The sequence below is a fragment of the Moraxella sp. CTOTU49803 genome (assembly GCF_032097965.1).
GTDB lineage: Bacteria > Pseudomonadota > Gammaproteobacteria > Pseudomonadales > Moraxellaceae > Faucicola > Faucicola tetraodonis.
This window is the reverse complement of sequence record NZ_DAMCJP010000011.1, coordinates 1-57,671: the sequence shown is the minus strand read 5'-3', so window position 1 is coordinate 57,671 and position 57,671 is coordinate 1. Positions and strand designations below refer to the sequence as shown.

At 43.1% G+C, this 57,671-nt stretch carries 49 protein-coding genes; 32 read left to right on the top strand and 17 right to left on the bottom strand.

Annotation, left to right across the window (positions count from 1 at the left end):
- Positions 1 to 224 precede the first annotated feature (224 nt).
- The 4 genes from fusA to RT422_RS10380 all read right to left on the bottom strand — a co-directional run bounded on the left by fusA (position 225) and on the right by RT422_RS10380 (position 5,294).
- The gene (fusA, locus tag RT422_RS10395) at positions 225 to 2,351 is read right to left on the bottom strand and encodes an elongation factor G (RefSeq protein ID WP_100270337.1); all 2,127 of its coding nucleotides are present in this window, start codon (positions 2,349 to 2,351) and stop codon (positions 225 to 227) included.
- 294 nt (positions 2,352 to 2,645) lie between these two features.
- On the bottom strand, positions 2,646 to 3,119 hold the full coding sequence (gene rpsG, locus RT422_RS10390; RefSeq protein WP_007116467.1) for a 30S ribosomal protein S7: 474 nt from the start codon (positions 3,117 to 3,119) through the stop codon (positions 2,646 to 2,648).
- A gap of 133 nt (positions 3,120 to 3,252) precedes the next feature.
- Entirely contained in the window at positions 3,253 to 3,627 is a 375-nt protein-coding gene (gene rpsL / locus RT422_RS10385; RefSeq protein WP_007116468.1) for a 30S ribosomal protein S12, read from the bottom strand.
- Positions 3,628 to 4,376: 749 nt separating this feature from the next.
- The gene (locus RT422_RS10380; RefSeq protein WP_313422194.1) at positions 4,377 to 5,294 is read right to left on the bottom strand and encodes an EcsC family protein; all 918 of its coding nucleotides are present in this window, start codon (positions 5,292 to 5,294) and stop codon (positions 4,377 to 4,379) included.
- Between the two features lie 314 nt (positions 5,295 to 5,608).
- Here RT422_RS10380 and RT422_RS10375 point away from each other — a divergent pair, with 314 nt between their 5' ends.
- Both RT422_RS10375 and RT422_RS10370 read left to right on the top strand, forming a co-directional pair.
- Positions 5,609 to 6,835, top strand: coding sequence for a beta-ketoacyl synthase N-terminal-like domain-containing protein (locus RT422_RS10375; protein WP_313422193.1), 1,227 nt, complete (start codon positions 5,609 to 5,611; stop codon positions 6,833 to 6,835).
- A gap of 106 nt (positions 6,836 to 6,941) precedes the next feature.
- Positions 6,942 to 8,423 (top strand): anthranilate synthase component I family protein, encoded by a 1,482-nt coding sequence (locus RT422_RS10370; protein ID WP_313422191.1) that lies wholly within the window; start codon positions 6,942 to 6,944, stop codon positions 8,421 to 8,423.
- Positions 8,424 to 8,425: 2 nt separating this feature from the next.
- Here the strand turns inward: RT422_RS10370 and RT422_RS10365 are convergent, their stop codons facing one another.
- A complete protein-coding gene (locus RT422_RS10365) occupies positions 8,426 to 8,677 on the bottom strand; it encodes a hypothetical protein (RefSeq protein ID WP_313422189.1) in 252 nt (83 codons plus the stop codon).
- Positions 8,678 to 8,682: 5 nt separating this feature from the next.
- On the bottom strand, positions 8,683 to 9,807 hold the full coding sequence (gene hisC, locus RT422_RS10360; protein WP_313422187.1) for a histidinol-phosphate transaminase: 1,125 nt from the start codon (positions 9,805 to 9,807) through the stop codon (positions 8,683 to 8,685).
- A gap of 365 nt (positions 9,808 to 10,172) precedes the next feature.
- On the opposite strand from hisC, the gene RT422_RS10355 reads away from it, so the two are divergent.
- Both RT422_RS10355 and RT422_RS10350 read left to right on the top strand, forming a co-directional pair.
- Complete coding sequence (locus RT422_RS10355; protein WP_313422185.1) at positions 10,173 to 11,459, top strand: MFS transporter; 1,287 nt, start codon at positions 10,173 to 10,175, stop codon at positions 11,457 to 11,459.
- A gap of 319 nt (positions 11,460 to 11,778) precedes the next feature.
- Complete coding sequence (locus RT422_RS10350) at positions 11,779 to 12,327, top strand: ferritin (RefSeq protein WP_313016218.1); 549 nt, start codon at positions 11,779 to 11,781, stop codon at positions 12,325 to 12,327.
- A gap of 101 nt (positions 12,328 to 12,428) precedes the next feature.
- On the opposite strand, the gene lon is transcribed toward RT422_RS10350, so the two are convergent.
- The 3 genes from lon to RT422_RS10335 form a co-directional block, all read right to left on the bottom strand.
- Positions 12,429 to 14,909 carry an endopeptidase La gene (lon, locus tag RT422_RS10345; protein WP_313422182.1) on the bottom strand — a complete coding sequence of 827 codons (2,481 nt, stop codon included), beginning with the start codon at positions 14,907 to 14,909 and terminating at the stop codon, positions 12,429 to 12,431.
- A 291-nt stretch (positions 14,910 to 15,200) separates the two neighbouring features.
- Entirely contained in the window at positions 15,201 to 15,401 is a 201-nt protein-coding gene (locus tag RT422_RS10340; protein ID WP_060994578.1) for a hypothetical protein, read from the bottom strand.
- Between the two features lie 15 nt (positions 15,402 to 15,416).
- Positions 15,417 to 16,022, bottom strand: coding sequence for a 5-formyltetrahydrofolate cyclo-ligase (locus RT422_RS10335; RefSeq protein ID WP_313422179.1), 606 nt, complete (start codon positions 16,020 to 16,022; stop codon positions 15,417 to 15,419).
- 482 nt (positions 16,023 to 16,504) lie between these two features.
- Between RT422_RS10335 and RT422_RS10330 the strand changes: the two genes are divergently transcribed.
- From RT422_RS10330 to RT422_RS10260, 15 genes are all read left to right on the top strand, one after another.
- Positions 16,505 to 17,488 (top strand): AraC family transcriptional regulator, encoded by a 984-nt coding sequence (locus RT422_RS10330; RefSeq protein WP_313422177.1) that lies wholly within the window; start codon positions 16,505 to 16,507, stop codon positions 17,486 to 17,488.
- 218 nt (positions 17,489 to 17,706) lie between these two features.
- Positions 17,707 to 18,603, top strand: coding sequence for a hypothetical protein (locus RT422_RS10325; RefSeq protein ID WP_313422175.1), 897 nt, complete (start codon positions 17,707 to 17,709; stop codon positions 18,601 to 18,603).
- Between the two features lie 27 nt (positions 18,604 to 18,630).
- Positions 18,631 to 19,836, top strand: a complete 1,206-nt coding sequence (gspF, locus tag RT422_RS10320) for a type II secretion system inner membrane protein GspF (RefSeq protein WP_313422174.1) — start codon at positions 18,631 to 18,633, stop codon at positions 19,834 to 19,836.
- A 140-nt stretch (positions 19,837 to 19,976) separates the two neighbouring features.
- Positions 19,977 to 20,426, top strand: a complete 450-nt coding sequence (gene gspG / locus RT422_RS10315) for a type II secretion system major pseudopilin GspG (protein ID WP_313422173.1) — start codon at positions 19,977 to 19,979, stop codon at positions 20,424 to 20,426.
- Positions 20,427 to 20,615: 189 nt separating this feature from the next.
- Positions 20,616 to 22,781: a protein-disulfide reductase DsbD domain-containing protein gene (locus tag RT422_RS10310; protein WP_313422171.1), complete on the top strand. Its 2,166-nt coding sequence runs from the start codon at positions 20,616 to 20,618 to the stop codon at positions 22,779 to 22,781.
- A gap of 75 nt (positions 22,782 to 22,856) precedes the next feature.
- The gene (locus tag RT422_RS10305) at positions 22,857 to 23,450 is read left to right on the top strand and encodes a DUF3465 domain-containing protein (RefSeq protein WP_313422169.1); all 594 of its coding nucleotides are present in this window, start codon (positions 22,857 to 22,859) and stop codon (positions 23,448 to 23,450) included.
- A gap of 160 nt (positions 23,451 to 23,610) precedes the next feature.
- A complete protein-coding gene (locus RT422_RS10300) occupies positions 23,611 to 24,876 on the top strand; it encodes a phospholipase A (protein WP_313422168.1) in 1,266 nt (421 codons plus the stop codon).
- 8 nt (positions 24,877 to 24,884) lie between these two features.
- Positions 24,885 to 25,628, top strand: a complete 744-nt coding sequence (locus RT422_RS10295) for a ComF family protein (protein WP_313422166.1) — start codon at positions 24,885 to 24,887, stop codon at positions 25,626 to 25,628.
- A 326-nt stretch (positions 25,629 to 25,954) separates the two neighbouring features.
- Positions 25,955 to 26,515, top strand: a complete 561-nt coding sequence (locus RT422_RS10290) for a prepilin-type N-terminal cleavage/methylation domain-containing protein (protein WP_313422164.1) — start codon at positions 25,955 to 25,957, stop codon at positions 26,513 to 26,515.
- Positions 26,512 to 27,153, top strand: coding sequence for a type IV pilus modification protein PilV (gene pilV, locus RT422_RS10285; protein ID WP_313422163.1), 642 nt, complete (start codon positions 26,512 to 26,514; stop codon positions 27,151 to 27,153). Before RT422_RS10290 ends, pilV begins: the two co-directional genes overlap by 4 nt.
- A gap of 1 nt (position 27,154) precedes the next feature.
- Positions 27,155 to 28,240 (top strand): PilW family protein, encoded by a 1,086-nt coding sequence (locus RT422_RS10280; protein ID WP_313422161.1) that lies wholly within the window; start codon positions 27,155 to 27,157, stop codon positions 28,238 to 28,240.
- Entirely contained in the window at positions 28,237 to 29,037 is an 801-nt protein-coding gene (locus tag RT422_RS10275) for a hypothetical protein (protein WP_313422160.1), read from the top strand. The genes RT422_RS10280 and RT422_RS10275 overlap by 4 nt, the downstream gene beginning before the upstream one ends.
- Positions 29,038 to 29,117: 80 nt before the next feature.
- Complete coding sequence (locus RT422_RS10270; protein ID WP_313422159.1) at positions 29,118 to 32,972, top strand: PilC/PilY family type IV pilus protein; 3,855 nt, start codon at positions 29,118 to 29,120, stop codon at positions 32,970 to 32,972.
- Position 32,973: 1 nt separating this feature from the next.
- Entirely contained in the window at positions 32,974 to 33,510 is a 537-nt protein-coding gene (locus tag RT422_RS10265) for a prepilin-type N-terminal cleavage/methylation domain-containing protein (protein ID WP_313422158.1), read from the top strand.
- The gene (locus RT422_RS10260) at positions 33,504 to 33,977 is read left to right on the top strand and encodes a type IV pilin protein (RefSeq protein ID WP_313422157.1); all 474 of its coding nucleotides are present in this window, start codon (positions 33,504 to 33,506) and stop codon (positions 33,975 to 33,977) included. The genes RT422_RS10265 and RT422_RS10260 overlap by 7 nt, the downstream gene beginning before the upstream one ends.
- Positions 33,978 to 34,192: 215 nt before the next feature.
- Here the strand turns inward: RT422_RS10260 and RT422_RS10255 are convergent, their stop codons facing one another.
- Positions 34,193 to 34,684, bottom strand: a complete 492-nt coding sequence (locus RT422_RS10255) for a pilin (RefSeq protein ID WP_060994594.1) — start codon at positions 34,682 to 34,684, stop codon at positions 34,193 to 34,195.
- Positions 34,685 to 35,099: 415 nt separating this feature from the next.
- On the opposite strand from RT422_RS10255, the gene RT422_RS10250 reads away from it, so the two are divergent.
- The 11 genes from RT422_RS10250 to RT422_RS10200 are packed head-to-tail and all read left to right on the top strand — an operon-like array spanning position 35,100 to position 47,755.
- Entirely contained in the window at positions 35,100 to 36,899 is a 1,800-nt protein-coding gene (locus tag RT422_RS10250; protein WP_313422156.1) for a Wzy polymerase domain-containing protein, read from the top strand.
- Entirely contained in the window at positions 36,899 to 38,164 is a 1,266-nt protein-coding gene (locus RT422_RS10245) for an exopolysaccharide biosynthesis polyprenyl glycosylphosphotransferase (RefSeq protein WP_313422154.1), read from the top strand. Before RT422_RS10250 ends, RT422_RS10245 begins: the two co-directional genes overlap by 1 nt.
- A 39-nt stretch (positions 38,165 to 38,203) precedes the next feature.
- Positions 38,204 to 39,202: a UDP-N-acetylglucosamine 4,6-dehydratase (inverting) gene (gene pseB, locus RT422_RS10240; RefSeq protein ID WP_065253657.1), complete on the top strand. Its 999-nt coding sequence runs from the start codon at positions 38,204 to 38,206 to the stop codon at positions 39,200 to 39,202.
- 54 nt (positions 39,203 to 39,256) lie between these two features.
- Positions 39,257 to 40,450, top strand: coding sequence for a UDP-4-amino-4,6-dideoxy-N-acetyl-beta-L-altrosamine transaminase (gene pseC / locus RT422_RS10235; protein ID WP_313422153.1), 1,194 nt, complete (start codon positions 39,257 to 39,259; stop codon positions 40,448 to 40,450).
- A complete protein-coding gene (pseF, locus tag RT422_RS10230; protein WP_313422152.1) occupies positions 40,450 to 41,124 on the top strand; it encodes a pseudaminic acid cytidylyltransferase in 675 nt (224 codons plus the stop codon). The genes pseC and pseF overlap by 1 nt, the downstream gene beginning before the upstream one ends.
- Positions 41,121 to 42,803, top strand: coding sequence for a UDP-2,4-diacetamido-2,4,6-trideoxy-beta-L-altropyranose hydrolase (gene pseG / locus RT422_RS10225; protein WP_313422150.1), 1,683 nt, complete (start codon positions 41,121 to 41,123; stop codon positions 42,801 to 42,803). The genes pseF and pseG overlap by 4 nt, the downstream gene beginning before the upstream one ends.
- A 10-nt stretch (positions 42,804 to 42,813) precedes the next feature.
- Positions 42,814 to 43,866 (top strand): pseudaminic acid synthase, encoded by a 1,053-nt coding sequence (gene pseI, locus RT422_RS10220; RefSeq protein WP_313422148.1) that lies wholly within the window; start codon positions 42,814 to 42,816, stop codon positions 43,864 to 43,866.
- Complete coding sequence (locus RT422_RS10215) at positions 43,866 to 45,122, top strand: oligosaccharide flippase family protein (protein ID WP_313422146.1); 1,257 nt, start codon at positions 43,866 to 43,868, stop codon at positions 45,120 to 45,122. Before pseI ends, RT422_RS10215 begins: the two co-directional genes overlap by 1 nt.
- The gene (locus tag RT422_RS10210) at positions 45,119 to 46,120 is read left to right on the top strand and encodes a glycosyltransferase family 52 (protein WP_313422145.1); all 1,002 of its coding nucleotides are present in this window, start codon (positions 45,119 to 45,121) and stop codon (positions 46,118 to 46,120) included. Before RT422_RS10215 ends, RT422_RS10210 begins: the two co-directional genes overlap by 4 nt.
- A 4-nt stretch (positions 46,121 to 46,124) precedes the next feature.
- On the top strand, positions 46,125 to 46,949 hold the full coding sequence (locus RT422_RS10205) for a beta-1,6-N-acetylglucosaminyltransferase (protein WP_313422143.1): 825 nt from the start codon (positions 46,125 to 46,127) through the stop codon (positions 46,947 to 46,949).
- Entirely contained in the window at positions 46,946 to 47,755 is an 810-nt protein-coding gene (locus tag RT422_RS10200) for a glycosyltransferase (RefSeq protein ID WP_313422141.1), read from the top strand. The genes RT422_RS10205 and RT422_RS10200 overlap by 4 nt, the downstream gene beginning before the upstream one ends.
- A 1-nt stretch (position 47,756) precedes the next feature.
- On the opposite strand, the gene mnmC is transcribed toward RT422_RS10200, so the two are convergent.
- Positions 47,757 to 49,829, bottom strand: coding sequence for an FAD-dependent 5-carboxymethylaminomethyl-2-thiouridine(34) oxidoreductase MnmC (gene mnmC, locus RT422_RS10195; RefSeq protein ID WP_313422139.1), 2,073 nt, complete (start codon positions 49,827 to 49,829; stop codon positions 47,757 to 47,759).
- 145 nt (positions 49,830 to 49,974) lie between these two features.
- Between mnmC and RT422_RS10190 the strand changes: the two genes are divergently transcribed.
- The gene (locus RT422_RS10190; RefSeq protein ID WP_313422137.1) at positions 49,975 to 51,324 is read left to right on the top strand and encodes an APC family permease; all 1,350 of its coding nucleotides are present in this window, start codon (positions 49,975 to 49,977) and stop codon (positions 51,322 to 51,324) included.
- A gap of 24 nt (positions 51,325 to 51,348) precedes the next feature.
- Here the strand turns inward: RT422_RS10190 and RT422_RS10185 are convergent, their stop codons facing one another.
- The 4 genes from RT422_RS10185 to RT422_RS10170 all read right to left on the bottom strand — a co-directional run bounded on the left by RT422_RS10185 (position 51,349) and on the right by RT422_RS10170 (position 54,046).
- Positions 51,349 to 52,629 carry a TIGR03862 family flavoprotein gene (locus tag RT422_RS10185; protein ID WP_313422136.1) on the bottom strand — a complete coding sequence of 427 codons (1,281 nt, stop codon included), beginning with the start codon at positions 52,627 to 52,629 and terminating at the stop codon, positions 51,349 to 51,351.
- 44 nt (positions 52,630 to 52,673) lie between these two features.
- Positions 52,674 to 53,102, bottom strand: a complete 429-nt coding sequence (locus RT422_RS10180; RefSeq protein ID WP_313422135.1) for a hypothetical protein — start codon at positions 53,100 to 53,102, stop codon at positions 52,674 to 52,676.
- A gap of 65 nt (positions 53,103 to 53,167) precedes the next feature.
- On the bottom strand, positions 53,168 to 53,470 hold the full coding sequence (locus RT422_RS10175) for a YciI family protein (RefSeq protein ID WP_313422133.1): 303 nt from the start codon (positions 53,468 to 53,470) through the stop codon (positions 53,168 to 53,170).
- A 12-nt stretch (positions 53,471 to 53,482) separates the two neighbouring features.
- Positions 53,483 to 54,046, bottom strand: a complete 564-nt coding sequence (locus RT422_RS10170; RefSeq protein WP_313422132.1) for an inner membrane-spanning protein YciB — start codon at positions 54,044 to 54,046, stop codon at positions 53,483 to 53,485.
- A gap of 187 nt (positions 54,047 to 54,233) precedes the next feature.
- On the opposite strand from RT422_RS10170, the gene RT422_RS10165 reads away from it, so the two are divergent.
- Positions 54,234 to 55,157 carry a PHP domain-containing protein gene (locus tag RT422_RS10165; protein ID WP_313422130.1) on the top strand — a complete coding sequence of 308 codons (924 nt, stop codon included), beginning with the start codon at positions 54,234 to 54,236 and terminating at the stop codon, positions 55,155 to 55,157.
- A 137-nt stretch (positions 55,158 to 55,294) separates the two neighbouring features.
- On the opposite strand, the gene RT422_RS10160 is transcribed toward RT422_RS10165, so the two are convergent.
- Both RT422_RS10160 and ccoG read right to left on the bottom strand, forming a co-directional pair.
- A complete protein-coding gene (locus RT422_RS10160) occupies positions 55,295 to 55,861 on the bottom strand; it encodes a FixH family protein (protein ID WP_313422128.1) in 567 nt (188 codons plus the stop codon).
- A gap of 126 nt (positions 55,862 to 55,987) precedes the next feature.
- On the bottom strand, positions 55,988 to 57,412 hold the full coding sequence (gene ccoG, locus RT422_RS10155; RefSeq protein WP_050325858.1) for a cytochrome c oxidase accessory protein CcoG: 1,425 nt from the start codon (positions 57,410 to 57,412) through the stop codon (positions 55,988 to 55,990).
- Between the last annotated feature and the right edge of the window lie 259 nt (positions 57,413 to 57,671).

Sequence of the window (57,671 nt, the reverse complement as noted above, 5' to 3'; positions counted from 1 at the left end):
GTGTGGTTTAGTACGTTCAAACTTGGCCTTTGCCATAATTTAATCCTCTTTTGTTAATATTAACCCAATGTCTTAGGTCATTTACTTTATTATCAACGCTTATAGGTTATGAAAATTTGACCCATTAAATTTAACAGGTCAAATTAGCTAACTTATAATTTTTTTCAGTGTCGAATAGGATAGAAGAATTTGACTGGTTTTAACAATCAAATTGCCCATCAAACTTATTCGTCATCATCTTTATGAGTGAATTTTTTGATGATTTCATCAGCAACGTTACGTGGTGTCTCAGCGTATTTTGCAAACTCCATTGAGTAGGTTGCACGACCTTGAGACATTGAACGTAATTGGGTTGCATAACCAAACATCTCGGCTAGTGGTACTTCAGCACGGATTTGTTTAACGCCGCCAAACATATCATCCATACCTTGAACCATACCACGGCGACGGTTTAAGTCACCCATGATATCACCCATGTAGTCTTCCGGTGTTTCAACTTCTACTTTCATGACGGGCTCAAGTAGAACAGGGTTTGCATTCATAAAGCCTTTACGGAAGGCCATAGAACCTGCCATTTTGAACGACAACTCATCTGAGTCAACGTCATGGTATGAACCATCATACAGTGTTGCTTTAATACCAACGACTGGGTAACCTGCAAGAACACCATTTTTCATACGTTCTTGAATACCTTTGTCTACCGCACCAAAGTACTCTTTTGGTACCACACCACCAACAACTTCTTCAGCAAATTCATATTCTTTGCCGTCAGCCGTATCAAGTGGCTCAAGACGTAACCATACATGACCGAATTTACCACGACCACCAGTTTGGCGTACGAATTTGCCTTCTTGTTCAACAGTGTTACGAATCGTTTCACGGTAAGCTACTTGTGGTGCACCCACGTTAGCTTCAACGCTAAACTCACGTTTCATACGGTCAACAAGAATTTCTAAGTGAAGCTCACCCATACCGCTGATGATAGTCTGACCAGATTCTTCATCGGTGTGAACACGGAATGACGGGTCTTCTTTTGCCAAACGATTAAGCGCGATTGACATTTTTTCTTGGTCAGCTTTGGTTTTTGGTTCCACTGCCAATGAAATAACAGGATCTGGGAATTCCATGCGCTCAAGGGTAATGATATTGTTTTCGTCACATAGGGTATCACCTGTGGTTACATCTTTTAGACCTACAAATGCAACGATGTCACCTGCGCGAACTTCATCCACTTCTTTTTGTGAGTTAGCGTGCATCTCAACGATACGGCCAATACGCTCACGTTTCATTTTCACTGGGTTATAAACAGAGTCACCTTGTTTAGCAACACCTGAATAAACACGTACGAAGGTTAAGTTACCCACGTATTTGTCATTCATGATTTTGAACGCAAGACCAGCAAATGGTGCATCATCCGATGATTCACGCGTCGCTTCAGTTTCAGCTTTGTCATCTAACACACCTTTGATCGCATCAACGTCATTTGGTGCTGGTAAGAATTCGATAACCGCATCAAGCATACGTTGTACGCCTTTGTTTTTAAACGCAGTACCACAAAGCATTGGTTGAATTTCGCCCGCTAAGGTACGTGCACGTAAGCCTGCTACGATATCTTCACGTGATAAATCACCTTCTTCTAGGTATTTATCCATCAACTCTTCTGAAGATTCAGCCGCTGCCTCAACCATGTTGCTGCGCCATTCATCGACGGTATCAACCAAGTTAGCAGGAATTTCTGCATATTCAAATTTCATACCTTGAGAAGCGACATCCCAAATGATGGCTTTCATCTCTAGAAGGTCAACAACCCCTTCAAAGGTATCTTCTGCACCGATTGGCACAACCACAGGTACTGGGTTACCCCCAAGACGTTGTTTTACTTGGTCAACAACGCGGAAAAAGTTTGCTCCTGTGCGGTCCATTTTGTTTACGAACGCAAGACGTGGTACTTTATATTTGTTTGCCTGACGCCATACTGTTTCTGACTGAGGCTGTACACCACCAACCGCACAGTAAACCATACATGCACCGTCAAGTACACGCATTGAACGTTCTACTTCAATGGTGAAGTCAACGTGACCGGGGGTGTCAATGATGTTAATGCGATGCTCTGGGAATTGATGACCCATACCAGACCAGAAACAAGTCGTTGCCGCTGAGGTAATAGTAATACCACGCTCTTGCTCTTGTTCCATCCAGTCCATGGTTGCAGCACCTTCATGCACTTCACCTAGCTTATGGTTTTTACCTGTATAAAACAAAATACGTTCAGTTGTTGTCGTTTTACCCGCATCAATATGTGCAGAGATACCGATATTACGGTAGCGATTTAAGGGTGTTGTACGTGCCATAGTTAATTCCTAAGGACTAAAGATTAAAATTATTCCATTATCAATAAACAGTTATGTCTTAAAATGAATAATAATTAGTTTTAACATTTGATTGAAAGATCGACAACCAACTAGATAAAAGAAAGCCTTACTCTTGACATAAGTGCTGTATGATAAGAGCTTGCCATGACAAACGCATGACAAGCTTCTTTTTCAATATGAAATATTGGGCTGAATTTGCAAACTTCAAGTCACCCAATATCATCTATCTTATTATAAGCTAATTGCTACCTAGGTGATAGCAATCAGTATCAATTAGAAACGATAGTGTGAGAACGCTTTGTTTGCGTCAGCCATACGGTGAACTTCGTCACGTTTTTTCAGTGCATTACCTTTGCCATCAGCTGCGTCTAGCAATTCACCTGCTAAACGTAAAGCCATAGATTTTTCAGAACGTTTTGCAGCCGCATCAACTAACCAACGCATTGCTAATGCAGTACGACGGGAGGGACGTACTTCCATAGGAACTTGGTAGGTAGCACCACCCACACGGCGAGCTTTTACTTCCACCATTGGGCGAACTCTTTCTAACGTATCTTCAAAAAACTGGACAGGATCAACGCCCGAGTTTTTTTCTACAACACGGTCTAATGCACCGTATACGATTGATTCTGCAACTGATTTTTTACCGTCAACCATTACATGGTTGATGAATTTAGCAAGTGTTTTGCTACCAAATTTAGGATCTGGTAGGATTTCACGGGCAGCGATGACACGACGTCTAGGCATGATAATTTCCTTGTGTATTCAGGGTAGTCTGGTAGCTAAGCGGTTGCTTTTCACCAGCCTTACTGCATAGTGTTGCAAAACTATAATCAACTATGCAAACAATGTTAAAAAATGGGGTAAAAAACGGCTAAAATTATGCTTTAGGACGTTTTGCGCCGTATTTTGAGCGGCCTTGTTTACGATCTTTTACGCCTGCACAGTCAAGTGCGCCACGAACGGTATGGTAACGAACACCTGGTAAGTCTTTTACACGACCACCACGGATAAGTACAACACTGTGCTCTTGTAGGTTGTGACCTTCACCACCGATGTAGCTTGATACTTCAAAACCTGACGTCAAACGTACACGGCATACTTTACGCATCGCTGAGTTTGGTTTTTTTGGTGTGGTAGTGTATACACGGGTACACACGCCACGGCGTTGTGGGCAAGCTTTTAATGCTGGCACTTTTGATTTTTCAGTAATGGTATTGCGACCTTTACGAATTAATTGATTTGTAGTTGCCATAAGGCACTCTCTCCCGTTTGTTGTCAAAAAATCTCTAAAAACCGCTAATAAGCTATTTTTAGGACAGCGTATTATAGAGATTTTTGTTGGTTTTATCAACTAAAAAATCACCTAGAAGATGCGAATGGTGATTGTTAGAAAAATTTGAAAAAAGTGGGGAAAGGCAAATTATCAAACATCGTGCTTATCGAGCACAGAGTATCTAACACACTGTGAATTACATCACAATAGACTAAAATAAAAAAGACTAAAACTAAAAGAACCAATGCGCTAACTTTGAAAACCTTAAGAAACTTATCGGTTAAAAGTCAACGCATCGGTTCTAGCTCAAGTTATTATTTATTGTTATTATTCAATGATTCCAAAAAATTCAATTTAATGATGGTGGTTTTAAGTAATTGTAATTTTAAATTTCTTATTTTTTTTATAATTTTTTTAAATTAACAACGTGATGTACTGACATTTTACTTTTATTTATTGGGGTTGTTAGTGGTTATTAAGCTTGTCATCCGTTGTTAAATCTATTTTGCCAAATTTAAGCGGGTTGGTCTTTTTAGATTTGGTGAATAACGTTGATATTGATAACTAAAAATGTGACGTTGCTGACGGGTTGTGTAAAAGTTTGTGTGACATGACTTAAAGTAACGAACTTTATCGTAACTAGCCTTAAATTAATAAGCACTCGCTACAACTAATAAAAAAGGTAAAAGCCAGACAGCTAGCTTTTACCTGGTTATATTAGCGCAAGATTATTCTTCAGTCATATGCGTCAACTTCGGCGCGGGGGCGAATACCGACATCGCAATTTCAATCACTTCATTGATAATAATATTGTTGTAAGCCGTACCCAAGCCAACCGCAGTGAGTGGAATAACTTTATGTAAAAAACCGAAATTAAACTGCTCAATGTTAATGTTAAACTGTGTCGATATTTCTTCTAGTTTGGTTAATATCCCCATCGCTGATTGGCTGTCTTCTTCGGCAAGCACTGCCGCTCTATATTCTTCAATCGACTGGTCGGTCATCGCTTCAAATATACCCAAGCCTGCGAGCAAAGTTTGCTTTTCTTGCAATTTATTGAGATCCACTTTAGCTAAAATTTCATAAGCGATGGCGATACCTTGTTGTCCCGTCAACGGACGGTCATAAATTGCACTGATTTGGAAAATCGTCCGTAAACACACCGCCAACAACCACATTGTATCTACCAAAATACCGGGTAAACCTGCCAAATTACTAAGTCCACCCAAGGTAGCTAAAGCACGGTTTTGATCGCCAATACTACGAGCTAAGGCTTGTCGTTCACTAGCAACCAAAGTGTCTTTAAAACGCGCATCACGCGCCAAATCAAAATTTGCCCAATTTTGCGACAGTTTACCGACTTGGGAAAAAACCGCATCCGTGGCTTTATCAAAACTTGCCTTGGGGATTATTGAGGTCGCCATTTTGGTATAGCTGCCAAATGGGGTTTTACCGAGTAATTTTTTTGATAGTTTGGGAATATGCTCATGAAACGCATTTTTATCGTTTGATAAGGCTCGTTGAAGGCTATCAAAATCAATATCTGCTAGGGGTTTGGTTTGTATTGTGTCTTTTGCGCTCAGTTGTGCTAATTTTTGACCTAGGGCTTCAAAGACACGGCGGCTAATAGAAATAGAGGTTGACATGAGAGTTATCCTTAATATTATGCTTTTTATTGGAAAATAATACTTTAGTTGAACAGCGTAAAGAAAGTGACCGCACTTTTCAACTTTAATGCGTAAAGAGACGTTACACAATGATAGCTTTTGTCGATTTGTTTGAGTGTTTCGCATATATCGAATTTTGGTAAAGACAAGATAATTAACTATAAACGTGATGAATAGCTGTGGCGTAAGAAATATTTTGTAACATTTTTGGGGAAAAACTAGGCAGGTGAAATCCAGAGGGGTACAATAGCGTGATATTTATCATCAATTGATTAAACCAAAAGGAATGGTATATGCAGCGCGTTGTAATCACAGGGGCAGGACTTATCTCGTGTATTGGTAATGACTTAGCCACAGTCAGCGAGTCGCTACAGCAAGGCAAATCGGGCTTGGTATTTAATCCAATTTATCAAGAAAAAGGCTTTAAAGCCTGTGTCTCAGGTAGTATTGATGACGATAACCTAGATACCTCGAATATCGATCGCAAACTTAAACGCTTTTTGTCAAAAGCCAGTTTATACGCCTATCTAAGTGCGCTACAAGCAATCGAGCAAGCAGGATTGTCATTAGCAGATATTGCCCATAACACTAATATCGGCGTGGTAGCAGGTTCAGGTGGGGCATCGAGTGCCGATGTGGCGGCAGCGGTCGACGCAATGCGCGAAAAAGGCTTGCGCGGTGTCGGCGCGATGGCAGTGCCAAAAACCATGGCAAGTACGGTATCAGCCAGTGTTGCAACGGGGTTAAAGATTGGCGGGGTTAGCTACTCTATTGCATCAGCTTGCGCGACCTCAACGCATTGTGTGGGTCATGCCATGGAGCTGATTCAATTGGGTAAGCAAGACATTGTGATTGCAGGGGGCGGCGAGCAAGAAGACTGGACACAATCTTGTATGTTTGATGGTATGGGTGCGATGAGCACACAATATAATGACAAGCCGCAACTCGCCAGTCGCCCTTACGATGCAGATCGAGACGGCTTTGTGATTGCAGGCGGTGGCGGTATGGTTGTGGTTGAGAGCCTAGACTCTGCGAAACAACATGGCGCAACAATATTAGCAGAAATTGTCGGTTATGGCGCAAGCTCTGATGGTGCGGATATGGTGGCACCCAGTGGCGTAGGTGCTATTAACTGTATGAAACAAGCGCTTAAACAAGCAGGCTTAACCACGGTTGACTATATCAACACCCATGGTACCAGTACGCCGATTGGGGATATTACTGAGCTTGAAGCGATTCGCCAGGTGTTTGGTGGTGATGTACCCCCGATTAGCTCAACCAAATCAATGACAGGTCATAGTTTGGGCGCGGTAGGGGTGCAAGAATTAATTTATTGTTTATTGATGCTCAATCAAGGCTTTATTGCGCCCAATATCAATATTGAAAACTTGGATGAAAAAGCCAAAGATTTTGATATTGTGCGTGAGAAACGGGATGCAAATCTTAATACGATTATGACCAATAGCTTTGGCTTTGGTGGTACCAATGCCAGTTTAATCATCAAAAAGTTTGTTGAATAAATACTGATGGACCGTCATAATTGATTAAAAATAGGCGATGACAGTTACCCGATTGTCATCGCTTTTTTGACGCTACATATAATCATAAAGGTAAAGCATGTACCCAATGCCAAGTTTACAACATCTTGCGCCCTCTCAACTCATCACCCTGTTACAGCAGTTTAATGCGACCAATAATCATGCAATCTATCCGATTTGGCTCGATAACGAGGGTCAAAATGTTATCGGTTTATTGCCAAAAACAATTTTTGAAATACATTCTCAAAATCAGCTTACCCAAAAGCAACGTCAAAATTGCTCATTCGATGATGTTGGGTACTGTGATACTGTGATTAACACTGGTGCTGATACTGCCACTGATAGGGCAACTAAGGGTATTGATATTGGCGAATTAACTGCTGTGCTTGAGGCTTATCAACACCAGCAGCTATCATCTAAGCAGTCTGCTATCCAACATACCGCTAATGTGGGCTACCAAGATGGCCTGATGGGGTTTATTAGCTACGATTTATCAGCGCATCATTTAGCAAATGCAAACCATGTGCAAGCAAGTGCAACTCACGGGGAAGCCAGTTACTTAACGCCCAATCAGCCGCAACTATTTTTGGGACATTATGATATTTATTTGACCTATCAATACGGGAAGTGGCATTTACATACCACCACTGAGGAAGCCATGGCGCAAGCCGTCACCATCGAAAACTGGCTGAATAATTTAGTCAGTGACGCCAACCTTCCTACACCAAAGCCGCTTAGCTTGTCACCTTTATGGCAAAAATCTGCGTACCACCAAGCTTTTAACAAAATCCAAGACTATTTAAAAGCAGGGGACTGTTACCAGATTAATCTTACTCAGTGCTGGCAAGGTGAGTTATCCAATCAGCAGTTGGTCGATTATTTGCCAAGCTTGCATCAGTCCACCCAGGCGCCGTTTGCAGGATATCTAGCACTCGGCAATTACGAGTTACTAAGCTGCTCGCCAGAGTTGTTTTTTACCTTTGCAAAAAACGCGCAAGGCGAAAATTGCATCATTACCAAACCGATAAAAGGCACGCGCCCACGCGGACAAAACGTAGCTGCTGACCAAGCCAATAAAAATGAACTTGCTAGCAGCGAAAAAGACATCGCCGAAAATGTCATGATTGTCGATTTACTGCGCAATGATTTGGGCAAATATGCCAAAACTGGGACGGTAAAAGTCCCAAAACTGTTTGATATCGAAAGTTTTAGCAATGTGCACCATATGGTGAGTACCATCACCGCCACGCTCAAAGATAACATCAGCCCTTGGACTGTATTATTTGAAAGTCTGCCTGCTGGCTCGATTACCGGTACACCCAAAAAGCGCGCAGTAGAAATCATCAATGAATTGGAAGCCAAACCGCGCGGGGCTTACTGTGGTACGATGGGGTATCTCAATTTTGATGGCACAGGGCAATGGAATGTGCTGATTCGTACGCTACAAGCTTTAGATAATAATGTTAGTCTGTGGGCAGGCGGCGGCATCACGATTGCGTCAGACTGTGAGGCAGAATACCAAGAATGTTTTGATAAAGTAGGAAATTTACTAAAAATATTGCACCAGTAAAGTTACAACAACCTGCCATCAAGTGCGGTATTGAGTTCAGCTGCACTGATGGGCACGCTTTCGTCCTCAAATGGATTAAACACTAGCTCAATATCATAAAAGGCGATATGGGTATCCACAATCGCCAATTTTTTGCGACCCAGCTGCTGGCTAAATGCCAATAACTGTGCTTGATGAGCAAAGCGATAAGTCACCACCTCGCCTGTTTCGATATTTTGGCATTTGATAAAAAACTGAATGCTAGGGTCACTCACAGCGGTCAAACCAAATTTGTTAAGGTATCTAGTAAGCGCTGATTTTGTTCTGCCGTGCCGATGGTGATACGCAAATAATCGCTAATTTTTGGTTTGTTAAAATGACGAACAATCACCCCTTGCGCCCGCAATTTTTCAAATACCTGTATGGTTTCCCCCATTAAAGCAGGTGGTTTGGCAAACACAAAGTTGGCTTGTGAAGGCAAGACAGTAAAGCCTAATTGGGTCAAAGCTTGCGTGACATCATGGCGTAGTGCGATGACTTTTTGGTTGCAGGCAACAAAATAATCGTTATCTTGTAAGCTGGCAACTGCACCTGCTTGGGCAAGGCGATCTAGGGGATAGCTGTTAAAACTATTTTTATAGCGATTTAATGCTTCAATGAGTGAGTGATTGGCAAACGCCATGCCGACACGCAGCCCTGCTAACGAGCGAGACTTTGAAAAGGTTTGGGTCACCACTAGGTTATCATATTTATCAATCAAACTGACGGCAGAGGCATTGGGTGTGTCTGCAAAATCGATATACGCTTCATCAATCACAATCACCGCATTGCGATGTTCTTGTAGAAGTTTTTCAATATCCGCCAGCGGCAAAAGCACCCCAGTTGGTGCATTGGGATTGGCAATAATAATACCACTACACGGGCGGCGATAGTCATCAACATCAATGCTAAAATCGGCTTTGAGCGCAATGGTCACCAAATCCACGTGGAAAGTATCGGCATACACAGGATAAAAACTGTAACTAATATCAGGGGTTAATACCGAACGGTCTTTGACAAAAAAACAAGCAAAAATATGCGCCAAAACTTCATCAGAACCATTACCGACAAAAATTTGATTGGGGGCTACCTGATAAACTTGTGCCATCACCGCACGGAGTTCATCGGATTCTGGGGCGGGGTAGCGCTTTAAATGATCGGCTTGATTGAGCAAAACTTGTGCGATGGCTTCAGCGACTTTGGGGGAGGGTGGAAAAGGGTTTTCATTGGTATTAAGCTTACACAGATTGTCATGCTTGGGCTGTTCACCCGGTGTATAGGGCGTTAGGTTGCGAATCAAGGTACTCCACAGTCGAGTGTTAATTTCGGGTGTTGCATCTGCGTTTGAAGTAAGCGTATCCACCATGACAAATCCTTACAAGATAATCAATGTGTTAAATCAATGTGGCCAGTCAATTTGCTAAGTCAATTTACCAAACCAATGCGCCAAAGGCTGGCACAAACAATACATAGTAGCATAAATTGGTTAAAAATTTATCTACCGCAGCCCACTAATATCATAAAATTTGGGCTCAACGGTTGAGCAAGACGGATAGACAGTGAATTTTTAGCCGTTATGTGAATAAACCGTGCGCTGGCTTGACGAATATGTTAAAAGATAACCTTTTAACTCAAGCCTGTTAAACCAAGCCCGTTAAAACAAGCCCATTAAAATAAGCTTATTAAATCATCCTTGATAATAAGTTACCTAGTTAAAATTTTGGAAGATGTATGAAATTCTCAGCGTCGCAATCGAGCGAGTCGAATATTCTCCCTGCTGCTAACGCGTCTCAGATGTCGGTAGCAACTGCCCCGATCAAGGCATTAATTATCACGGTAGTCATTGCCATTTTATTATTGGCTATCAATATGCGCGCGCCCATTATTGGGTTTGGTGCGGTAGCAAAACTGGTTCAGCAAGATTTGGGGTTAACGACCAAAACCATTGGTTTGATTGGTACGATTCCTGTCATGGCATTTGCATCGAGTTCGTTTGTTGCGCCTATGCTGTCACGGCGGATTGGCTTAGAAAACACCATGATTTTGGCAACCAGTTTGCTTGCTATCGGTATTTTTGTGCGGGTGGCGCATCCGCAATTAGGATTTTTGCTAGCGGGTACGGTGCTGCTATCGTTGGCGATTTCACTCGGCAATGTGTTAATCCCTGCCGTCATCAAAAAATACACCCCCAATCACATTGGGCTGGTGATGGGAAGCTATTCGATGTTTTTATCGGTGTTTGCCGGCTTTGCGTCAGGCATTGCGATGTGGCTTGTCAGCTTGTCCAACTGGCAATTTGCACTGGGGGTATGGGGCTGGGTCTCCGTGGCAGCGGTAGCAGCTTGGCTAATGGTCGCCCATTTGCGGTTACGGCAAAAAATTAGCACCCATGATGATAATATCATCAACCAAGCGGTTGCCGAAGCAGCACAACCAAGCCGAAAGTCAGTCTGGAAAATCCCGATGGCGTGGTGGATTAGTGCGTTTATGGGTTTGCAATCACTACTTTATTATACGCTTGCCAGTTTTTTACCGTCCTTACTCATTGATAAAGGGCTGAGCAAAGCGCAAGCAGGCAACGTGGGCATGGTGTTTCAATTGGTCGCTTTTCCTTCGATTTTACTGTTGACCAAATGGGTTTCTAGCCAGTGGAATTTACGCACTTTAGCGTTGCTTGCCGCAGTGGGAAACTTGGTGGGTGTGTTTGGCTTTGGGTTTTTGCCCCTGCAAGGCTGGGTATGGGTTTGGAGTATTGCATCAGGCTTTGGATGTGGGGTGATTTTCACCTTATGTATGATGATTTTTACCTTAAAATCAAAGGATAGTCAACAAGCCGCTGAACTGTCGGGGATGGCACAAACAGTGGGTTATAGTATCGCGATAACCGGTCCGATTGTGACAGGGTGGCTTAAAGACTTGAGTTATACTTGGACACTATCGATGGGGTTTTTAACGATTTTAATGGTACTTAATTGTGTGTTTAGTTGGTTGGCGACGCAAAACAAAGCGATTGAATAGCGAGGAAAATTTGGGGTAACCTTGCGCGTTTTACCCGGCATTTTTATGTTAAAGGCTTGTGTATCTTTCAGCTAAATTGAGTAAAAAATCCTGTTTATTGCCCGCTTTTTATCTATACTGTGAGCGTCATTACCAATGTAACTCGTAATTCACGACAATGCAATTAACGGCAAACAACGGCAATAGTGTTGGTAATGCTCTATTTTATCCTTAACAACTATATAGCCAATCTTGGTAGCCAATCATAAGATAACGTTGTCTAGTCAAGATTAGCCATCTTATAAAATTAGCCACAAAAAAATCATCAGAGGAAAATAACATGTCAAACGATAAGCGTATTTCAGACACAATGGAACAAGCGTTAAACAAGCAAATGATGGAAGAAGCCACGCAAGCGCAGGCGTATATTGCGCTCGGTAGCTGGGCAGAAGTGAACAATTACCCAGGCATTGCAGATTTTTTCTACAAGCATTCGGCTGAAGAACGTAACCATATGTTCAAATTTTTGGCCTATATCAATGAGCGTGGTGGCGAAGCTAAAATTGAAGCGATTCCCGCACCGCGTGACAACCCTGTCAGTCTTGAAACCTGTATCGAAGACGTTTGGCAACATGAGTTAGAAAATTCAAAAAAAATCTATGCACTTGTGGACCAAGCCATGGCAGAGCGCGATTGGGCAACGTTTAATTTCTTACAATGGTTTGTCAAAGAACAAATTGAAGAAGAAGCGTTAATCAATAACCTACGTGATAAATTTGCCTTGGCATCAAAAGATAAGGCAGATAACCAAAACTTCTATGAATTGGATAAAGACATGGCATCAGCTTCTCAAGAAGGTGATTTGCCACGGGAAAAATCGGTTGAATAATTTTGCCTGCATAAAAAAAGCTGAGAATTAATCTCAGCTTTTTTTGTACTTCATTATTTTTTATTTCAGTTTTTACTTCAGTGGCAGCTTATCTTTTTAAATTAGCTTTTTAAACTAACGTCACTGGCATCGACTGGCAATTGATTGGGTTTTAACGCCACAGGCTGTGATACCAAAGCGGCTTTAAATACTTCATCAATCGTTTCTACTGGCTGGATGCTTAAGCCCTGTTTGACATTATCAGGAATATCAATCAAGTCACGCTCATTGGATTTTGGAATCAATACGTGTTTGATACCGCCACGATGCGCTGCAAGCAGTTTTTCCTTCAAGCCACCGATACGTAGCACTTTGCCACGCAAAGTAACTTCACCCGTCATGGCAATATCGGGGCGAATGGCAATACCTGTCATCGCAGAGGCTAACGCAAGCGTTAACGCAATACCGGCGGATGGACCGTCTTTGGGGGTCGCACCTTCTGGCATATGCACGTGGATATCTGTGCCTTTGAGCTTATCGTAGCTGACGCCTAAGCTATCAGCACGGGCACGGACCACCGTCATCGCCGCACGAATTGACTCTTTCATCACATCACCCAGTGAACCTGTAAAACTTAGCTCACCTTTACCTTGCACCGCAACCGCTTCAATGGTCAACAGCTCACCACCGACTTGTGTCCAAGCCAAACCTGTGACACGACCGACTTCAGGTTCTTGCTCTGCCAAGCCATAATCGAATTGGTACACACCCAAGTAATCAGCGACATTTGAACTATCGACCGTTAATTTGTGTGCCGCGGTTTTATCTTCCGCTTTGTCTTTGCCCGATGATTCAACATTTTGTTTCACCACTTTGCGGGCGATTTTGTTGATTTCACGTTCAAGGTTACGCACACCTGCTTCACGGGTATAACGCTGTACGATCGCTTTGATTGCCTCATCGGTGATATCAATTTCAGTATCACTTAAGCCATTTTGTTGAATCGCTTTTGGTACTAAGTATTTATCCGCGATGCTGATTTTCTCATCTTCGGTATAACCCGGCAGACGAATCACTTCCATACGGTCAAGTAACGCAGGCGGGATATCCATACTATTGGCGGTACAGATAAACATCACTTGTGATAAGTCTAAATCCATATCCAAGTAGTGATCGTTAAAGCTATGATTTTGCGATGGGTCTAACACTTCAAGCAGCGCTGAAGCAGGGTCACCACGAAAATCTTGCGCCATTTTATCGATTTCATCGAGTAAGAATAGCGGATTTTTTACGCCCACTTTTGAGAGTGATTGTACGATTTTACCTGGCATAGCGCCGATATAGGTACGTCGATGCCCACGGATTTCGGCTTCGTCTCGCACGCCGCCCAATGCCATACGGATAAACTCACGACCTGTCGCACGGGCAATGGATTCACCTAAAGAAGTTTTACCCACCCCAGGCGGACCTACCAAGCAAAGAATGGGACCTTTTAAAGTATCCACGCGAGATTGCACTGCCAAGAACTCCAAGATGCGGTCTTTCACGTCTTGTAAACCATAATGGTCAGTGTCAAGCACGTCATGGGCTTTGTTAAGGTCGATTGAGACATCACTGGTTTTGTTCCAAGGCGTATCTAAAATCCACTCGACATAGTTACGCACGACTGATGACTCAGAAGAGGCAGCAGGCATGGTTTTGAGTTTACGAAACTCATTTTCTGCTTTTTTACGCACCGCTTCTGGCAAATCGGCTTCCGCTAAACGTTTTTCTAGCTCAGCAATATCGTCATCTTCATAATTCTCACCGCGTTCTTCATGAAGGTCAGAAAGCTCAGATTTTATCGCTTTCATTTTCTCATTTAAGAAATACTCGCGCTGGTTGTTTTCCATCTGGCGACGGACCGCTTCTTGTAATTCTTGCTCGATATTGTGCTCAGCACTCTGCTGAATCAAATAGTCTGACAACGCTTTGATATGCGCAGTCAAATCATCGACTTCCAAGAAGTTTTGTTTAATCGATAAATTAAGTGAGACACGCGTCGCAATGAAATATACCAATTCTTCAAGTTGGGTAATACGCTCAGCCACACGAATCAACTCGCGTGAGTTACGTAGGCGATTTTCCGCATATTTGCTAAACAAAGCAACTAATGCTTCTTTGTGCGATTTTTGCGTTTTAGCCGTCATATTCACGGTGATAGGCGCTTTTTCAAAATCGGCAAGTAATACCGCTTCTTCCTCATCGGTGTCTTGGATGTCGACCAATTTGGCACGGTACAGACCTTCAATCAGCACTTTGATGCAATTTTCGTCATTTTCATGTGGCATGGTATTGACGACACGGCACACCGTACCATATTCAAATAGATTACTGGCATCAATGTCTTCAGATAGTGAGTCTTTTTGTGCCACCACCAATACTTTATTGTCGAATTCGTTTTGCGCAAGCTCGACTGCTTTAACTGAAGGCGTACGACCCACAAATAAAGCGATTTGCATTTGTGGATATACCACAACGTCACGTAAAGCTAACAATGGTAGCGTAGTGAATTCTTGCGATTCAGATGATTCTGGATTTGTCATTAAAACATCATCTTGCATATACTATGTCCCCTTAAATAACACAACAAGCAACTGACCATTTGTGAGCAAATGATGGCTTGCTGATAGACTTAAAAATATAAATGGCGTCAATGCAAAAAATTGCAAGGCTGGTCACACAAAGGGGGAAAAAACGACCAGCCAAGGGCGATAAAATGATAACAAAGTGCTAAAAATAACCACGGTAATCGTGCACTGAGCCTAATGTCGCTGTGATATTGATGTATCCTTGTCTAATTTTTTAGGCTAATTTATACGTCTCTAATTTATGCGTGTCTAATTTATATATATCTAAAAGTCGTCCAAGTCTTCAGAATTCACTCGGGTAAAGGCATCAGCTTGGGTTAAAAGTTGATTTAACCTAGCGGGATTCATGACACTGGCAATTTCTGCATCGCTTAATTCATTAAGATTTTCAGTTAATTTGGCATTATTAGTGGGTGAATCTGAAGCGGTAGTTGGAATGCTGTCATTGTTTTTTTTATCGTTCATCTAATTATTATCCATTCATTCTTTAGACACCAAATAGCGTCGGAATATCCATAGGTTACTCGGCGTGATTAAGGCGTCAAGCGTGATATCCCAAGGATTAGCATTTAATTTTTCAACCAATTGAAAATCATAAGCCCAGCCAATTTTAAGCGGTTTGCTTTTAACCTTGGCTAAGGTGCGGTCATAGTAACCACCACCCATCCCCATACGATTGCCAATTTTATCCGCTGCCACTAACGGCATAAATAATACATCAAGCGCCGCTACGTTAAGCATTTTTCCTTTCTCAGGTTGGCGCATACCCAGTGGATGTTTGGGTAGGCGAGATTGTCGCCAAGTTTTTTGGCTAAATTGGATAAATACGAGCGGCTGATGTTTGCCAGTGACGACAGGTAAATAAATACGATAACCGCGCTGCCTTGCCCAATCCATCAGCGGTTGGGTAGGCATCTCCCCAAAGGCATCTGCAAAAATCCCGATCTTGACGTTTTTGCCAGTTAAAGCAGGATGCTGTAGTCGGTTTAAACCTCGTCGTGCTTGATAAGCGGCGCGATTACGGTGGCGCTTGGATAAGCGTAGACGTTGTTGACGTAACTGTTTACGCAAGTGATGAGCATTCATAGATTCACAGCGATGATGTAATGGTTATAGATTATAGTTAAGCCATTGATAATAAAGCATGATAATAAATCAAAATCAAAAGAAAGCCAAATGGCTGATTTGGCTAATTAGGTTTAGTTGCTTAGCTATTTATTCACTTATTTATTTGCTTAAACACCCAAACATCCTATCGTTAGTGTATAAACCATAACAAGTGTCCGCTACCTATTATTACCTGTTATGCCATGCCCTTTGAAATATTTGAAAAATAAAGCATTTTTGCGGACGGTGATACTGAGTTTTAGTAGCCCTACAGACTCAAACTTAACTAGCAGCGCCTGTAAAAGATGATATGATTGCTGATAACGAGGATGACGGTTTATGTATACGTCTTTAAATTTTTATCTCAAGTCCAATTACCAAAGTTTGGCTTGTAAGTTAGCTCGTTTGTAGTTTATGTTGCATTTTTTTAAATTGCTGTGTTGATAACTTAGGAAAAATTAATGGATGCACTCAGTATGTTGCTTGAAGATATACATTTGTATCAAACTCAGTATCACTATATACACGCCACTGGGGAGTGGTCGTTTGAGTTAGATAAAAAAGATTGTATCGTGTTTTATTTGGTTACCACAGGTGGGATTAGTATTAAGGTCGATGATGTATATCGCAACGCACACGCGCGCGATGTGGTCATGGTGCCAGGCGGCAAAAAACACCTTGTTTGTGGTGTAGGGCAATCGGATATCCCATCAATTGACATTGCCCCGTTATTAAGCAACCAGACTGTTGAAACTATCAACTTGGGTAAACCTGCGATTTCTAGCAAAGGTGATGAGCCAGCGCAAACAACTGAAATGGTGGCGATTGTATGCCATTACGATCGAGAGATTACGCGCCCGTTACTCAGCGCTTTACCAGAAATTTTGCCAGAAAGCGAATCAAACGATGAGCAAAAAATGATTATGCTTGAGTTGGGTGTCAAATTTTTGGCATTAGAGTCTGAGCAGAATCGACTTGGTAAAATGACCATTATCAATCGTATCGCCAGTATTTTGATGATTGAGTGTGTACGCAACTATATTGAGGATTTGCCTGAAGCGACAGATAATTGGCTAAAAGCTGTGAAAGACCCTTACCTTGCCAAGGCGTTGGCAGTCATGCATGATCGACCTGAGACCAATTGGACCATTCATAAGTTAGCTGAAGTCGCCGGGATGTCACGCAGTAGTTTTGCCGAACATTTTCGTGAAGTGGTGGGGGTGCCGCCGTTAACTTATTTAACGGACTATCGACTTCGTCTTGCGGCGCGTTATTTACGACTACAAGAAAATAGCATCAGCCGTATCAGTGAGTTAGTGGGTTATGCCTCCGATAGTACCTTTAGCCAAGCATTCAAACGCGTCTATAAAATGTCACCACGAAAATATCGCCAGTCGTTTCGAACCGAGGGTGTGCATTTTGCTGACAGCTTGAGCGAGGAATGAGTCAGTAATCGAGAACCCTGAGTAACCACAAAAAAGCAGGTTTGCTGCGGTTTTGTGGTTATCGCCACTTTTATAGCAATCTTTATGTCTTAGAGCGAGTTTTATCGCAACTAAGAATGCCCAGTCTATTTTCATAGCAATATCTGTTAGGTTATGTCGACAGGGGTATGATATAGTGACAAGCACTGTCCCATATTTTATCAGCTGCGATTGCCAACATGGAAACTTCAACTACCAAAGGTCAACCTGTCGAAGCACATGGCTTGCACATCAAGCCCAATCCAGAAGACCCTGCGATGGACCATCGTGGTGTTAACCCAATGGATGTTACCAGCCAATACACGGCCGTGTTTCATGCACAAGAAAACGCAGTGACCGAGTATTTTGAACACTCCCAACCCCACCAACTGTTATTTTATATCTCCAGTAAAAAATCCCAGTTTATTGAAACTAAAAAACTGCAAGTCGCCAAATATTTAAATATGCGCGATAATGTTGGGCTGATGCAACTGCAGCATTTGTTCAATAATTTACATATCGTCGATGATTTGGTGATGTCGATTAGCCATCATTTACCGCCGCAGCGACCGATTGGTTGGCAGATTGTCAGCCAAAGCAAAAATTTAATGAACCTGCCAACGGTAGGCTTGATGCCATCATCCGCTGATTTCCGTGGTCTTGAGCATAGTTTGGCGGCGACCGTGATTCAGTTTTTGGGCGTGGCATGCTATCACAATGACCGGGGTTATTTTGTCGGGCATATTTTAGGTTATCTATTTAGTTGTTATTATTTCGCCCATCTCGGTGTCAACTATTCAGTCACGCCATTAAAAGAGGCAGCGATTCCCAATTACCCTTACCAAGTCATCAATGTGGCAGAATTAGTGAGACTATTGCAGTCACTCGATGAGTCGCTCAAAGCGCAAGTTTATCAATTAGCCATCTATTGTGCGCAAATCAGTGAATACGCCGTTGACAAACGAATCGAGAAAATGCTGATTACTGAGGTCAATAGCTTTAACAAACAAGACTTGCGCGATGAGCTATCGGTGTTGGTACAATATGATTCCAATGAAAACGAGTCTTTATTTCAGCCTATTAAGCCTTTAAAATAACGCTAATTTTACCCGTTGGGAACTCACATGCCCGCATTTCAGTACAAAGCCATGGATACCCAAGGCAAGTCACACCAAGGTATTCTTGAAGGCGATTCTGCTAGGCTAATCCGCCAACAACTGCGCGATAAAAATTTACTGCCTGTCGAAGTCTCACCTGTGCAAAAAACCGATGTCAGTCGCAACCGATTGTGGCAAAAAGGGGTGGGCGCGTATGATTTGGCATTAATCACCCGCCAATTGTCGGTGTTGTTGGCAGCGTCGATACCGATTGAACAAGCGTTGCAAGCGATTGCCAAACAAAGTGAAAAACCGCATGTCAAAGCGTTGATGCATGGCGTGCGCGGCAAAGTATTGGAAGGCTATAGCCTAGCGAGCGCGCTACAAGACTCTGGTAATTTTCCAGCGATTTATATCGCCACCATTGCCGCAGGTGAGCGCTCGGGACATTTGGATTTGATTTTAAACCAGTTAGCCGATTACACCGAAAATCGCTTTGCCATGCAAAAAAAGGTACAAGGCGCGATGGTGTATCCGATAATCTTGCTGATGATGGCGGTGGCAGTGGTGGTGGGCTTGATGAGCTTTGTCGTGCCAAAAATTGTCAAAGTGTTTGAACAATCTGAGCAAGCGCTGCCATGGATCACCCAAGTAGTGTTGGCATTGTCTAATCTCTTAACCCAATGGTGGTGGCTGATATTAGGCGGGCTAATCGGTGCGGTTTTTTTATTTGTGAAGTTTATTAAAACGGCGGCAGGCAAAGCCACTTTTGACCAATTTGTCTTGCGCTTGCCGGTGTTTGGTAAATTATCGCGAAATCTGAACGCATCACGTTTTGCCAGTACGTTAGCGATTTTGGTACGCTCAGGGGTGCCGTTGGTGGAAGCACTAGCCATCGGCGCGGCAGTCAGCACCAATACCCATATCAAGCATACCATCGCGCGCGCCACAGAAAAAGTCACCGAGGGCGCGAGCCTATCAAGCCAGCTTGAGCGCAGTAATTATTTTCCGCCGATGATGGTACAGATGATTAAAAGCGGCGAGAACTCAGGCGAGCTTGATGACATGCTGACGCGTGCAGCAGCGATGCAGCAAAATGAAGCCACCAATATGATTAGCACGCTATTGTCACTACTTGAGCCGCTGATGTTGGTGCTGATGGGGGTGATTGTCATGACCATTGTGATGGCAGTGATGCTACCGATTATCAATATGAATGATTTGGCAGGCTAAACCCTAAAACCGCCAAATAATTAATCGCCAAATAATTAATGGCTAAATCATCCGACAAAATTAACCAAATCGGTATGCAAATTGTCAAAAAAGCCGTGTAAAATCCTAACACGTTATTAAAAGCGCTAAAAATTTAAAAAATGGAAATTCGTATGTGTTGTGCTCATGTATCAAAAAATCGTCAATCGGGTTTTACCTTAATTGAAGTCATGGTGGTGATTGTCATTTTGGCAATTTTGGCAGGTCTTGTGGTGCCCAAAGTGGTGGGTCAAAGTGACAAAGCCCGCGTCAAAACCACCGAAACGGCTTTATCCACCACCTCAAATGCCATTGATATGTTTAAAGTGGACAATGGTCGCTATCCAACTACACAAGAAGGGTTAGAAGCCCTAAACAAGCCACCACAAGGTGCCAAAAACTGGCCAGAGGGCGGGTATATTAAAGGCGGTTTCCCGAAAGATGGCTGGGATAATGACCTACAATATGTTATCCCAGGTACCGAAGGCAGAACCTATGATTTGTTCTCATTGGGGGCTGATGGCAAAGAAGGCGGCGAAGGTCAAGACGCAGACATTTTTGCTAAATTATAAGTTTGGTGCTGTTACTGGGTTAACGAAATCAGAGTCACGCACTCTGATTTTTTTTGCTAGGTTTTTAGGCAGGGATTAGCTAAAATTAGCCGTCATAGTATAATTACGCAATTTAAAACGTATAAATTTAAAACCTATAAATCTGAAACGTATGAATTTAAAACGTATGAGAAGTTGTCTTTGAAAAATATGTCCCCTATGCCTAAGCCACTGTTTTGTTTTCGAACCGTGAGTCGTCATGTCTCTTTACTTGGCACCCTACTGGCTGTCACTAGCCTCACTATGCCAAGCGCCCAAGCGATTAGTTTAAGCGAGGTTTTTGGCGGCAGTGACAATCCCAGCTTGACAGTCAAAGATAAGCCGCTACCGGTGCATGAGGCTTTTAAAGTCTATACTGAGCAAAAAGGGCAAGTAGTGACCATTCATGTGGATGTCAAAGCAGGCTATTATGCGTATCGGGATAAATTAACCTTACAATTGCCTGATGGGGTAACAGCGACGCCATTACAATTTAGTGCAGCACCGACCTACGTGGATGACCCGGATTTTGGTCGGGTGCCTGTGTTTGAACAACCCTTTACTGCTACAACCACCTTAAGCGCGGATAAAGCAATTACCTCGCAACCTGCTACGGTCAAATGGCAGGGCTGCGCCAAAGTAGGGCTTTGCTATCCCCCTGAAAAAACCAAATTTGTCATCACCCAATTGGCCGCTTCCACCAAAAATGCCGCAAAAAAATCAAACGCAATGACGTCAAAAACGGCGCAAACCAAAGTCACCAATACCTTGGCGATGACCAATGATGCCGCCCCAATAACGACTCAGCAATCTGCTAGCTTGACCCCTGCTAAAACCGTCAATGAGGCAACTAGCACACCGTCTCCCAAACAAGCGCTGTCCAGTGGCAATACAGCCGCAGCAGCGCAGCAAGTCGCATCGACCACAGTGACCGATGTCTTAACTACAGCGCAGTTAACGGCATCCGCCCCTATAGCCTCCGTTACATCGTTTCAACCTATCCAAACAACTGTCATAACTGAACCCGCGGCTTCATCGGCGGCGGTGGCAACGAGTTTGACGGGTAGCGCTAGCAATCAAGATATTTTTGGATTAACCAAGCATAGCGGTGTTGCGTTATTGCTATTATTTTTAGCGGGATTGGGGTTATCTTTTACCCCTTGTGTGTTACCTATGCTGCCGATTGTAGCCAATATCGTTGCCCGTCAACATCGTCCATCTGCCAAAAAAGGGTTATTACTCACGGGCAGCTATGGCTTGGGTGTTGCTACCAGTTATGGCATTTTGGGGGCAGTGGTTGCGTTATTTGGGCAATCTTTGGGTATACTAAACTGGCTACAAAACCCTGTCATTTTGCTAATTTTTGCAGGGTTATTTATCCTGCTTGGACTGTACATGTTGGATGTCATTCGCTGGCAATTGCCGCATGCGCTGCGCGTCAAGTTCCAGAGAATCAGCCAAATTGGGGAAAATCGACTCGGTAGCTTAAGTGGTAGTTATTTGACGGGCTTGTTTTCTGCACTAGTTGTCTCACCTTGCGTGTCGGCACCCCTTGCAGGCGCGTTGGCAGGCGTGGCAGCACTGGGTGATCCTGTGATGGGTTTTGCCGCATTGTTTTTGTTGGGGCTTGGGCTATCCACACCGCTCATTTTACTGGGCGCCACTCAAGGTAATTTTATGCCAAAAGCAGGCGAGTGGATGAACTGGGTCAAAACCAGCTTTGGTTTGTTGTTATTTGGCGTCGCTTTATTGATGATAGAGCGTATATGGCTATCAAGCTGGATGCTGATGCTATGGGCGCTGTGGTTTGCTGTGATTGGCTTATGGCTGTGGCGCTGGCAAGGCAAAAAAGGTCAATTACTCACTCAAGCACTAGCATTGCTAGCATGCATTTGGTCAGCGTGTCTGGTGATAGGCACTGCCTCAGGTAGTCAAGATAGTTGGCAGCCGCTTAACAAGCTTATGAATACCTCAGGGCAATCGGCGTTAACGGCAACGAAGACTACTCAAACGATTAAAATCACTAAACTGTCACAGCTTGAGCCCTTGCTTGCGCAATATCCAAAGCTAGTCGTCGATGTCACCGCAGAGTGGTGCATCGAATGTCGTATCATGGATAAAACACTTTTTGCCAACCCGCCGCAAAGTTTAGCCAGCTGGCAAGTTGTCAAACTCGATGTGACTGACAATACGCCGGATAGCCAAGCAATCTATAAAAAATTAGCCGTGTTCGGTCCGCCTGTACTGTTGTATTACCAAAACGGTCAACTGGTAGCAAGACAAAACGGTGAAGTCAAACGCCCTGATTTTGAGCAAATCTTGTCCCAATTAAATTAAGTCCAATTAAACTCAGTTAAAGAAAACTTAGTCAAATGATTCATTGACTCATCCAACCATTAAGGTTAAAAAAAATTGAACTATCACTTAACAAATTCTATAGCCATCCCGTTAACTTTGGGGGTGCTAATTTTTGTCACTGGGTGTTCCCATGCAGGCAATGCCGACCAACAGCCCAGCCAAAATAAAAGCCAAAACCAAAGCGGAAATAGCCAGTTAGCAAGCCCAAATTCACCGTTAGCAGGCTCAAAGTCCAATCAACAGACGGCTAAAAATTCAGCAAGTTATACTGACAAAAAACGTCAGGCAACAAATCTTCAATGCAACAATGCCGTAATTAATCAAGCTTATCAAGCCAAAAATCCCAGCGTTAAACGACAGGTATTAGGGTGTGGTACGGTGATTAAAGTGCTAAAAGACGATAACCAGGGTAGCCGCCATCAAAAATTTTTAGTCAAAATTGATAACTATCCAAACATCACGGTGTTAATTGCCCATAATATTGATTTGGCACCCCGCATCGAGGGTATCCAAGCCAAAAATCCCATTCGTTTTTATGGTGAATATATTTATAACGACAAAGGTGGCGTTGTACATTGGACACACCGTGACCCTGCTAGCCGTCATCAAGACGGATGGCTTGAATATAAAGGCCAGCAGTATCAATAGAATTATCTATACAAGACAAGCACCAATAGAAATACCGATAATTGACGAGCCAATAGTTGCTTGGAATTTTACTTTACTGTTAAAAATTATTATGCATTTGTTAACTATTTGTCATCAATTTTTGCTATCATGAACGATATTTTTGTAAGAAGGTCAACCTATGTCACAACTTACGCTTTACCGTACCTCTTTATCGCTTGCTATACTAGCCACACTAACAGTTACAGCAACTACGCACGCAAAAACTTCAACAAAATCCTCAACAAGAGCTTCAGCAAAAACTTTAATAAAAACAACTGTTATTTCTGTCGACCAACAAACGCTGCTCACTTGTTCAAAAATCACTGACAATGTCGCGCGGTTGGCTTGTTTTGACAAGATAAGCGTTGGTAAAATCGAACCTGAAGCCAAGGCGCCCCTTGATATTGCCAAAACCTTGGAAGTGAGTATTAAAGAAGGTAAAGCGGTGCCAGTGTTAGCCGTGAATCAAACGACAACCGTCACGACCCCCACTAAAAATGAGCAAAAAAAACTGGATCATTTAGTGCCCAACAAGCAAGACAAAACAATCTTAAAGCAAGTGGGGGTTACCGCAGCGGATGTGGAAAGATATACGCCACTGAGTGTGTTATATGACTTGGATAAAAATGATCCCAAAGGGATACTGACGATACGTCCCCATTTGCCCATGTATGTCATGCCGCTTTGGTACAACGCAACGCCAAACTATGACATTCATTCACCCACCCAAGATCATGTTCGCGCATCGAAAGATTATTTGCAGCATCTAGATAGCAAGCTGCAAATTTCAATGAAAACCAAGCTTGCCCAAGATGTGTTCGATACCAATGCCGATGTTTGGCTTGGCTATACCCAGCAGTCTTATTGGCAAGTGTATAATGGTAAAAGTTCAAGACCTTTTCGCAGCTCAGATTACCAGCCAGAGATATTTTTGACACAGCCTATCAAGGGTGATCTGCCTGGGAATGGGTCATTAAGAATGTTAGGCGCGGGGCTAGTGCATGAATCAAATGGACAATCAGACCCGTTATCACGTTCTTGGAATCGTATCTATGCGATGGCAGGGACGGAGTGGGGCAAGCTCACCGTGATTCCAAGACTGTGGCTCATCGCATATGAAAACAGTAAAGACTCGGATAACCCAGATATTGGCGACTACATGGGCTATGGCGATGTGCGTTGGTTGTATCCGCTCAATGACCAAAGCACAGTCGGCGGTGTGATGCGTTATAATCCAAGTACCAATAAAGGCGCTATACAGGTGGATTATGCTTATCCATTGACAGGCGGTATGAAAGCGATTTTACAAGTATTCCATGGCTATGGTGAAAACATCCAAGACTATAATCATAAGAGCACCAATGTCGGTATTGGTATCATGTTCAATGATTTTAAAGGGCTTTAACTGCGTTTATGGCAATCGTAGCCCCCTTGCCTTGGTGGCGATTGCCCTTTGCCATGGCGTTGGTGTATCAAGCGAAAGTTCATCACCGTTGCCAACTATGTGGCATCAATGATTGCGCTGCAGCAGGCTTTGATAACTTAGCACCGCGTCACCATGACCATTGGTTTAATCGACAGCAATTTCTTTGTCAGCCATGCCATAGCCGGTTTGCATGGTCCGCGTCATTTTTTACTTTGCAATTGAGCCAAACCTCAATCCGTGGCGTAGCCAGCGGCTACTATCAATATCCCCTCAATCAAATCATGCTTGGGTACAAAAATGGGCAGCAGTTACATCATCTGCCTGTTTTGATTCAAGCTATCAGACAACTGCATATACCTAAAGGTTGTCATTCAAAAAACTCGTTAATCGTTAAAGTACCAACAAGTTTACAACGCATTAGGCAACGCGGCTTCGATCCGCTTGCCATTTTAACCGCTTATCTAAGCTTTCACTGGCAAATCCCTGTTTTTACGGGTGTGCAGCGACTCGACCGACCTCACCAACAGGGGCTAAGCCGAGATGAGCGTTTAGATAATATCAAAGATGCGTTTTCTTTGACAGATATGCCGCCTAGCAAAAATTTGATTTTATTTGATGATGTGGTCACCACAGGCGCCACCCTGTCTGAATTGGCTAATCTACTCACAAATTATCACCCATCTGCCCATATTCATGCGTATTCAGTATTACATGGTAAGATTTTGCATTAGGTCCTGCTTGTCACTGTTTTGCGACCAAAGTTGCATCGCGATATTGTTAAAGCTCGCAGATAAAGGCGGGCTACCAGTGGGTTATTGGCAAGATGCTTTAAAATCCTAAGCTAAAAATGATTTGATAATACTTGAGCGCCCTTTCGTCCTAATTCGCTTAGCAACGATAAGTGACTGAGGCAAACTATGGGTAGTAAGCTTGAGGTATGACAATTAACAAAAATACTGTGATAATAGGTATGTTTTTTGCTTTAATGTTAGAATGGTTTGTGCTAGCAAACATGGTATGATAGGTCATTTATTGAGGGGTATGGGTGGGTATCGTGATGAAATTTTTGAACAGACAATATCATCGTAATCGAGATCTTGACCAAGGTTTTACGCTGATTGAGCTTGTCATCACCATTGCGATTATAGCTATCATTGCCGCGATGGCAGCGCCTAGTATGCAGCGACAGATTCAGCAAGCCAAAGCTAGGAAAGCAGTCAGTATTATTGAGTCTGCCCTTAGAGATACTCAGGTCCAAGCAATCATTAGTCAAAAAAATACGAAAATTGTTTTGACAAACACAAATAATGTCAAGAATTTTAAGAGTTTCTATGTGGGAGACAATGTTGCCACAGATACGCCTCAGGCTATCTATAATCTTGGAACAGAAGTGTTAATCACACCGATACCAAGTACGCTGTTGGCTGTCAGTTTTACCCCCACTAAAAAGTCCTATCAAGGTCAAACTGTAATATCTACTCGCATGGGGCAAGATGCAAATGATGCAGTAGCTACGACGGGGTTTTATATCTGTGTGGGATCGGGTAACCCACAATATTTAGTGGAAATAGATGCAAGTAATAGTATTAAAAGTAGTAAAAGTGGGAGCTGCTCATGAGATACCATCAATATGGTGTAGGACTCATTGAGGTATTAGTGTCTCTGTTGATTTTGGCAGTGGCAATTTTGGGTTTTAGTGCCATGCAAATGCAGTCTATCAAATCTACTTCTGAGTCGGTTGATAGATCACAGACACTATTAATGATGAGGTCGCTTGCGGAAAAAATCCGTGCCAATCCTACAGCGATTGCTACTTACCAAGATGCACTCAATAAAGTCTACGCTGATATGAACAAAGCGGCTGGTGCTAAAGATACCTTTCCGCAGCCTTCAAATCTTTGTATAGGTAGTACGATGTGCACAGCAACAGACATAGCCAATGCTGAGGTATGGAAACTAAAAACCCAACTCACATCGACAGGTCTACAGATGGATTTGCAACCATGTCCGAGTACGGGGGGAGGAGGAACAACAGCTTCTACTAATGTTATGTATTCCTACTGTCTGATTACTGCTTGGGGAAACACAACACCAACAATCGGCACAGATGATAATCCAATCAAAGACCCAAAAATTGCAAACGATAAGGGCACAATGGATTGTCTAACCTCAAGAGATGCTTCCAACACCACGAATATTAAAACGGGTGGTAAATATCATCCCAAAGCAACCTGTATGTTTCTGGAGATTAATTAATATGAAAAGGTTGCAACAGGGTTTCACGCTTATAGAGTTAATGATAGCGCTCATTTTAGGACTATTAGTATCTGCAGCAGCTTTGCAAATACTTTACACTAACTCATTATCTTCAAACATACAAAGTGCAGGATCTAATATTGTAGATACCAATACTTTTGGTCTTGATTATCTAACTAAGCAAATTCGTAAAGCTAACTATGGTATTTTATCATCACAAAGCTTCTTTTTAAATCATCGAACGCCACAAGGCGGCATTGTATTGACAGCACCAGACAAATTAAAAGTATTTGGCAATACAGTTACAGTTTCAAATACTACTGTAACTGTTCCTAGTAATTTGCGCGGCTTATCAAAGAGTGATCAACTGATCTCTGATACGCTTTTGACAAGATCGGCATCTTCGTTAAGTGGCAGTAATGTCAAATCTGGCTCTACAGTGCTTTCAAGTGACCAGTTGACCATCCAGTATAAAGTGTCAAGTGATAATCAAGTGGATTGCCAAAGTCGCAATGTGATGAAAGATGATTATGTTATCGAGCGATATTTTGTGCGGGATGGTGGGTTGGCCTGTGCCTCGGCGATCTATACCTATAGCGAGACTACTGCAAAAAAGGATGCAACTAATCAAAACGCCATTAATATTGACAAGTATAAGAAACCTATTAAACAGTCAAATGGCAGTTTTAATCGAGATACAAGTGATACTACGCAAAATCTAGCAGGTAGTGGCGAGATAATTATTCCCAATGTGGATTATTTTAGAGTATTGTTAGGTGTGAGTGATAGTAAAAACTTTTCAACGAATCCAAGCACATATAACCTGACATATATGCCCATCCCAACGCCTATCACAACTGAAAATGCAGACCCTTTTCCAACATTGAACAATCGAAGAATTGTGAATGTTCAAATAGGGCTTTTAATACGTTCAGATGGCTCAGTTACCGCATCAAAAGATCCATCATTTACAGTTTTGGACAAGACCGATATAAAGTTAAATGATACCTCCAAAAATGATGGAAAAATGAGAAGAGTTTTGGAGACAACTGTCTTTCTAAGAAATGCCAGAGGGACTGTACAATGAACCAACAGTATTTGTTAAAAGGCTATCCTAAATCTCAAGCCGGTGTAGCACTCATCATCGTCTTAATTGTCTTGCTACTAATATCTATTCTTGGAATTATTGTATTAAGAAAAAGTACAACGGATTTGCAGGTGGCCACAGCCTCGCAAATTTCTCAGTTGATGTTTCAAGCCAATGATGATGCTTTTGGCAAAGTCGAAAAAGAAGATAGATTGCGAGTGGCTTCCACTTCCTCTACTAAAAAAGGACTTGATACATTACAAGGGTATATCTCAAGAGCCGGTGAAGATACTTTTGATGCAGAGACAGTATTTTGTGTACGTCCACGAGAGAGTGATTTATTTAGACTTGATAAAATTACTCAAAAAAATAATACAGGAAATATATTGGAAGGTGCAAATCGGGGATTTTGTGACCCCACAAACCCGAATGATTATGTCAATGAAGGTCGTGTAATGACGCAAATGACTTTTGTCAAATTAGCAAAGGCAAAAGATGTCGTACCGTTATCAGAGCATGCTAGAAATGACGAAAGTAATGATTTGTCAACTAATTCAAGTGCTCAAGAGTCCCCTTGTGTTTATTTTAATGGTTATTCTGTATCACTTATTCCTAGTTATACTAGTTCAAATGTCAGTTTAGGCAATAGTACATCAACAGGCACAGATACAGTGGCAGGATGTTTAAAGCAAAAAATTGACGATATTGACAAGTGTCTAACGGATTTGGGTGTACCCCATAATATCCAAATGCAAAGCTATAAACACGAACCTGTAGGTGTAAGCTGTCTGAGTTAAAAATTTTTTATTTAAAATTATTAATCTTAAATACGTGTATCAATAAATATTAAGGTGAAATATCACCGAGGTAGCTGAAAATGGAACAAGCATACATCAAAAATTACTGTTCAAATATGAGTTTCAAACTGTTGCCACTTGCTATTGGTAGCTTGATGGTTACAAACGTAACCACCCATGCTAGTGATATTGAGCTGTATAAAGCTGCTTCTGCGGGAGGCGCAACGGTGATGCTGGCGTTCGATAACTCAGGCAGTATGGGTGTAGGAAGTATTCTTGATGATTATAATGTTGGCACTACATTAAACGGACAATATTATTGTAATGTAGATTGGTTATTAATTATTCCAATTCCGATTTCTCCAACTACAGAAAGTGTGCCAGTAGCTATTTATGATGATAATGGTAACGTTACAACAGCAACGAACAATTATGATGTTACATATTGTACAGTCAAGAATATAAGATACTATGATCGCATTTCTCGTCTAAAACAAGCATTAATACCGATGTTAGCAAATCCAAAACAAGCCTTTGGCACAGGCGCAAACTTTACCAGTTATAACTTAGGTTTGGCAAAATTCTATTCTGATAATTATAAAAATGCTGGTGTAATCGCTTATCCGGCTAAACCATTTACACTAGACAATCGAAAAAAAATGATAGAGGCTGTTAGAAATTTAAATGCTGAAACCAACACGCCCAGCGCGCATGCCTATGCTGAAGTAGGGTCTTATATGCTTGGTACTACTACCAAAGATATTACCAATAGTGGGTTTAATTTGGCAGAATCTTCTTCAAAAGATACAAATAACTATTTTTCGCCCGTTACTCCAGTAACAAGTAGCAACCAACAACAATGTGGCGGTAATGGTATCTATTTTTTAACTGATGGAGAGCCTAATAGTGTAGATAAAAATTCAGCGATTGACTTGATGAACAGTGCGTTGAATAAAGTGGGTCCTATAGCCAACCCAGCAGGTACTAAATTAACAGTCGGCACAAATACGACTTGTGATGCCAATGGCTTATCATCAAATTCTACTACTACTGGTTGGAATTGTATGGGTAAGTTTTCCCAATTATTGCGCAATACCAATAATCCAGTGGGCCGAGAAATTATTACCGGTACAGCAGGGTTTGGAGCGGATTTTAATGATTTTGCAAATGCTACCAAGATTAATAATAAGTACAATTGCTCTATAGCAAACAGTCAAAATGCTCAAAATCTTTGTAAATTAGGCGAAAAAGGTTATGGCTTTGGTGAAGGTGGCTTTTATTTTGTTAAAACGCCTGATCAACTCGCTGCTAGTATTAAAGAATTTATCGCAGGCGTAGGTGATAAAGAAATTCCAGCGATATCCACCGGTACGATGTCAGTGCCATTGGATGCACTTAATACTCAGCAATCCCGTGGTTTTGCCTATACGCCTATTTTAGACCCCAGGCCAGGCGTTACCAATCTGTGGGATGGCAACCTAAAAAAATATTATATCCGCAATGGTACCGTCACCGCTGATGGCGCCGGTACAAAACCAGTATTTAATGATTTGACTGGACAATTTTCTACTTCTACCTATGATATCTGGAATACCATTAATGACGCTACAAGGGAAGATGCACAGCGACCTGATAAAGCTTTACCACAAGTGGGTGGAGCATTTCAGCAAGTGTTTGAGAAATCAGGTAATGATAGAAATCTGTGGGTAAATATCGATGATACACTCACCAATATCAAAGTTGACCCAACAACCAAAAAACCATCAGGATTTACAGCGCTTAAACCTGTTCTACGTACTGACTTGGTTAAACCTACTACAGGTACAGATCCTCGCACATTAGTCATTAAAGATATTTTAAACAATATTTTAGTGTTCACAGGATTTCCTGCTCAAACCTTAACAGATATGGATGATACGACGGTATTAGTTGGCACACCTACCAAAACACCAAAAAATATTGGTGGGGTGATTCACTCACTTCCTCAACTAGTCACCTATGGCATCGATTTAGATACCAACGGTAAATTTAATGCTACAACACGTAAAGACAGTGTATTGTACGGTTCAATGGATGGGGCATTACACCTAATAGATGATAGTACAGGCAAAGAGCAGTTTACCTTTATTCCGAAAGAAATTTTAGACTTGCAATCAGGTGCTCTAATAAAAAGTGGTAAAACTACTGACTCGAAGCTACCCTATGGGGTTGATGCACCTTGGAATGTGTATACAACCTATAATATCACGAGTAACACTACAGGGACAGATACTAGCGCTGTCACTACAAATAGCTATGTCGCTAAACAAGTCTTTGCCTCAGGCGGTTTACGCATGGGTGGTTCAACCTACTATAGCTTGGATATTACAAATCCGAGTACGCCAAGTTTGATCTATTCAGTTGGTTCTAACTATGCAAATGTATTACAGGGTCAAGCTTCTACCATATATGGCATGAAGAATGGGATTTATGGTAATGCAACCACTAATACTGACGAACAAAAAGCTTATTCTCGTATGGGACAAACGTGGGGCAAGCCTAGTGTAGGTTTTGTGCGGTCAGGGGGCAAAAAAGTCATGGTGAATTTCTTACCTGGTGGCTATGACACTCGTTATGAGACTGCAAACTTCGCTGCAGATTCATCAAATCTTGCACAAGGTAATGCAGTCTATATGGTACGAGTAGGGGAAGAAAAAGAAGACAGTACAACCAAAAAAGTGACTATAGATACCACATCAGCTAAAGGTAAGCTGTTATGGTGGGCAAGTTATCCAGCATCAAAAGATGTTACAACCACAGCTGCACGTCCTACTTCCGTCACCTTACAAAAAACTGAACACAGTGATTTGACTGCTAGTATTGTCACTGAAATACGTACCGTTGACCGTAACTATGACGGCTATACAGATTTTATTTATTTTGCTGACTTAGGCGGCAGAGTGTGGCGAGCTGATATCAATAATAACAAAGATACGGATAATTTCCGTGTTGATCGTGTGGTCAAATTATTAGATGTAAGCGATCAAAAAGGTGGTTCAGATGTTGCCCCAAGGTTTTATGAACGTCCATTATTTACAGTAACTGATGAAGTCGTAGAAGGTTCACCCATAGCACAAATTACTGTGGGTACAGGCAATCGCAGTTTACCTGTAAGTGATAAACGTAGCGTACCAGATGCTATTTATAGTTTTATGGATAGAGAAGCGGGTAAAAAAGATTTGTTCTGCTATAAGAGCGATGCTGAGTGTATAGGCACTGCTAATTCAGATCCTTATTTGAGTCAAGCGCTTGTGACCAAGGATTTAACTGTAGCCAATCTGGCTAAGGTAACTTTTACGGCTAACGATGCAACTATAAAAACCAATATGATGAAAGGTGTGACAGATACAACATTCAAACATGGTTGGTATTATCCATTTGAGCAGTGGTACAAAGTCAATGGTACAGGTGCTAGTGCGGTTATGAGTAATGTATTAGAAACTGATCGCACAAAATATCAAGGTATGAAAATGCTTAATGAGCCAGATGCTCAAAATGGTCTACTATTCGTGTCGGTTTATAATCCAAATGTCAATTTAATTGCAGAGGGTTGTTCTGCTACGGTACAAGGTGCCACTCAACGTATGCTGATGTGTCTACCTTTTGGCAACTGTGGTGCTTCGGGTTATAATACTACAACTGCTGCGGATGATAAGCCAGATTACACCAAGCGTTCAGCAGCCTTAGCAGGTGCTGGCATTGTTGATAATATCATTACTCAGTCTAAGCCTGATGTGGGCGGCTCATTATTTGGGGTATTACAACTTAGCTGTACAGGTACAAACTGTGATAAAGCAACCTTTAATAAACCCAGTACGATTGATATCAATACCATTAACTCAAACGGTGTTAATCGTGACAAAGTTATGAATCCGCGAGAATGGTGGGAAAAGTAGCGTGAGTAAAGCACATTTTGCTATAGCTGAGAAGACTATGCTTAATTCAACAGGTTTTACTTTGATTGAATTGATGATTACAGTGATGATAATAGCCATTTTGGCAGCGATTGCTGTACCATCTTATCAGCACTTTATCAAAAAAAATGATATTCAAAAAGTAAAATCTATCATCATGATGCAGTCAAATGAACTCAACAAATGGCGAGCAAGGCAATTAAATTATGCAGGGTTTACCCCCCAATCACAAACGTTTGATTCAGACAAAAAGACGTTTCACTATCCTAATACAGATAGTGCAAAGTATGATATCAAAATGGTGACAATACTAGGATCTGGTTCGAATTTAAGCGAGTCAACATTTGCAAATGCCAGTGTAGCAACCAACTATGTCATATTGGCTACCCCGTTACTCCGTGGATATCCTTATATTGGTTTTTCTAGTCAAGGAATCCAATGTGAGTCGCTAGATAGTTCAATAACGGCAATAAAAATTTTTAAAGATAGCAACTGCGGTACAGGAAGTTCATCATGGTAATAACCCAGTACAAAAGTAATGGCTTTACTCTAATTGAACTCATGATTGTGGTAGCAATTATTGGTATATTAGCGGCAGTGGCTTATCCCAATTATCAATCTTATGTGATTAAAACACATCGTAATAACATGATGTTTGAATTACAGAATATCGCCATGCGTATCCAATCTCGAAAACTAGTGGAAGGTGTATACACAAATATTTCTCTGTCTCATGTTTTAGGCGTCACTCCTGTACTTGGTGCTATTACTTATCCATTGGGTAATGCAGATTATAATGTAACCATTATTGACAGCTCAACTAATACCCCAATGACAGGAAATACCATGACTACTTCTAAATGGCGTATACAGGCTATACCAATTTCCAACGGTCTTATGAGTAATGATGGCACATTAACTTATGATTCTGATGGTGTAAAATGCCGAAATACCTCATGTGGTACAGGTCAAGAGTGGAATAACTAGCTTGTCAAGCTAGACATTGAACAATTTTTGGCAGTATGGACAATCTTTATGTGGGGTGATATAAAATAGTGACCAAGGCGGTGAGAAGTGATTATGAGCAGCTGAAAGAAGATTATGGAAAACTGCTAGAAATAGTGAATTCGCTATTATTAGAAAATTTTGAGTTAAAACAAAAAACGCATCAAGTTTGATGCGTTTTAAAATTTTAAATAACATTAACCACGACATGAACCTGGTAAATACTTAGCTGGTAAACCAGTATTTCCTGTTGCTGGTCCACATTTCCATGAAGAAATTACAACACCGCCTGGTGCAGTAGCAGTAATAGCTGCACCACTAGAATCAAGTGGTGTCATTTCGATTTTTTTGTTTCGTGCATCAGTTGGAAGATCGGTAGCAGAAGTAGTTGTTACGATAATCTTTCCATCAGCATCGGTAGCTACAGATTGAACATATTTAGTTGAGGGTGCTGCTCCTCGACCTACGCCTACTTCACATCCCCATGCATTAGCTGCTGGTTTATTGGTAGCGGACTGATATACTTCTGAAACAGTAGTACGACAAGTACTGCCAGCTAAGATTACTTCTCCTAATTTAGCTCTAACCGTGTAATCTCTATATGCTGGTAAAGCGATCGCAGCCAAAATACCGATAATAGCGATAACGATCATTAATTCGATAAGGGTAAAACCTTTTTGAGCATTCATAACATTCTCCATACATAAATGTTGTTGGTTTATTTATAAGCTTTAGAAGCCTGTTTTAATGTTAGCATTAAACGTGCCAACTTTTATTATAGACAATTTATATAGAAAAACAGCCGCTTGTGCATAAAAAAAATTCAAATTGTAAATTCATCTGCATATTTTTATTAAAAAATGACAATTATTGTCAGGTCGGATTTCATACTTTCGACAAATATTGTCATGGAGTGATTTGCATCACGTATTTTTTGTTTCTGTTTGGGCGTTGTGATAGCGTAAATTTCTACCTTTGAAAGCTTCCAAAACAAATATGGTAGTATCAAGATATAAATTTCGTTGCTGAATCGAATACTTATTTTATAAAAAATGCTAAACTACCTCGTTTAGCATTTTTGCGTTTAACCCATACGAAAATCCTATGCTGTCATCTACGCCACCCCAAACCCTCAATCAAGATACTCGTCTGTTTACCCTATTGATTGGGTTAGCCATTTTGACCTATCTAATGCCTTGGCATTCGCCACTGGGGCGAGATTTTGTCGTCAATGCCACTGCATTTGGGTTTGTGAGTTTGGCAATCGCGGCTTTTCTTTGGCAAAACCCGATTACAAAGGTTAGCAAATCTGTGCTTACTTGGTTGCTGCTAGCGCTATTGCTTGTATGTCAGCCACTCTTCAACCATATCGCTTACCCTGATGCCTTAATTTTCCCGGTGATAAGCTTGCTGGTCGTTGCCTTGACTGCGTTGATAGGCAGTAATATTGAAAATAAAGCGAATTTATTAAACAGCCTGTTTATTGCAGTATATCTCATGGCAATCATCACCTTTATGATTCAAATGATGCAAACCCAAGGCTATCAGATTGATTATAAAGGTTGGGTAATTGCCCGTGGTAATGCCAATGGCGGACGCTATGATGGCAACTTTGGACAAGCCAATCACGCAGGCTACGCGTTTGTGTTGGCGCTGTGTGGGGTGATTTATCAACTGCAGCAGTCGTTTCAAGAAAGGTTAAATGCGCCGCAGTGGCTGATTGGTCGATACCGACAATATGCGCGGTTTGGCTTGATGCTATTGTTTGTGATATTTACCATCGGGCTTGCCTTGACCCAAAGTCGTGCGGGTCTGGTGATGATGCTGGCGGTGATTCCCATTTTCTTTTTGACCCAGCCGATGGCGTGGAAAAGTAAATTATCGGCTAGCGTTTTTGGTCTTGTCGTATTTGTGCTGTACTATATGGGCGCAAGCTGGCTGAGCAATTATAGCAGCGCCAATCAGCTTGGGGCGGTGAGTCGTATGGCAGGCGGGCAGGGGAACCGCTCGGCGATGAGCGAACGCGCCATGATGATATTTCATGACCATGTGCTTACAGGGGTCGGTTGGAACAACTACATGGGCGCAAGCATTGATTATGCCCAATATTTTAAATGGCCAGAGATTGCCGACCATTCGCATAATTTTGCTACCATGATTTTGGCGGAGCTAGGGGTGCTCGGTGCGCTATGCTTTGTGCCGATTGTCTGGGTGCTGGTGCGGGCAATTCATCTGCGCCATAGCAGCGAAAGCGCGATTGCCCTGGCGTTTGTCATCGCCAGTATCTTGTATGCCAGTGTCGAATACCCGTTATGGTATTTTCGTTATCTCGCGGTTTTTGCCTTGTTTTTGGCATTGATTGATCAGCGCAACTGGCAACTTGCGTGGCAACCCAAGCTAAGAAAAGCCATGTCTATTATTATGCTTGGTTTGGCCATGTTATCAGGCTACTATATTTGGCAATATTTTCATCTCAATTATTTGGATTATAATCGCTTTATCAAGCATACCAATCATCTAAACCAAGACAAAGGAATTGACTACCAAAATGACGTGTTTGGCTTTAGTGCTTATCATGACCGCATCCTTGCCATGCAAGTGCCGATTAATCACCATCAGGCAAGCGTCAAAGAAGCCATCTTTGAAGAGGTGCTAAATACCGATTCTTCCCAGTTTAATATATTAGCTTATGCACAGTTTTTAGCCTATAAAGGTGAAAAGCAAGCGGCATTAAAACATATCAAAGCGGCTTGTGTCATGGTAAAAAATTTGTCGGATTGTGATAATGTGGATACTGACTTGGGCAATCTTGCTAAACAAGATCCTGCGACATTTGCAGCTTTATACCGTGAGTTTCAGCAATGGCGAGACGCCAATCCTGAAAAAACAGGACTTACACCATAATGCAGCGGGTAATTTTCTTGTTATGGCAAAATATCGCGTTCCGACTTATCGTGGGCTGGTTGGTTGTGGTGGTGTTGCCGGCGCTGCTGATGTGGCGAATGCGCTTCTTGCAGGGGCGCTGGCTACTGACTGAATTTAACAGTATGGTGTTAGCCACGTTGGGTGTCTTGCTTGTCACCCTTGGTCTGCGCAAACTCACCCAATTTCCAGGTCAACGCTCCATCAGCTTTGTGTTGCCAACCTTATTGTTGGTGATGATGCTGTTAGGCATGGTGATTATCGTTTTTCGGTTGCCGTATTCGCTATATTACTTTGGCTTATCGGGCGTTATCGGGGCAGTGTTTTTCTTTTTATCGTTTTTGCTGGAGCAAAAAGCGCACCAACCTTATATGGCGTATATTCCACTGGGGCATTGTCAAAACTTTGAAGCGATTTTTCAGATCCATTGGCTGCGTCTTGAAAAACCGCATTTGGATGCCATACAATCCAAAAAAGTCCAAGCGATAGTAGCAGACCTATCATCGCCTGCACTCGATGAAGACTGGCAGCGATTTTTAACGGAGCAAACGTTACAGGGCAGACCGGTGTATAATAATCGCCAGGTGTATGAGTCTTTGACAGGTCGTCTGCCGATTCATCATTTATATGAAAACGAGTTGGGCTCGCTGTTGCCCTCGCAGACCTATTTAAGGTTTAAACAACTGATTGATATTATAGCGATTTTATTGGTCTCACCCTTGGTATTGCTGATTGCGGTGATAACTGTTATTGCGATACGGTTGGAAAGTCCGGGTAAGGCGATATTTGTCCAAGAGCGGGTCGGGCAAGGCGGCAAATTGTTTAAAATCTATAAATTTCGCAGTATGCGCTTTGACTCAGAAAAAAACGGGGCAAAACTGGCGCAACAAAATGACCCGCGTGTGACTAAAGTCGGCAAGTTTATTCGCAAAACCCGTATCGATGAACTGCCGCAATTTTTGAATGTGCTCAAAGGCGACATGAGTCTGATTGGACCGAGACCTGAACAGCTAAGTTTTGTCAAAACCTTTGAAAAAACCATCCCTTTTTATAATTATCGACATATCGTCAAACCCGGTATTTCTGGATGGGCGCAGGTCACACAAGGCTATGCCAGTGATACCGATGAGACAGCGCTTAAGGTACAGTACGATTTTTATTATATTAAACATATTTCTTTTGCATTAGATATCTTGATTGTGCTCAAAACCATTCAAACCATGCTGACAGGTTTTGGGGCTAGATAAACTGCGACAAATAACTTTAGCCATAATAGGTAGCGCACTATGTTAAGCAATTCAACCATTCTAGTGACAGGCGGGACAGGCTCATTTGGGCATACCTTTGTGCCGATGACGCTTGAAAAATACAATCCCAAAAAATTGATTATCCTCTCGCGTGATGAGATGAAACAGTGGGAAATGGCAAAACTGTATCAAGGCGACCCGCGTGTACGTTTTTTTATCGGTGATGTGCGTGATAAAGACCGTCTATATCGAGCGCTTGATGGGGTGGATTATGTGGTGCATGCGGCAGCAACCAAAATCGTACCCACCGCCGAATATAATCCGTTTGAATGTGTCAAAACTAATATCAACGGCGCAATGAATTTAATTGATGCCTGTATTGATAAAGGGGTGAAAAAAGTCGTTGCCTTATCGACTGACAAAGCATCTAGTCCCGTGAATCTGTATGGCGCGACCAAATTGGCATCGGACAAACTGTTTGTCGCAGGCAACGCCTATTCAGGGGAGCATGGCACACGCTTTTCGGTGGTACGTTATGGCAATGTCATGGGGAGTCGTGGCTCGGTGATTCCGTATTTTCTATCAATTAAAGACAGTGGCGTGCTGACCATCACCGACCCGCGTATGACCCGTTTTATGATTTCGCTTGAGCAAGGCGTGGAGCTGGTTTGGCATGCATTTGACGACATGGTGGGCGGCGAAATTTATGTCAAAAAAATTCCTTCTATGACCATGCCAGATTTGGCAACTGCCGTTTCTGCCACTGCTGAGCAAAAAATCATTGGTATTCGTCCTGGCGAGAAATTGCATGAGCAAATGATTAGTGCCGAAGATTCTTTTCATACCTACGAATATCCTGAGCATTTTAAAATCTTGCCTGCGATTAATGGCTGGGATGAAACGCCTGAGCGTATCAAAGATGGTGTTAAAGTGCCAGAAGGCTTTGTGTACGCCAGTGATAATAACAGTGAGTGGATGACAACTGGGCAGCTCCAAGAATGGATTGAAACCAACAAAGCAAAAATTGGTAAAATTTAAACGCTAACCCTTGATAACAAACCCACTTAATAACGAACCCCTTGGGCAAATATTATGGCAAATCAATTTATCCCTTATGGTCGTCAGCATATCACCCAAACTGATATTGATTCCGTGGTCGCTGTGCTACAGTCTGATTTTTTGACCCAAGGTAGTCAAGTACCAGCGTTTGAAGAACGCGTCGCTACCTATACGGGGGCAAAGTTTGGCGTGGCGGTGAATAGTGCGACGTCAGCACTACATATTGCTTGTTTGGCATTGGGGCTTGGTCAAGGTGAAAAGGGCAAAGACGACTGGCTGTGGACGACGCCGATTACCTTTACCGCATCTGCCAACTGTGGATTGTACTGTGGTGCTAACATTGATTTTGTGGATATTGATCCGCTAACGCTCAATATGTCTATCACCGCCTTGGAAGAAAAGTTACAGCTTGCCGATGCTGAAAACCGCTTGCCAAAAATAGTCATTCCCGTACATTTCACCGGTGAGCCCTGTGATATGGCGGCCATTTATGCGCTATCGCAACAATATGGCTTTAAGGTTATTGAGGACGCCTCTCATGCCATTGGTGGCAAATATCACAAGCAACCAATCGGCAATTGTGAGTTTAGCGACATTACTGTGTTTAGCTTTCACCCTGTCAAAATCATTACCACCGCAGAAGGCGGACTGGCAACAACGAATGACCCGGCATTGGCGGAAAAAATGCAGTTACTCCGTAGTCATGGTATCACCCGTGATGCCAATCTAATGACCCACAAACCTGACGGTGGTTGGTATTATCAGCAAATTGATTTGGGCTTTAACTATCGCATGACCGAATTGCAAGGAGCATTGGGGGTGAGTCAAATGAACTATTTGGATGACTTTGTCACTCGCCGTCATCAGCTTGGCAAGCGTTATGATGAATTATTAACAGATTTGCCGATTATGTTGCCTTATCGCAATCCTGCTAATTATTCGGGCTTTCATTTATATCCCATTCAACTAACAGCAGACAGTGGCAAAACGCGTAAGCAAGTGTTTGACAGTTTGCGGGCGCAAAATATCGGGGTGAATGTGCATTATATTCCAGTGCATACCCAGCCGTATTATGCCAAGTTGGGCTTTAGACAAGGCGATTTTCCGCATGCCGAAAGCTACTATGCACAAGCAATTAGTTTGCCATTGTATTATGACCTAAGTGAAGCCTCGCAAGCGCAAGTGGTGGATGCCTTAAAGATAGCGTTGGCTCAGGCATTAGCATAATGAAGGTCTGTATCATCCCTGCGCGTGGGGGGAGTAAACGCATTCCGCGCAAAAACATCAAAGATTTTTGTGGCAAACCCATGCTGGCTCGTGCCATTGAAACGGCAAAAAACAGCCAACTGTTTGAGCAGATTATCGTTTCCACTGATGATGGCGCTATTGCCGATATCGCTCAACACCATGGTGCTACTGTGAGCCAAAGACCTGCCGAGCTTGCCGATGATTATGCCACTACCGCTGCGGTGATTCGGCATGTGCTGCAGCACGTGCCAAAAGCTAGCCATATCTGCTGTCTCTATCCCTGTACGCCGTTATTAAAACCGCAGTATTTAACCGATAGTTTTGAGCGTTGGCAATCATCCAACAGTTTGTATTGTTTTCCGGTTTTAGAGTTTGAATCCAATGTGTTACGCTCACTGAAATTAAGCGAAACGGGTGAAGTGTCGAGCATGTTTAGCCAACATGAACTCACCAGAACCCAAGATTTGCCGCAGGCGTATTTTGACGCAGGGCAGTTTTATTGGGGCAGTCGTGAAGCATGGCTTAGCGAGGATAAAATCCATAATCATGCGCTAGGCTATGTGTTGCCAAAATACAGCGTGGTCGACATTGATGATGAAAATGATTGGCGATTTGCTGAACGCCTGTACCAAGCACAACTGGAGCTAGCATGAAAATCGTGGTGCGAGCAGATGCAAGTTTAACGATGGGTAGCGGTCATATCATGCGTTGCCTCACGCTCGCTGACGGGTTAAAACAGCAAGGGCATGATATCTCGTTTATTTGTCGGGAGCATGACGGGCATTTGGCGGATTTGATTGGACAAAAAGGTTTTGCTGTGCAGCTGTTAGCCAAAAGTGGGACTGCAGATTTTATCAAACAGCATGCCCATAGCGAGTGGCTCGGCGCTAGTGAAAGCGATGATTTTGCCGAGTGTAAACCAATCTTGCAAGCATTAAAGCCAGATTGGCTGATTATCGACCATTATGCCATTGGCAAAAACTGGGAGCAGCAAGCCAAACGACTTTTGCCAAACCTTAAAATTTTAGCCATTGACGATTTAGCCGACCGAACGCACGATTGTGAGATTTTGCTCGACCAAAATTTTGGGCGAAAAAACGAAGATTATCAACCGCTTGTGCCAAGTGATTGCCAGCGACTACTAGGTACACGTTATACACTATTACGTGATGAGTTTGCCAGCTGGCGAGCGATGAGCCTAAGCAGACGTAAAAGCGTGCAGCCGCCCAACAATATATTGGTCAATCTTGGCGGTGTCGATAATGATAATGTCACGCTCAAGATTTTGCAAAGTCTCAATACCTTTTTCCAACAATCTACGCAATCATTTAACGTGACTGTCGTCATGGGCAAAACTGCGCCGCATATCGAAAGTGTACAAAGGTTTGCCAAGCGCGCAAGTTTTGCGTGTGCGGTACTTGTCAATGTGACTAATATGGCGGAGTTGATGGCAAATGCTGACCTTGCGATTGGGGCTGCAGGAAGCACTACCTGGGAGCGCTGCTGTTTGGGCTTACCGATGGTGCTGATCGTGCTTGCCGATAACCAACAGGTGATTGCCGAAGCGTTGGCGGATAAAAACCTGGTCAAAGTGGTGACTGACATGGCGACATTGGATGAGCAACTGCCCCGCTTATTGAGCGAACTGGCCGACAATTATAAAAAATTCAGCCGTCAATCTGCCAAGTTGGTCGATGGGCAAGGGGCGAAACGGGTTGTGCACTGGATTGAATTTGCGCAAAAATTTCAACATTGTCAAGTGCGACAATCGACCCAAGCCGATAGCCAGATGATTTGGCAATGGCGTAATCACATCGACGTGCGCCGGTGGATGTTTGGGCAAAATGAAATTGCCCTCGCTGACCATGAAAAATGGTATGGCAAACAGCTTGACCGTGCCAATGTGCATTTGCTGATTTTTGAAGTCGCTGGTGAGCCAATGGGGCTAGTCAATGTTACCCAAATGACGGTGGATAAATACCAGACGCTGCAGTTGGCAAACACCCATACGGCAAACCCTAATTCGTCAAATCCTAATTCATCAAGGCAGAATGAAAAAACCGCCAGTTGGGGGTTTTATTTATCCCCTAATAGCCCAAAAGGGCAGGGGTTTGGTTTTGCATTGGGGGTTTTGGCGATTGCACAGATTTTCAACACCACCGACATTGGCAAAATCACCGCGCAAGTGCTGGCATATAATACCGCGTCACTGGCGTTGCATCGTAAATTGGGATTTAGCGAAACAGGTGTGTTAAAACAGCATTTTGGTGTGGGTGACAAAGTGTATGATGTGGTTGAGTTTGAATTAAAATCGCAAGATTTTTTATTTTAATGGTATTTTTATGAATCAAAATTTTAGCATTAACAACCGTCCAATCGGTATTGACCATGCGCCATACATCATCGCCGAAATGTCCGCCAACCACAACGGCGACATCAATAACGCTTACCGTATCATTGACATGGCAAAGGCGTGCGGGGCAGATGCGGTTAAAATGCAAACCTACACCGCAGATACCATCACCCTCAACAGCACCGCCGCTGACTTCCAAATTCATGGGGGACTGTGGGACGGGCGTACCTTGTATGACTTGTACCAAGAAGCTTACACGCCGTGGGACTGGCATAAACCATTGTTTGACCACGCTCACAAAGTCGGTATCACCATGTTTAGCTCACCGTTTGACTTTACTGCGGTGGATTTACTCGAGGATTTGAACGCCCCAGCGTATAAAATCGCCTCGTTTGAAGCGATTGATTTACCGCTTATCAAATATGTGGCAAGTACCGGCAAGCCGATGATTATCTCCACAGGGATGGCGGACCAAGCCGAAATTGCCGAGGCGGTTGCCGCCGCTCGTGATGGCGGCTGCAAACAGCTTGCGTTATTGCACTGCGTGAGTGGTTATCCAGCTCCCGCGCAGGACTATAACCTGCGTACCATTGTCGATATGCAGCGCCGTTTTGGCGTGCCGATTGGCTTATCCGACCATACGCTTGACAACACCACCGCCGTGACAAGCGTGGCATTAGGGGCATGTATTATTGAAAAACACGTCACCCTAGACCGCAATGGCGGCGGCGCGGATGACAGTTTTTCACTGGAAAAAGACGAACTCACCGCGCTCTGCCGTGATAGCAAAACCGCTTGGCAGTCGCTCGGACAAGTGGACTATGGGCGAAAATCAAGCGAAATCGGCAATGTGCAATTTCGCCGCTCACTGTATTTTGTCAAAGACATGACGGCAGGGGATGTGATTGATGAAAGCTGTATCCGTAGCGTTCGCCCTGGCTTTGGTCTTGCCCCGAAGTTTTATGATGAATTAATGGGCAAAAAAGTGATAACGGATATCCACGCCAATACCGCCACCTCGTGGGATGTCCTTGAAAGGTAATGTTAAATAAAATCAAACGTTTAACACAATCTGCCTTACTCAAAGACAGCCTGATTTATGTGGTGGGCGAGATGACCGCCAAAGCCGTGCCGTTTTTGCTATTGCCCTATTTGACACGGGTATTAGGCACAACGGGCTTTGGTGATTTGTCCTATTATTTATCGCTCACGGCGTTTATTGTAATCGCCATGAGTCTGTCGCAAAATGGCGCTTTGACCCGTTATTTTTATGTGTATGGCAGGCATGGGCTGGGCAATATTTTACTGGCGGGTGGGCTCTATAGCGTGGGCGTGCTGCTGATTGGCACAGCGATTAGCTGGCTGTTACATAGCGAATTGTTATTTTACTGCTTTTTTACTGCCTTTTTGCAAACCTTGATTCAAAACCAACTGGCACTGCGGCAATGCCAAAAACGCCCGTTTAGCTATCTGACCATCCAATTGGGCTTAGCCTTGGGAAATTTACTATGGACGGTGCTGATTTTTCAGTTTTTTGCTGGCGATACCACGGATAAAGTTGCCCAGCGTCTTATCGCGATTATCTTGGCGCATGGGGTTACTTTTGTGGCAGCGTTGGCGTGGGCAAAATACCAATTTGCTATCAAATTTCGCTTTACCCCGAAACGGCTCAAACTGGGACTCGGCTATATTTTAACCCTAGGCTTGCCGCTGCTGTTACATGGGTTAAGCTATACCATCAAAGGGCAACTTGACCGAGTGTTGATTCACGAGCGGTTTAGCAGTCATGAGCTAGGCGTATACTCGGCAGGCGTGCAAGTCGCCAGTAGCTTGACTATTGTGATTATGGCGGTCAATTCTGCGCTGGTGCCTCACTTATATGAACGGCTAAAATCGCAGCGCATGACAGTGATGCAATTGCATCGACTGTTTTGGCTGAGTTTGATGGTGCCTGTTATATTGACTGCCATGGCTTGGGCGATGCCGTCGTCATTAATGGCGTGGTTATTGGGGGCAGATTTTGCCCAAAGCCAGTATTATGTGGTGATGTTTGTACTGGCGTTTTCGCTGATAATTCCGTATTTATTATTGGTGAATTTTCTGTTTTATCATGCCAAAAGCGCCCAAATCTCACTGTGTTCCGTTATCTCAACGGTCGTGTATTTGGTTGCCTTGTGGGTGTTAAGTGGCGTATCACTGGCGGTGGTGCCGTATGCGACTATTATTAGTGGCGTGGTGATTTTGCCGCTGTTATATTATTATACACTGCAGGTGGAAAAGGTCAAAAAAACGCCATGAATCTCATTCTTTGTATTACCCCCTTGCAAGTATTGATTGCCAAGCAAATTATTAAGCAACACAGTACCCCTTTTATTGGGCTTTATTTGCCGTATGGCGTCCATTCAAAAAGCGAGCCCAAACATCGCTATTATTTTGAACAACTTGAGCAGGTCTGCCAAAAATCCGCCTTTATCGAACTGAACAATAAAACCTGGGGCGAGCGTTTTGCCACCCTAAACCACATCAAAACCACACTTAACACGCTTGATATTTGGCAAAAACCTATCGAAAACGTCTATCTGGCCAGTATTGATGTGTTGTTTTTGCAATATGTTATTTCTAAAGTAAAATTCCAACAGCTGTATACCTTTGATGACGGCACCGCTAATATTTTCCCCAATTCTAGCTATTTTCAACCGTTACCAAAATCCTTGCCATTACAACTGTTTAAACACGTCGTGGGCATTACTTATCCCAGTATCCCTAGTATTTTGGCTATATCCAAAAAACATTTCACCATTTTTCCCCGGGAAAAAAATATCATAGCTACTACCGAGTCTGTTTATTTGTTTGATAAAGTAGACCATCAGCCAGATGAAAATTTGCCGGTAAAACGGCTGTTATTGGGGCAAGCCCTCGACAATTTTATCGGTGACAAAGCTTATAGTGATATTGTAGAAACAATGGTCAAGGCATTTCACCTTGACGCATTTTGTCCACACCCGCGAGAAAACTTGGATTTTAGCCATCTTTTGCCGGTGATTGATAGCAATAAAATCATTGAAGATTATCTAAGCGAGGCATTGCAACAAAACCCCCACCAACGCTTTGAAATTTATACCTTTATCAGCACTGCCGTGTTTTCGCTCAAAGAATTTCCCCGCACCCAAGTATTTATGGTATATACCCAAGCGCTGTGGGATAAATTCCCTGATGCTTATGAGTTTCTTGCCAGTCGTGGTTTTACCCTCATTAATTTAGATGACACAAATAATCTAAATGGGTTCAAAGGGTAACAGCATGAAAAAACACGCCTTACTTATCCAAGCCCACCAAGATATCAGTTATTTTATTAAGCTGGCGAAAAGTCAGCCAAACGTCAATTTTTATGTGCATATGGATGCAAAATCCGATTATTTTCCTGACGCTGAGACTGCACAGCTAGCCAATGTATTTTTGCTCAAAGATAGAATAACGGTACGTTGGGGCGGGTTTAGCCAAATTGAAGCAACATTAAAATTGTTTGAAACGGCGTTTGCCAATGAGGACAATGCTTATTTTCACCTGTTAAGCGGTGAAGATGTGGTATTACAACCATTTGAAGTGATAGAAAAACAGTGGCAACAGCGGTTTGATTTTCAGGCGATGATGTCCTGCGAGAGGGCGCCACAGTATGCCTATCGCTTTATTATGGATAGTCCCCATGCCGATAGCGACTGGCAACGGCAATTGACGGGTAAAATCATCACCAAACTGCAACAAGGCGTGGCAAAAGTAAAAACTTATCACTCACCCATTTATTTTGGCTCACAATGGTTTTCAGTGACGCGTGCAGACTGGGAAAAAATTGTGCCTTTTACCGATGAATACAGTGATTTTTTTCGCCACAAACTGGTACCCGATGAGCATTTTTTTCAAACCCTAATTACTGAAAAATTAACCAATCAAATTCGTCTAAGCAATGATAACCGCCGACAGATTATTTTTGACAAAAATGTAAATAATGGCAATAGTCCGATTTATTTGGATTTATTAAAGCTGGAGCGGGCGAAATTTGATGGCTATTGGTTTGCTCGTAAAGTAAAAAAGGATGTGGCATTGACTTGGCTGGGTGAATTAACATGAAATTTTCTGTATTGATGTCGCTGTATGACAAAGAAAACCCCGAATTTTTAGCCGAATGTCTAGCCAGCTTGGTCAATCAAACACGCCAAGCCGATGAGATTATTTTGGTGTTTGATGGTCCAATCAATTTGGCATTACAAAAAGTGGTACAAGATTTTAAGCCGCAACTACCGTTAACGATTATCGCTTTAACAAAAAACGTCGGGCTTGGACAGGCTTTGAATGAAGGTCTAAACGCTTGTCAACATGACTGGGTCATGCGCATGGATACGGATGATATCTGTGTGCCTAACCGCTTTGAACAGCAAATCAACTTTATCCAAAACCACCCCAATATTGACGTGTTGGGCGGGCAAATCATTGAATTTGAAAAACAGCTGTCACAGGGAAAAAAATCTCGCACAGTGCCAACCTCACACGAGGCAATTTTTGCCTCCGCCAAGTCGCGCAATCCCATCAACCACATGACCGTTGCCTTCAAAAAATCAGCGGTACAAGTGGTCGGTAGCTATCACCATGCGCCGCTGTTTGAAGATTATGATTTGTGGGTACGGTTATTGGTCGCTGGCTATCAGTTTGCCAATTTGCCCGAGGTGCTAGTGTATGCACGGGCAGGGGATGCGATGTATGAACGGCGCGGGGGCTTGGCGTATGCCCGATACGAATTGGCAATTCAGCAAAGCTTTTATCAACAAGGGTTTTTGCATATGGCGCAACTGCTTAAAAACCTCGCCATTCGCTTACCGGTGCGATTATTGCCAAATAGTTTACGTAGTTTGGTTTATCAAAAACTTTTAAGAAAATAACTTAGCGCCGAATGACCTTGCGATTGGGACTTAAGTTTTTTACCATCTTTTCAGGCAATGGCAAAACTTCCCCACACATCAGTCCCGCCAGCAACTCACTACAAATCGGCGCATAAGCATAGCCTTTTGACCCCAATGCCGAAAAGCTCCAGACTCGGCTGTTGCTTTCATAACCCGCTTGCCACACCTGCCCAACTAGGGGTAGATAATCCACGGTTTGGCTGCGGATACTAGCGCGACCCTGCCAATGGGGTAGGTTTTTTTCGACGGTAAATATATCGGTGTTATTGACCAAATCGGGCACCGCACCCGCCAAATCTGCCACATTCATCTGGTGGTCAGCAACTGCTGGCGTAGTATCCAAGGTATCCCTGACAAAACTCGCCCCAAGCATGACATGAAGCTTACTGTTTTCGTTAAAACTGGCGTAATAACATCCATACTTTAGCGGCAATTTTGGCAACTGTGCTTTATCATGCTCATCGACAGCAAACCACGTCACTTGCCCACGGCTGTGATTAAAGCGTTTGATGGTGGGTAAAAAATCGCAGGTGTCTAAAGCCATGCACAAAATCACATGGTCAAAAAACTGCTGACGCTCAGTGAATGTTAATAGCACTTGGTCGCAATCTTGCTGAAAATAGGTTAATTCCTCGGTTTGAAAGCTAATATTGGTGTGGCATAAAACAGCGTTGGCAAAGTTTGCGGTAGTGATTAACCCGGCATTGGGCAAAAATACCACTTGCCCAACCTCATAACCGACCTTTGCTTTGGCTTGTTCAGCGGTCAATAAACGGGCAAATTCAATGGGGAAATCTTCGACTTCATCGAGTTGTAAGCGATTGTGTGAGAGTAAATCCAAACAGCCTGTGGTTTGTAGGATGTTAATACCGGTTTGTGCGGTCAAATAAGGGTAAAATCGACAGCTTGCCAAATAACCAATCGCATGTAGATTGGTTTCAAGGCGTTTTAGGCTGGTAAGTTTTGGCGCAAGAAAACCGCGGATGTTGCCCGATGCGCCTGCCAACGGCTCATCTTTATCAAAAATGGTGACCTTGTGTCCACGGGCGGCTAAGGCATACGCACTGCTTAAACCCGCCACCCCAGCCCCAATCACCGCCACAGACAGCGGTTTTGTAATGGCGGAAAAATTGGGTAGTTCAAAGCCTTTAGCTTTATTGGCTTTTCGACGCTGCCGACGTCGGGATTCAAACGTGTCAGTAAAGGGTAGGGTGACAAAAAATGGTTTAATTTTTTTGTTATAGCGAAAATAAACCTCGCAAAAATTGGCGGATGTTAACTTAGGTTGAAAGCTTGCGGTGAGCATTTCTCGCTTTTTGCCAAATCCTTTACGTTTGGCTAAGGTAAAACCGTGATGTTTTAGCCCCTGTTTGACTGAGCTTGCCACGCTAAATGTCGCCAAAGTCGTGTGAGGTTTGGACAATCTTGCGATTTGAGCAAATAAACTTTCTGACCAAAGCTCTTGGTTACAGCTCGGCGCAAACCCATCAAGCAGCCACGCATCGACTTTGCCTTGCCCAGTCACTTGCGACAAACTACTCGTCGCATCGCCAAGCCATAAATCAATCGTCAATCGTTCATCAAACCAGTTCAAACGATGGCAACCAGCCAGTGGCGGTGGATAGTTGTCAATGATCTGTTGTGATAACCCAGCAAGCTCTGTCCACACGCTCAGCGCTTGCGCAAGGTCAGTTTTGCTTAGGGGAAATTTTTCGGTGGTAATGATATGTAAATGGCTGTGATTGTCAGGTCTGATTTGTTGCCACAGTTCCCAAATAGCCAAGATATTAAGACCTGTCCCAAAACCAATCTCACCGATGACAAATCGTTCAAAGTTCTGCAAATTAGCGAGGCGAGTGGCTAAGTCGTTGCCATCAATAAAAACATGGCGAGATTCTGCCAAGCCGTCTGTTTTGGAAAAATAAACATCGCCAAATTCGCTAGAGCGGGGGACAGTGACGCCATTATCGTCTAGCTGCCAGTGCAGTTTGGCGGTTTGAATGGTTGGTGTTGGGGTAGTGCTTGAGACAGGAGGTTGGCTAGATTGTGACATCAGTGACCCATAATAAATAACTAAAAGTTAGTGCTAAGTAAAATATTACTAATACAAGGCTTGAAAACAGCGATTAGGGGGTATAGCATAACTGATTTTTTATCGTTGCAACATGGCATGCAGCTTTTTTGGGTGTGGTAACAACATGAATCAATCAAGTAACGGGCGTTATAACCTAATCACCGCATTGGCAATGATTGTGGGGATTGTGATTGGCTCAGGGATATTTTTTAAGGCAGACAATGTTTTAAAATATACCAACGGCAATGTGGCGTTGGGGGTAGGGGTTTTTGTATTGGCGGCGGTGGCGATTATTTTCGGTTCGCTATCGATTGCTGAGCTGGCAAAACGTACCGATGCGCATGGCGGCTTGATTGGCTATGCCGATGAATTTGTCAGTCCACATTTTTCTACGATGATTGGCTGGTTTCAATTGTTTTTGTATTACCCGACGCTTGGCGTGGTGGTGACGTGGGTGGTGGGTATTTACACCGCCCTGTTATTTGGGGTAAAAGAGGCATCGCTTGAATTACAAATGGGCATTGGTCTGACATGGTTTGTCATTTGTTATCTGTTTAATGTGATGGCAGCGGTGTTTGCCGGGCGTTTTCAAGTCTTTGCCACTGTCGTTAAATTAATTCCGTTATTTGTGCTAGGGGTGATGGCGTTTGTCTATGGTGACCCTGTGAGCGCCTTAACGCATCCAAGTGAATCCGCGCGTCAAGCCACCCAGTCTTTGGCATGGCTCGGTGCCATCGGTCCGATTGCGTTTTCATTTGATGGTTGGGTGGTTTCTACCAGTATTTCAGGGGAAATCAAACATGCCAAACGTAATTTACCGATTGCACTAGTTGTCGCGCCTATGTTGATTTTATTGGGCTATTTGCTGTATTTTGTTGGACTGACCTCGTATCTAGGCGCCGCAAAAGTGATGGCATTGGGTGATGAAAGCGTGTATGTGGTGGCAACCCAGTTATTTGGCGAAACCGCTGCCAAAGCCTTTTTGGTATTTGTGGTGATTTCGGTGATGGGTACAGTCAATGGCTTGGTATTAGGGCTGATTCGTCTGCCGCATTCTTTAGCGCTCAAATCATTGATTCCGTTTAGCGCGCAATTGCGTCACGTCTCGCCCAACTATCAGCTATCGGTTGGTTCAGCGCTGCTAGGTTTTGCCTTATCGATGTTTTGGGCGGCTGTGCATTATGCGGTGATGAAAAGTCAGCTACTTGGCGATATGGATATTTCAGAAATCGCGATTGTGGTGAGTTACTTGCTGTATTTGGTATTTTACTTTGCTGTGTTTCGCTTATGGCAACAAGGTCATATCAAAAGTATGTTATTGGGTGTGATATCGCCGATTTTGGCGGCATTGGGCTCATTGATGGTAGTGTTCGGCGGCATGCAAAATCCGCTGTTTTTGCCTGTCTGCTTACCGATTTGTGCGCTTGTCCTCCTGCTTGCCTACTTTTACAGTCGCTATCTACACAGTCGATAACTGCCTTACGCCAAGTGCTTTATGTCAAGTGCATTGCGTCAACTTTTTGGATAACGCTAAAAACTGCGCCACGCCTTGTCCGGCGGCACGACCCGTGGCAAAACAAGCCGTTAGCAGATAGCCACCCGTTGGCGCATCCCAATCAAGCATCTCGCCACAGCAAAATACATAAGGATTGGATTTTAGCGCAAAATCCTCGGTTAACGCTGAGCGTTTCACCCCGCCGCCACAGCTAATCGCTTCTTCAATCGGTCGAAAACTATCGAATTCTACCGTTAACTGTTTGATTGCTTTTGTCATTTTATCAGCATCATGCCAGTGCGTTTTTGCGACGATTTCTCTGAGTAAGGCGATTTTGACAGGATCAAGTCCTGCCTTTCGCCAAAGGTTAGCTAGCGATTGTTTTTTTGGGTTTTTTAAACTACTCAATAATTTTTCGTCAGACACATCAGGTAGCAAATCAAGTTGTAGTGATATTTTACCCGTATGATTTAATTGCTCACGCATGGCACGATTGAGCCGATATATCAGCCCGCTTTCCATGCCATAATGGGTGAGAATAATATCACCAAAACCCTGCTCAATTTTTCCATTGGGCAATGTCACCTGGGCTTTCACCCGTTTTAACGCTTTGCCAAAATCGCGGTGCAAATGCGCCGACCAAAGCTGTGACAGTGGGCGACAGATACCGATATTGCTGGCATAAAACGGCGTCAATTCTGTATCGCTGAGCCATGCCTGCCATTTGCCATCACTACCGAGCCGCGACCATGACATCGCGCCCGTTGCCAACACAATCGCATCAAAGCTTTGGCTAACAGTTAGGTTGCCGCTTTCATGCGCTACCGAAAAAGTCGCTTGCTTGCCGTCAATATCGTCACAGCTATGCCGATAAAAAAACGTTACGCCGTCCTGCTGCAACGCTTGCAACCACGCCCGCAGCAGTGGCGAGGCTTTCATCATGGTAGGAAAGATGCGACCTGTCGAGCCAACAAAAGATTCAATCCCCAAGCGGGTCATAAAATCACGGATATGCGTGGCATTAAAATCTTGAATATGCGGCGTAAGCCAGTCATTCGGCTGATAACGTGTGACAAAGGTATCAACGGGCTCAGCGTGCGAGATATTGAGTCCAGATTTACCTGCCATCAACAGCTTGCGCGCAGGGGAAGGTTTTTGTTCAAATACTTGGATTGTGAGATCAAACTGGCGCAGATAATCTGCCACCATCAGTCCAGCAGGACCTGCGCCAATGATGGCGACGGTGGGCTTTTTTGGCAAGTCGGCTTGGTTATTTGGCATCATGGCAAGTCAATGTCAGGCTTATAATAGTAGGCTTATAAAGTCGATTACCAGCGACCTTTACGCCCTGCGACCAGCCAGCCCAGTCCGATACCCAGTATCCCACTGAGTAATGCCGTGACCGCACCATAGATAAAAATCTGTCCACTGCGCTCATTGACAAGCACTTTGACCTGCGTATTTAAACTATCGACTTGGTTTTGTAATTCAGCATTTTTTGCCAATAGTTGTTGGTTGGCGTTGGACAGCTGACTGTCAGTGGGCTGGTTGAGCTGGGCGAGGGTAGGTTGTTTGGGGTTTTGCATCGGTGAAGTGCTACTGGCAACGCTCGAGGCAATCTCTGGTTGTTTGGCGAGTGGTTGTCCTGTTTTTGGGTCAGTGACGACAACTTGCGGTGCTGCATGGGTCAGACTTGTCACCTGTAATACCGTCAATAACACTGCGCCGCTTGCCAAAGAGCCCACCAATTTTTTCATGCTTGTCACCTATCACCACCCAGACTTTGCCAATTATGTACTGCAAACAACTGTTAAACCCAACATTAACTCGCTGATTTAGGAAAAACTTGGATAAAGGGTTTGATATCCACATGACTATACACACCATTTAATAAGTAAGGCTCTTCACTTGCCCAAGCTTGCACCGCTTCATCGCTGTCAAAATCCACGACCAATACACTGCCACTCATTTCAGGCTCTCCATGCGTAATGGGCGTAGGGCCTGCGATGATGAGACGGCGCTGTTCATCTAACCGGGTAAGACGCTCAAGATGAGCAGAACGGAATTGTTTGCGTAGCTCAAGGCTATCAGGGACGTCATGACCGATAATAATATAAAGTGCCATCCATATTCTCCTTTAGTTTTTTCCTTTATCATTGATTTGTTGCTGTATATCTGGATTTAGATGGTTTTTTAAGAACACAAATTGCCCGATTAAAAACACCAACATCACCGGTATCCATCCCCAGCTTTTAAAATTAATCCAGGTATCGTTGTTGGTAAAAAACGCAAAATAATATTGCAAACCTGCCATCAGCAAGAAATACCCTGCCCAAGCGAGGGTGAGTTTATTCCAGCCAGACTGGGTCAATCGAAACACATTTTTCATTGCCAGTTCTAATAGCGGTTTACCTATCGCGACACTGATAATGAGGGCAACTGCAAATACGCTATTGATGACGGTTGATTTCCATTTTAAAAATGCTTCGTTATGGAAAATTAAGCTTAATCCACAAAATCCCACGGTTAAAATCAGCGTCACCCACTGCTGTTTATTGAGCTTGCCTTTTTGTCTGGCAAAATGCACGACATATACCACCAGTGTCGTAATCAATAACGCCGCCGCACCTGCCAATACCCCTTGCTGTTTGGAAAAGTAAAAAAATGCCAGTAAAGGTAGCAAATCCAATAAACCGCTCATAGTCATCTCTAACAAAAATCGCTTGTAAAAATCTTAGCCGCTAGTTTACACGGATATGCTAAAATCGAAAAGTAACTTTGCGATTTTCCTTGCTTCATCAATCTGTGCCCTTGTGAGCGAGCCAGCGTAGAGTTAACCCCTTTTTGTCCTATTGTTGGCAACCAGCTTTTGTAATTAAGGCGTATTTGTGAATTCTTTAAATCTCGATATCTTGTCTAGCAGTCCTATTTATACCCAACTTCCGATTGATATGCACTGCCACAGTACCCGCTCAGATGGCACTTTTAGCCCAAGCGAAGTGGTGCAAAAAGCGCATGAAAAAGGGGTGAAAGTATTATCCTTAAGCGACCATGATACAGTGCTTGGTATTCTTGAGGCGCGCCAAACCGCTGATAGTCTTGGTATGACGCTGATTCACGGTGTCGAAATCAGCTGTCGTCATCGTGTCATGGGCGGCTACTCCAAAAAACCTGCCCAAAATGAAAAAGTGATTCATGTATTGGGGTACGGCTTTAGTGATATCGAAACAATGCATAGCAAACTGGCTGCCATCCAAGCCAATCGAGAAACGCGCGGCTATGCGATGTGCGAGCGTGTGGCAAGTACCTTTAAACGCCCGATGGATGAGATTTGGCAGGCGGTGTTAGTGCAAGCCAAAGGTAATCCCCAAGCGGTCGGTCGTACCCATATTGCCAAAGTGATGGCGGATCAAGGCTTGGTGAGTGACGTGCAAAAAGCCTTTACTGGCTATTTGGCTGACCATAAACCTTGCTATGTGGCACTCGATGGCTTATCGCTTAAAGATTGCATCAATTTGATTCATGACTGTGGTGGCAAAGCGTCTTTGGCTCATGCGACTCGCTATAATTTAACCGCCAACAAAGTGCGTAAACTGATTGCGGATTTTGCCAGTAGCGGTGGCGATGCGGTGGAGTTGCCCGCCAGTAATGAACCGACTTCAACCCGCCATATGGTCGATAGAGTGATTAAAGAGCATAAGTTAAAGGTGTCTATCGGTAGTGATTTTCACGGCACGACTATGCCGTGGCGCGTGTTAGGTAGTGTGCCAAAACTCCATGAAGGGCAAGTGGGAATTTGGGAGAGTTGTTAAACACTTACCATTCTGTTGACTACCCAGCAAGATTTTTTAGTATTTTTCCTTATAAGGATATTTATGAAAGGCACAAGGACGCCAAGTAGCTGTAAAGCAGTAGCTGTAACCAAGTGCCTGTAATTATTTGACTGAAACTAAGATTTTTTGTCAAACGCCGTCAGTGGCTTAAACTCAATCGATTTCGCCATCGGCAATTCCTCAATAGCACGCAGTCGCCAGCTATTGGCTGGGTCATGTACCACAATATAGTATTTGCCTTTAGATGGGTCTAGCTGCACATTGCCCGCATAACTGCCATCACTTAACCGTTTGACAATAATGTCACGGTCTTTTTGCTTTTGGGTGGCATGGGAAATCTCCACTGCCAATTGCTCAGGTGCGTTAAACTTGTCACTGACGGGCGCCTCAAGTTTAAAATTCACTGCCTGGTGGCTAATCATCATTTGACCGGTTAGCCCCAAATCATGCGCCAGTTTGTCTTTGGACACATCCGCATATAAGGTCTTACCATCCATGTACCAGTCATCACGCACGGTAGAGTCTTGTATTCTCACCGAGTAAAACACGAACCAGATACAGGCGACTACCACAAATAGCGGCAGACCAATAACAAAAATCCAAACCATATAATTTTTATACCAAAGTTTGGATATCGACTGATTAGAAGTTGATGAAGCAGGAGAATTTGTCGGTGTTGCCATAGACCACTCAGCAGATAACAATCAAAAAGCTAGTATAGCAGAAAAACCCATGCCCCAATAACGTGTGCCAATAATTTGCCATAAAAAAAGCCGATTATCAAAATCAGCTTTTTTAGGCAATCAAACTTATTTATCGGTGGTAAACACGTTATCTTTTACCGCTTTGTATTTACCGCCATCATCCACGCTCACCACTTGCATTTGGATAGGAATATTGCTTTGGGTAATCACTTTTGGATCGCCTAGCACACTGACAGGGAAGTCATAACTTTCGCCTGCTTCTAATGGAATGGTTTTAAAGCGGCTATCAAGTTTTAAGCCGGGTTGTGGTGTCAATGTCACCGCATAATCATGGTCTTGCTGGGTTTTGTTGGTGATTTTGATGATGTAGTTATTTTCTACCAAACCTTGCGCATTGATTGACGACAACTGATTACGGTCACGGCGTATATCAATCTGTAGCGGTACACGGCTGGTTAAAAAATAAACCCCCGTCCCAATCAACAACGTAATTACCGCCAAATAAGCAAAAAACCGTGGACGCAAAATTTTACTTGGCTCATTCTCTACCAATTGGCGTTCGGTACTATAACGAATCAAACCGCGTGGTTTATTAACTTTATCCATGATGTCATTACACGCATCGACACAGGCCGCACACTGGATGCATTCAACTTGCAAACCATCACGAATATCGATACCCGTCGGACACACTTGCACACACATCAAACAGTTGATACAGTCACCTAAGTTCTCATCTTCACCGCCTCTTTTACGTGCGCCACGTGGCTCACCACGTTTATAGTCATAGGTGACAATCAACGTATCTTTATCGAACATCACGCTTTGGAAGCGGCCATAGGGGCAAATATGGGTACAAAAGTGCTCACGCATATAGCCTGCATTGGCAAACGTCGCAAAGGTAAAAATAAGTACCGAAACCCAAGTTAGCGGTGTCCAATCTGGCACAGGAATAACGCCAAACCATTGCCAACTATGATAAAGATAATCAGTCCCAACGGCATAACTACTAAACGTCAATGCAGTCACCAACGCCATGATAAACCAAATCAGATACACCAAGCCGCGTTTCATGATTTTTTCGCCATTCCAAGGCGCTTTATCTAACTTAAACTGCTTATTACGATCACCGATGATAAGCTTCTCAGTATATTGGTACATATGCGTCCAAATCGTCTGTGGACACGCATAGCCACACCACACACGACCGGCATAAACGGTCACCATAAACAATAAAAAGGCAGCAACCATAAAGAAAAACGCAAAAATAAAAACGTCTTGGGGTAAAAAAGTTAGCCCAAATAGCACAATCTTAGAACCCGAGAAATCGAACCATATTGCTTGGTGTCCGCCATAGCGAATCCATGGTAACACCAAAAACAACAACAATAAAAAATACATACTGACAACGCGGATGTTTTGATAAAAACCCGTCACAAAACGGGGGTGTACGCGTTTTTTAGTGGCATCTACTTGGTGAACAGGAAGTCTAAAATCATTACCAGCAGGGGAAGGAGGTTGTACAGACATTGTTTGCCCTCACATATTTTCTGACATGAATATAAAAAAATGAAAGACGACGACCGCAAAACTAGCGAACATCGCCTAACAAAAAATTGCTTAAACAATATATTCAATTATATATCAAATGGCACTAAATACCCACAAAATAAAGGGAATTATCAATAACTGCAAAATAAATGAAAAAACTTTTCGTAGTGGTATTGACAGGCAAAAAGAAAAGCGTATAATACGCACTCACTGGCAGCGACTACAGCCACAAACTGTA

Excerpts from the sequence above, each read along its gene's own strand:
- fusA (WP_100270337.1), bottom strand. The coding sequence starts at position 2,351 with ATGGCACGTACAACACCCTTAAATCGCTACCGTAATATCGGTATCTCT.
- rpsG (WP_007116467.1), bottom strand. The coding sequence starts at position 3,119 with ATGCCTAGACGTCGTGTCATCGCTGCCCGTGAAATCCTACCAGATCCT.
- rpsL (WP_007116468.1), bottom strand. The coding sequence starts at position 3,627 with ATGGCAACTACAAATCAATTAATTCGTAAAGGTCGCAATACCATTACT.
- RT422_RS10380 (WP_313422194.1), bottom strand. The coding sequence starts at position 5,294 with ATGTCAACCTCTATTTCTATTAGCCGCCGTGTCTTTGAAGCCCTAGGT.
- RT422_RS10375 (WP_313422193.1), top strand. The coding sequence starts at position 5,609 with ATGCAGCGCGTTGTAATCACAGGGGCAGGACTTATCTCGTGTATTGGT.
- RT422_RS10370 (WP_313422191.1), top strand. The coding sequence starts at position 6,942 with ATGCCAAGTTTACAACATCTTGCGCCCTCTCAACTCATCACCCTGTTA.
- hisC (WP_313422187.1), bottom strand. The coding sequence starts at position 9,807 with ATGGTGGATACGCTTACTTCAAACGCAGATGCAACACCCGAAATTAAC.
- RT422_RS10355 (WP_313422185.1), top strand. The coding sequence starts at position 10,173 with ATGAAATTCTCAGCGTCGCAATCGAGCGAGTCGAATATTCTCCCTGCT.
- RT422_RS10350 (WP_313016218.1), top strand. The coding sequence starts at position 11,779 with ATGTCAAACGATAAGCGTATTTCAGACACAATGGAACAAGCGTTAAAC.
- lon (WP_313422182.1), bottom strand. The coding sequence starts at position 14,909 with ATGCAAGATGATGTTTTAATGACAAATCCAGAATCATCTGAATCGCAA.
- RT422_RS10340 (WP_060994578.1), bottom strand. The coding sequence starts at position 15,401 with ATGAACGATAAAAAAAACAATGACAGCATTCCAACTACCGCTTCAGAT.
- RT422_RS10335 (WP_313422179.1), bottom strand. The coding sequence starts at position 16,022 with ATGAATGCTCATCACTTGCGTAAACAGTTACGTCAACAACGTCTACGC.
- RT422_RS10330 (WP_313422177.1), top strand. The coding sequence starts at position 16,505 with ATGGATGCACTCAGTATGTTGCTTGAAGATATACATTTGTATCAAACT.
- RT422_RS10325 (WP_313422175.1), top strand. The coding sequence starts at position 17,707 with ATGGAAACTTCAACTACCAAAGGTCAACCTGTCGAAGCACATGGCTTG.
- gspF (WP_313422174.1), top strand. The coding sequence starts at position 18,631 with ATGCCCGCATTTCAGTACAAAGCCATGGATACCCAAGGCAAGTCACAC.
- gspG (WP_313422173.1), top strand. The coding sequence starts at position 19,977 with ATGGAAATTCGTATGTGTTGTGCTCATGTATCAAAAAATCGTCAATCG.
- RT422_RS10310 (WP_313422171.1), top strand. The coding sequence starts at position 20,616 with ATGTCCCCTATGCCTAAGCCACTGTTTTGTTTTCGAACCGTGAGTCGT.
- RT422_RS10300 (WP_313422168.1), top strand. The coding sequence starts at position 23,611 with ATGTCACAACTTACGCTTTACCGTACCTCTTTATCGCTTGCTATACTA.
- RT422_RS10295 (WP_313422166.1), top strand. The coding sequence starts at position 24,885 with ATGGCAATCGTAGCCCCCTTGCCTTGGTGGCGATTGCCCTTTGCCATG.
- RT422_RS10290 (WP_313422164.1), top strand. The coding sequence starts at position 25,955 with ATGAAATTTTTGAACAGACAATATCATCGTAATCGAGATCTTGACCAA.
- pilV (WP_313422163.1), top strand. The coding sequence starts at position 26,512 with ATGAGATACCATCAATATGGTGTAGGACTCATTGAGGTATTAGTGTCT.
- RT422_RS10280 (WP_313422161.1), top strand. The coding sequence starts at position 27,155 with ATGAAAAGGTTGCAACAGGGTTTCACGCTTATAGAGTTAATGATAGCG.
- RT422_RS10275 (WP_313422160.1), top strand. The coding sequence starts at position 28,237 with ATGAACCAACAGTATTTGTTAAAAGGCTATCCTAAATCTCAAGCCGGT.
- RT422_RS10270 (WP_313422159.1), top strand. The coding sequence starts at position 29,118 with ATGGAACAAGCATACATCAAAAATTACTGTTCAAATATGAGTTTCAAA.
- RT422_RS10260 (WP_313422157.1), top strand. The coding sequence starts at position 33,504 with ATGGTAATAACCCAGTACAAAAGTAATGGCTTTACTCTAATTGAACTC.
- RT422_RS10255 (WP_060994594.1), bottom strand. The coding sequence starts at position 34,684 with ATGAATGCTCAAAAAGGTTTTACCCTTATCGAATTAATGATCGTTATC.
- RT422_RS10250 (WP_313422156.1), top strand. The coding sequence starts at position 35,100 with ATGCTGTCATCTACGCCACCCCAAACCCTCAATCAAGATACTCGTCTG.
- RT422_RS10245 (WP_313422154.1), top strand. The coding sequence starts at position 36,899 with ATGCAGCGGGTAATTTTCTTGTTATGGCAAAATATCGCGTTCCGACTT.
- pseB (WP_065253657.1), top strand. The coding sequence starts at position 38,204 with ATGTTAAGCAATTCAACCATTCTAGTGACAGGCGGGACAGGCTCATTT.
- pseC (WP_313422153.1), top strand. The coding sequence starts at position 39,257 with ATGGCAAATCAATTTATCCCTTATGGTCGTCAGCATATCACCCAAACT.
- pseF (WP_313422152.1), top strand. The coding sequence starts at position 40,450 with ATGAAGGTCTGTATCATCCCTGCGCGTGGGGGGAGTAAACGCATTCCG.
- pseG (WP_313422150.1), top strand. The coding sequence starts at position 41,121 with ATGAAAATCGTGGTGCGAGCAGATGCAAGTTTAACGATGGGTAGCGGT.
- pseI (WP_313422148.1), top strand. The coding sequence starts at position 42,814 with ATGAATCAAAATTTTAGCATTAACAACCGTCCAATCGGTATTGACCAT.
- RT422_RS10215 (WP_313422146.1), top strand. The coding sequence starts at position 43,866 with ATGTTAAATAAAATCAAACGTTTAACACAATCTGCCTTACTCAAAGAC.
- RT422_RS10210 (WP_313422145.1), top strand. The coding sequence starts at position 45,119 with ATGAATCTCATTCTTTGTATTACCCCCTTGCAAGTATTGATTGCCAAG.
- RT422_RS10205 (WP_313422143.1), top strand. The coding sequence starts at position 46,125 with ATGAAAAAACACGCCTTACTTATCCAAGCCCACCAAGATATCAGTTAT.
- RT422_RS10200 (WP_313422141.1), top strand. The coding sequence starts at position 46,946 with ATGAAATTTTCTGTATTGATGTCGCTGTATGACAAAGAAAACCCCGAA.
- mnmC (WP_313422139.1), bottom strand. The coding sequence starts at position 49,829 with ATGTCACAATCTAGCCAACCTCCTGTCTCAAGCACTACCCCAACACCA.
- RT422_RS10190 (WP_313422137.1), top strand. The coding sequence starts at position 49,975 with ATGAATCAATCAAGTAACGGGCGTTATAACCTAATCACCGCATTGGCA.
- RT422_RS10185 (WP_313422136.1), bottom strand. The coding sequence starts at position 52,629 with ATGATGCCAAATAACCAAGCCGACTTGCCAAAAAAGCCCACCGTCGCC.
- RT422_RS10180 (WP_313422135.1), bottom strand. The coding sequence starts at position 53,102 with ATGAAAAAATTGGTGGGCTCTTTGGCAAGCGGCGCAGTGTTATTGACG.
- RT422_RS10175 (WP_313422133.1), bottom strand. The coding sequence starts at position 53,470 with ATGGCACTTTATATTATTATCGGTCATGACGTCCCTGATAGCCTTGAG.
- RT422_RS10170 (WP_313422132.1), bottom strand. The coding sequence starts at position 54,046 with ATGAGCGGTTTATTGGATTTGCTACCTTTACTGGCATTTTTTTACTTT.
- RT422_RS10160 (WP_313422128.1), bottom strand. The coding sequence starts at position 55,861 with ATGGCAACACCGACAAATTCTCCTGCTTCATCAACTTCTAATCAGTCG.
- ccoG (WP_050325858.1), bottom strand. The coding sequence starts at position 57,412 with ATGTCTGTACAACCTCCTTCCCCTGCTGGTAATGATTTTAGACTTCCT.